Origin of the sequence: Roseomonas sp. 18066 (assembly GCF_902706185.1) — a bacterium.
Lineage (GTDB): Bacteria > Pseudomonadota > Alphaproteobacteria > Acetobacterales > Acetobacteraceae > Pseudoroseomonas.
Map to the genome: position 1 here is coordinate 1 of NZ_CACSJM010000033.1, position 43,331 is coordinate 43,331.

General features: G+C 71.9%; 37 protein-coding genes. 5 read left to right on the top strand and 32 right to left on the bottom strand.

Annotated features, from left to right (window positions below; all coding sequences use genetic code 11):
• Positions 1-123: 123 nt before the first annotated feature.
• Both GVN67_RS09155 and otnK read right to left on the bottom strand, forming a co-directional pair.
• Positions 124-765, bottom strand: a complete 642-nt coding sequence (locus GVN67_RS09155; protein ID WP_159995035.1) for a class II aldolase/adducin family protein — start codon at positions 763-765, stop codon at positions 124-126.
• Positions 762-2,039 carry a 3-oxo-tetronate kinase gene (otnK, locus tag GVN67_RS09160; RefSeq protein ID WP_159995037.1) on the bottom strand — a complete coding sequence of 426 codons (1,278 nt, stop codon included), beginning with the start codon at positions 2,037-2,039 and terminating at the stop codon, positions 762-764. The genes GVN67_RS09155 and otnK overlap by 4 nt, the downstream gene beginning before the upstream one ends.
• A gap of 134 nt (positions 2,040-2,173) precedes the next feature.
• Here otnK and GVN67_RS09165 point away from each other — a divergent pair, with 134 nt between their 5' ends.
• Positions 2,174-3,583 carry an amidase gene (locus GVN67_RS09165; RefSeq protein WP_159995039.1) on the top strand — a complete coding sequence of 470 codons (1,410 nt, stop codon included), beginning with the start codon at positions 2,174-2,176 and terminating at the stop codon, positions 3,581-3,583.
• Here GVN67_RS09165 and GVN67_RS09170 read toward each other — a convergent pair whose 3' ends face one another.
• The 6 genes from GVN67_RS09170 to GVN67_RS09195 form a co-directional block, all read right to left on the bottom strand.
• Complete coding sequence (locus GVN67_RS09170) at positions 3,584-4,432, bottom strand: metal ABC transporter permease (RefSeq protein WP_235035201.1); 849 nt, start codon at positions 4,430-4,432, stop codon at positions 3,584-3,586. It lies immediately after the preceding gene.
• The gene (locus tag GVN67_RS09175) at positions 4,429-5,289 is read right to left on the bottom strand and encodes a metal ABC transporter permease (RefSeq protein WP_159995041.1); all 861 of its coding nucleotides are present in this window, start codon (positions 5,287-5,289) and stop codon (positions 4,429-4,431) included. The genes GVN67_RS09170 and GVN67_RS09175 overlap by 4 nt, the downstream gene beginning before the upstream one ends.
• Complete coding sequence (locus tag GVN67_RS09180) at positions 5,286-6,239, bottom strand: metal ABC transporter ATP-binding protein (RefSeq protein WP_304621453.1); 954 nt, start codon at positions 6,237-6,239, stop codon at positions 5,286-5,288. Before GVN67_RS09180 ends, GVN67_RS09175 begins: the two co-directional genes overlap by 4 nt.
• Positions 6,240-6,241: 2 nt before the next feature.
• Complete coding sequence (locus tag GVN67_RS09185) at positions 6,242-7,162, bottom strand: metal ABC transporter substrate-binding protein (protein ID WP_159995043.1); 921 nt, start codon at positions 7,160-7,162, stop codon at positions 6,242-6,244.
• 196 nt (positions 7,163-7,358) lie between these two features.
• Positions 7,359-8,528: an amidohydrolase/deacetylase family metallohydrolase gene (locus tag GVN67_RS09190; RefSeq protein ID WP_159995045.1), complete on the bottom strand. Its 1,170-nt coding sequence runs from the start codon at positions 8,526-8,528 to the stop codon at positions 7,359-7,361.
• A gap of 741 nt (positions 8,529-9,269) precedes the next feature.
• The gene (locus GVN67_RS09195) at positions 9,270-9,899 is read right to left on the bottom strand and encodes a TetR/AcrR family transcriptional regulator (protein WP_159995047.1); all 630 of its coding nucleotides are present in this window, start codon (positions 9,897-9,899) and stop codon (positions 9,270-9,272) included.
• Between the two features lie 99 nt (positions 9,900-9,998).
• Between GVN67_RS09195 and GVN67_RS09200 the strand changes: the two genes are divergently transcribed.
• Positions 9,999-10,736 carry a 3-oxoacyl-ACP reductase family protein gene (locus tag GVN67_RS09200; RefSeq protein WP_159995049.1) on the top strand — a complete coding sequence of 246 codons (738 nt, stop codon included), beginning with the start codon at positions 9,999-10,001 and terminating at the stop codon, positions 10,734-10,736.
• A gap of 416 nt (positions 10,737-11,152) precedes the next feature.
• On the opposite strand, the gene GVN67_RS09205 is transcribed toward GVN67_RS09200, so the two are convergent.
• The 3 genes from GVN67_RS09205 to GVN67_RS09215 all read right to left on the bottom strand — a co-directional run bounded on the left by GVN67_RS09205 (position 11,153) and on the right by GVN67_RS09215 (position 13,020).
• Positions 11,153-11,926 carry a molybdopterin-dependent oxidoreductase gene (locus GVN67_RS09205; protein ID WP_159995051.1) on the bottom strand — a complete coding sequence of 258 codons (774 nt, stop codon included), beginning with the start codon at positions 11,924-11,926 and terminating at the stop codon, positions 11,153-11,155.
• Positions 11,923-12,564, bottom strand: a complete 642-nt coding sequence (locus tag GVN67_RS09210) for a cytochrome b/b6 domain-containing protein (protein ID WP_159995053.1) — start codon at positions 12,562-12,564, stop codon at positions 11,923-11,925. The genes GVN67_RS09205 and GVN67_RS09210 overlap by 4 nt, the downstream gene beginning before the upstream one ends.
• Before the next feature lie 96 nt (positions 12,565-12,660).
• The gene (locus GVN67_RS09215; RefSeq protein WP_200845189.1) at positions 12,661-13,020 is read right to left on the bottom strand and encodes a hypothetical protein; all 360 of its coding nucleotides are present in this window, start codon (positions 13,018-13,020) and stop codon (positions 12,661-12,663) included.
• 350 nt (positions 13,021-13,370) lie between these two features.
• Between GVN67_RS09215 and GVN67_RS09220 the strand changes: the two genes are divergently transcribed.
• Entirely contained in the window at positions 13,371-14,714 is a 1,344-nt protein-coding gene (locus GVN67_RS09220) for a glycosyltransferase 87 family protein (protein ID WP_200845190.1), read from the top strand.
• A gap of 6 nt (positions 14,715-14,720) precedes the next feature.
• Here the strand turns inward: GVN67_RS09220 and GVN67_RS09225 are convergent, their stop codons facing one another.
• The 13 genes from GVN67_RS09225 to GVN67_RS09285 all read right to left on the bottom strand — a co-directional run bounded on the left by GVN67_RS09225 (position 14,721) and on the right by GVN67_RS09285 (position 31,187).
• Positions 14,721-15,758 (bottom strand): NAD(P)-dependent oxidoreductase, encoded by a 1,038-nt coding sequence (locus GVN67_RS09225; protein WP_159995057.1) that lies wholly within the window; start codon positions 15,756-15,758, stop codon positions 14,721-14,723.
• Positions 15,759-15,775: 17 nt separating this feature from the next.
• Positions 15,776-16,501 (bottom strand): glycosyltransferase family 2 protein, encoded by a 726-nt coding sequence (locus GVN67_RS09230; protein ID WP_159995059.1) that lies wholly within the window; start codon positions 16,499-16,501, stop codon positions 15,776-15,778.
• Positions 16,498-17,223, bottom strand: a complete 726-nt coding sequence (locus GVN67_RS09235) for a TIGR04282 family arsenosugar biosynthesis glycosyltransferase (protein ID WP_159995061.1) — start codon at positions 17,221-17,223, stop codon at positions 16,498-16,500. Before GVN67_RS09235 ends, GVN67_RS09230 begins: the two co-directional genes overlap by 4 nt.
• 33 nt (positions 17,224-17,256) lie before the next feature.
• Positions 17,257-17,910: an NrsF family protein gene (locus GVN67_RS09240; protein WP_159995063.1), complete on the bottom strand. Its 654-nt coding sequence runs from the start codon at positions 17,908-17,910 to the stop codon at positions 17,257-17,259.
• Positions 17,897-18,478 carry a sigma-70 family RNA polymerase sigma factor gene (locus GVN67_RS09245; RefSeq protein ID WP_200845191.1) on the bottom strand — a complete coding sequence of 194 codons (582 nt, stop codon included), beginning with the start codon at positions 18,476-18,478 and terminating at the stop codon, positions 17,897-17,899. Before GVN67_RS09245 ends, GVN67_RS09240 begins: the two co-directional genes overlap by 14 nt.
• 647 nt (positions 18,479-19,125) lie before the next feature.
• On the bottom strand, positions 19,126-22,455 hold the full coding sequence (locus tag GVN67_RS09250) for a PAS domain S-box protein (protein WP_200845192.1): 3,330 nt from the start codon (positions 22,453-22,455) through the stop codon (positions 19,126-19,128).
• 841 nt (positions 22,456-23,296) lie between these two features.
• Positions 23,297-23,644 carry an ArsR/SmtB family transcription factor gene (locus GVN67_RS09255; RefSeq protein WP_368667228.1) on the bottom strand — a complete coding sequence of 116 codons (348 nt, stop codon included), beginning with the start codon at positions 23,642-23,644 and terminating at the stop codon, positions 23,297-23,299.
• A 6-nt stretch (positions 23,645-23,650) separates the two neighbouring features.
• On the bottom strand, positions 23,651-23,761 hold the full coding sequence (cydX, locus tag GVN67_RS09260) for a cytochrome bd-I oxidase subunit CydX (RefSeq protein WP_076956464.1): 111 nt from the start codon (positions 23,759-23,761) through the stop codon (positions 23,651-23,653).
• 14 nt (positions 23,762-23,775) lie between these two features.
• On the bottom strand, positions 23,776-24,927 hold the full coding sequence (gene cydB / locus GVN67_RS09265) for a cytochrome d ubiquinol oxidase subunit II (protein ID WP_159995067.1): 1,152 nt from the start codon (positions 24,925-24,927) through the stop codon (positions 23,776-23,778).
• Between the two features lie 7 nt (positions 24,928-24,934).
• Complete coding sequence (locus tag GVN67_RS09270) at positions 24,935-26,521, bottom strand: cytochrome ubiquinol oxidase subunit I (protein WP_159995069.1); 1,587 nt, start codon at positions 26,519-26,521, stop codon at positions 24,935-24,937.
• A gap of 87 nt (positions 26,522-26,608) precedes the next feature.
• A complete protein-coding gene (locus tag GVN67_RS09275; protein WP_235035202.1) occupies positions 26,609-28,288 on the bottom strand; it encodes an amino acid ABC transporter ATP-binding/permease protein in 1,680 nt (559 codons plus the stop codon).
• Positions 28,285-30,024 (bottom strand): thiol reductant ABC exporter subunit CydD, encoded by a 1,740-nt coding sequence (gene cydD / locus GVN67_RS09280; RefSeq protein WP_159995071.1) that lies wholly within the window; start codon positions 30,022-30,024, stop codon positions 28,285-28,287. The genes GVN67_RS09275 and cydD overlap by 4 nt, the downstream gene beginning before the upstream one ends.
• 185 nt (positions 30,025-30,209) lie before the next feature.
• Positions 30,210-31,187 carry a DUF2332 domain-containing protein gene (locus tag GVN67_RS09285; RefSeq protein ID WP_200845193.1) on the bottom strand — a complete coding sequence of 326 codons (978 nt, stop codon included), beginning with the start codon at positions 31,185-31,187 and terminating at the stop codon, positions 30,210-30,212.
• A gap of 85 nt (positions 31,188-31,272) precedes the next feature.
• On the opposite strand from GVN67_RS09285, the gene GVN67_RS09290 reads away from it, so the two are divergent.
• The gene (locus GVN67_RS09290) at positions 31,273-31,962 is read left to right on the top strand and encodes a DUF899 family protein (RefSeq protein ID WP_235035203.1); all 690 of its coding nucleotides are present in this window, start codon (positions 31,273-31,275) and stop codon (positions 31,960-31,962) included.
• Here GVN67_RS09290 and cysG read toward each other — a convergent pair.
• The 7 genes from cysG to GVN67_RS09325 all read right to left on the bottom strand — a co-directional run bounded on the left by cysG (position 31,900) and on the right by GVN67_RS09325 (position 40,523).
• Complete coding sequence (gene cysG, locus GVN67_RS09295) at positions 31,900-33,255, bottom strand: siroheme synthase CysG (RefSeq protein WP_159995075.1); 1,356 nt, start codon at positions 33,253-33,255, stop codon at positions 31,900-31,902. The genes GVN67_RS09290 and cysG overlap by 63 nt on opposite strands.
• Before the next feature lie 214 nt (positions 33,256-33,469).
• Positions 33,470-35,611 (bottom strand): response regulator, encoded by a 2,142-nt coding sequence (locus GVN67_RS09300; protein ID WP_159995077.1) that lies wholly within the window; start codon positions 35,609-35,611, stop codon positions 33,470-33,472.
• A gap of 224 nt (positions 35,612-35,835) precedes the next feature.
• Positions 35,836-36,492, bottom strand: coding sequence for an ABC transporter ATP-binding protein (locus tag GVN67_RS09305; RefSeq protein WP_159995079.1), 657 nt, complete (start codon positions 36,490-36,492; stop codon positions 35,836-35,838).
• Positions 36,479-37,249 (bottom strand): ABC transporter ATP-binding protein, encoded by a 771-nt coding sequence (locus tag GVN67_RS09310; protein ID WP_159995081.1) that lies wholly within the window; start codon positions 37,247-37,249, stop codon positions 36,479-36,481. Before GVN67_RS09310 ends, GVN67_RS09305 begins: the two co-directional genes overlap by 14 nt.
• Positions 37,246-38,187 carry a branched-chain amino acid ABC transporter permease gene (locus GVN67_RS09315; protein WP_159995083.1) on the bottom strand — a complete coding sequence of 314 codons (942 nt, stop codon included), beginning with the start codon at positions 38,185-38,187 and terminating at the stop codon, positions 37,246-37,248. The genes GVN67_RS09310 and GVN67_RS09315 overlap by 4 nt, the downstream gene beginning before the upstream one ends.
• Positions 38,184-39,119, bottom strand: coding sequence for a branched-chain amino acid ABC transporter permease (locus GVN67_RS09320; RefSeq protein ID WP_159995085.1), 936 nt, complete (start codon positions 39,117-39,119; stop codon positions 38,184-38,186). Before GVN67_RS09320 ends, GVN67_RS09315 begins: the two co-directional genes overlap by 4 nt.
• 12 nt (positions 39,120-39,131) lie before the next feature.
• A complete protein-coding gene (locus GVN67_RS09325; RefSeq protein ID WP_235035204.1) occupies positions 39,132-40,523 on the bottom strand; it encodes an ABC transporter substrate-binding protein in 1,392 nt (463 codons plus the stop codon).
• 217 nt (positions 40,524-40,740) lie between these two features.
• Between GVN67_RS09325 and GVN67_RS09330 the strand changes: the two genes are divergently transcribed.
• Entirely contained in the window at positions 40,741-41,979 is a 1,239-nt protein-coding gene (locus tag GVN67_RS09330; RefSeq protein ID WP_159995087.1) for an ABC transporter substrate-binding protein, read from the top strand.
• Here GVN67_RS09330 and GVN67_RS09335 read toward each other — a convergent pair.
• Positions 41,976-43,331 (bottom strand): hypothetical protein (locus GVN67_RS09335; protein WP_235035205.1); only part of this gene is annotated, 1,356 nt, incomplete at its 5' end. The two genes, GVN67_RS09330 and GVN67_RS09335, sit on opposite strands and share 4 nt — an antisense overlap.

Genomic DNA, 43,331 nt, shown 5'->3' on the forward strand with positions numbered 1-43,331 from the left:
GCAGCGGGGCAATGATCGACCACTCGCTCTCGGTCAGGTCGAACCGGGCCATCTGACGCTCCTCACCATCTGGAGCTTTGAATCAGGGCACGCCGAACACCGCAAGCTTTATGAGTTCACTACCTAGCTCGGCTGCGGCTTGCCGTATGTCTTGTAGCGCTCCTTCGCCGCGGCGATCTCCGCCGCTGACAGAATCCGGGGCGTCCCGGCGCCGCGCGCGAGAAGATACTGGCGGGCCAGCGTCTCCAGGCGGATGGCGGTGGCCAGGGCCGTCGCCGCATCCGGGCCCTGGACGATCATGCCGTGATTGGCCAGCAGGCAGGCCTTGTGGCCGGCGATCGCGCGCCCCGCGGCCTCGGCCAGGGCCGGCGTGCCGAAGGTGGCATAGGGGGCGATCGGCACGGTCGCACCGCCGAAGCCCACCACCATGTAGTGGAAGGCCGGCAGCGGCTCGTTCAGGCAGGACAGCGCCGTGCAGGCATCGGCATGGCTGTGGATGACGCAGCCGGCCTCCGGGCAGGCGGCATAGACGGCGGCATGCATCGGCCATTCGCTGGACGGCGCGCTGCCGGGGGCGGCCGGGCCCAGGATCGGCATGCGCACCATCGCCGCCGCCGTCAGGCTGTCGGCGGTGGCACCCGTCGGCGTCACCAGCATCTCGGCGCCGAGGCGGGCGCTGACATTGCCGCTGCTGCCATGGTTCAGCCCGTGCCGGGCCAGGGCCTTGTAGGTTTCCACCAATGTGGCGGCCAGGGCGTCGGTCATGCGGGGGTCTCCAGGGCGGCCAGGCTGCTGGCGAAAAGGTCGATGGCGCCGAGCTTCCCCGATTTCAGCACCAGCGCCAGGGGGTGCTCCAATTCCGCCAGGCAGCGGCCGACGCCGAGCGCGGCGAAGGGCGCCACCTGCAGCCGGGTGATGCCCAGCGCCTGCACCACGGCACCCGAGCTCTCGCCACCCGCCACCACCAGCCGCCGCACGCCGCGTGCGATCAGGCCTTGCGCCAGCGCCCCCAGCAGCGCTTCCGCCCGGCGCCCGGCCTCGATCGGGCCGAGGGCCGCCTGGGCGCGGGCCACGGCCTCCGGCTCGATCGAGGGCGACAGCGCCACGGGGCCTTCGGACAGCCGCGGCGTTGCCCAGTCCAGCGCCGCGGCCACGGTGGCCTCCAGCGGCGCCAGGGGGTCGAGCAGCCGCACCGGGTGCCCGGCATCGCGGAATGCGAAAAACTGGGCGCGGGTCTGCTCGGCGCAGCTGCCGGCCAGCACGGCGCCGGGGCCAGCGATGCCGGGCAGGGCAGGGGGCGCGGCCTCGGCCATCCAGCCGCGGGCGCGCCACAGCGCCGGGTAATACGCGGCGATCGAGGCGCCGCCGGTGGCCAGCGGCCAGTCCAGGCTGGCCTCGGCAAGCGCCTGCAGATCGGCCTCGACCACGGTGTCGGTGACCAGGAAGGGGCGGCCGGCCAGTCGCTCGGCCTCGGCTGCGGCGCGGATGGCCTCTGGCCCGGCGGCGATGGTCTCGAGGAAGAGGCTGCCCACCCCCAGCCGGGTCTGCGGCGCCAGCACCTGGCGCAGGTCAGATTGCGTCATCGGCGTCAGCGGGTCGTGCCGCTTCGGCGAATCGGCCAGCAGCTGGTCGGCGACGAACATGTGGCTGCGGAAGACGGTGCGCTTCGCCGCCGGATAGGACGGGCAGAAGATCACCGGCGCGGTCGGCGCGCCATCGCAGAGCCGCTCGGCCATGTTGCCGATGTTTCCGTCTGATGTGCTGTCGAAGGTGGCGCAGTATTTGAAGAAGACCTGGCGGGCGTTCAGCGCCGCAAACCGGGCGCGGCAGGCATCCGCCAGGGCCTCAGCCTCGCGCGGCGGCGCGACACGGCTTTTCAAGGCGACGACGATGGCGTGAAGTCCGTCGGGCGTCGCCGGCACGGCGTCGGGGCCGACCGCCAGCAGGGTGGCGGCGCCGCCGGCGACCAGCATGCCGGCCAGCTCCACCGCGCCGGTCAGGTCGTCGGCCAGGGCGCCGAGAAGCAGGGAAGGGGGCATGGATCGCTCCTTGCGCGGGGCTAAGATCAAATATGATATATCCAAATGGCCCCGAGGGAAGCCCGCCCTGGCGCAGGCGTGGAGTCTGCTTCCGCCCCCCTCCTCCGGCCGATGGACAGAAAAAGGTTCCAGGCATGAACGAGACCGATCTCTGCTTCACCCCGGCGACGGCGCTGGGCGATGCGATCCGCGCCAAGCAGGTCGCGCCCAGCGAGGTCACCGCCGCCGTGCTGAAGCGGATCGAGGCGCTGGAGCCGAAGCTGAACGCTTTTGCGCATCTGGCCGCCGAGCAGGCGATGGAGGCGGCGGAAGCGGCAGACGCGGCGATTGCCAAGGGTGCGCCGCTGGGGCCGCTGCACGGCATCCCGGTGACCATCAAGGACCATGAGGCGGTGGCCGGCATGCCGGTCGAATACGGCACGCATCTGCGCCGCGGCGACGTGGCGACGGCCGACAACGTCATGGTGTCGCGCCTGCGGGCCGCGGGCGCCATCATCCTGGGCAAGACCACCACGCCGGAATTCGGCTGGACCGGCGTCAGCCATTCGCCGCTGACCGGCATCACCCACAATCCCTGGAAGCAGGGCTTCAATGCCGGCGCGTCCTCGGCCGGCGCCGGGGTGGGGGCGGCCGCCGGCTATGGCCCGCTGCACCAGGGCAGCGACGGGGCGGGCTCGATCCGCATGCCGGCGCATTTCTGCGGCGTCTTCGGCCTCAAGCCCAGCTATGGCCGCATCCCGCAATCGCCGATGGCCGCCAGCGACTACACCGTGCATCTGGGGCCGCTGACCCGGACGGTGGCCGATTCGGCGCTGATGCTGAAGGTCATGGCCGGGCCGCATCCCGAGGACCAGTCCAGCCTGGAGGCGCAGCCGGCCGATTACCTGCGGCGCCTGCCCGACCGTCCCCGCCGCCCGCGCATCGCCTTCAGCGCCGATCTGGGCCATGCCCGGGTCGACCCCGAGGTGGCAGCGCTGGTGGAGAAGGCGGCGCGCGCTTTTGAGTCCGAGCTGGGCCTCACGGTGGAACCAGCCTCCACCCCCTGGGGCCCGCGCGGGCCGGAGCTGGCGCGGTTTTTCTGGCCGGCGCATTTCAGCCGCCATGCCGACCGGGTCGAAGAATTCCGCGACCGGATGGACCCGGGCTTCGTCGCCTGCCTCGAGGCCGGGCTGCACATTTCGCTCGCCGACTATCAGAAGATGCGGATCGTCAAATACGCCTATTGCGCCGAGATCCATCGCTTCTTCGAGGATTGGGACTTCCTCATCACCCCGGCGGTGTCCACCGCGGCCTTCCCGGCCGAGCTGCTGCAGCCGCCGCATTGGCCGCAGCACCCCTGGGACTGGATGAGCTGGGCGGAGTTCTCCTACCCGTTCAACCTGTCGCAGAACCCGGCGGCCAGCATCCCCTGCGGCTTCACCAGCGACGGGCTGCCGGTGGGCTTGCAGATCGTCGGCCGGCGCTTCGACGATCTGGGGGTGCTGCAGATGTCGGCGGCCTTCGAGGCGGTGCGGCCCTGGGCGCAGCACCGCCCGCCCGTCTGATCAGCCTGCGGAAGAAATCCGGCGACGCGCCGCCAGCAGCCCATGCTGCGGCGCGAAGACCAGGGCCAGCGCGAAAAGGCCGGACAGCACCAGCACGATGCTGCCGGCCGGCGACGCGTTGAAATGGAAGCTCAGCACGATGCCGGCGGCGTTCGACAGAAGCGCGCTGCTGGCGGCGATGGCGGCCATGCGGCCGAAGCGGTCGCTCAGCAGATAGCCGATGCAGCCCGGGGTGATCAGCAGGGCGACGACCAGGATCACCCCCACCGCCTGCACCCCGGCGACGACGGCCGCCGAGAGCAGCGCCAGGAACAGGTAGCGCAGGGCTGAGACATTAAGGCCGATGCTGCGGGCATGGCCGGCATCGAAGCAGAACAGCACCAGGTCGCGGCCCTTCACCGCCAGCACCACCAGCACGGCGCCGCCGACGGCCAGCGTCTGCCAGAAGTCTTCTGCCTCGATGCCCAGGATATTGCCGAACAGGATATGGGTGATGTGGGCTTCGGTGGTCAGGAAGGCCAGCAGCACCAGGCCTGCGGCGAACATGCCGGTGAAGACCACGCCCAGCGCCGCATCCTCCTTCACCCGGCTGTGCGACTGCACGAAGCCGGCGGACAGGGCGCAGGTCATGCCGGCGGCGAAGGCGCCGATGGCGATGGGAAAGCCCAGCGCCGAGGCGATCACCACCCCCGGCAGCACCGCATGCGCGATGGCGTCGCCCAGCAGCGACCAGCCCTTCAGCACGATGTAGCAGGACAGCAGGGCGCAGGCGGTGGCCACCAGGCTGCCGATCAGCAGGGCCTCGCGCATGAAGTCATGCGCGAAGGGGGCGAGCAGGGCGTCGATCACGGGGTGGCCTCCATCGCCGCGCGGCGGGCGCGGCGGCCGGCCAGCAGCCCGTGCTTTGGCGCGAAGACCAGGACGATGGTGAACAGCAGCGCCTGCAGGCTGACGATGACGCCGCCGGTGGAGCCGTCGAGGAAATAGCTGGCATAGGCGCCGACCAGCGCCGTGCCCGCGCCGATCGCCGTCGCCAGCTGCAGCATGCGGCCGAAGCGGTCGGTCAGCAGATAGGCGGTGGCCCCGGGCGCCACCAGCATGGCGATCACCAGCACGGCGCCAACGGCGACCATGGCGGCGACCGCGACGGCGGCGACGCTGCCCAGCAGCAGGATCTGCAACAGGTTCGTGTTCAGCCCGATGGCGCGGGCATGGCCGGCATCGAAGCACCACAGCATCAGGTCGCGCCCGCGCAGCAGCATCACCGCCAGCACGCCGCCCGTCACGATCAGCAGCTGCAGCGTGTCCTCCGGCGCGATGCCCAGCACATTGCCGAAGATGATGGTCTGCAGCCGGATATTGCTGGGGAAGAGTGTCAGCAGCACCAGCCCGGCGCCGAAGAAGGCGGTGAAGACCACGCCGATGGCGGCGTCCTCGCGGATGCGGCTGTTGCGGCGGATGAAGCCCATGAACCAGGCCGCCAGCAGGCCGGAGGCGAAGGCCCCCAGCGCGAAGGGCAGCCCCAGGATCCAGGCCAGCGCCACCCCCGGCACCACCGCATGCGACAGGGCGTCGCCCAGCAGCGACCAGCCCTTCAGCGCCACGAAGCAGGAAAGCAGGCCGCAGATGGCGCCGATCGCCGCCGAGACCAGCATGGCGTTGCGCATGTATTCGTAGTCGAAGGGGACCAGCAGGGCTTCCATCATGGCCGGGGCTGCAGCTGCCCCAGCAGGCGGCCTTCGGCATCCATCACCAGCTGCGCGCCATCCGGGCTGGGCACCAGGGTGACGCCGGCGCCGGCGGCCTGGGTGGCGGCGGTGCCGCCGAAGGCGCGGGCCAGGTTGGCCGGCGTGAAGACTTTCTCCGTGGGGCCGGCGGCGAGCACCGTGCCCTTCACCAGGGCGACCTGGTCGCAGAAGCCCGGGACGCTGGCCAGGTCATGCGTCGAGACCAGGATGATCCGCCCTTCCGCCCGCAATTCCCGAAGCAGGGAGACGATCTGCTCCTGGGTGGTGACGTCGACGCCGCCGAAGGGCTCGTCGAGCAGGATGATGCGGCCGTCCTGGGCCAGGGCGCGGGCCAGGAAGACCCGCTTCTTCTGCCCGCCCGACAGCTGGCCGATCTGGCGGTCGGCGAAGTCGAGCATGCCGACGCGGGCCAGCCCCTGCTCCACCGCGCGGCGATCGGCGGCGGACGGGATGCGCAGGCTGTTCATATAGCCGTAGCGGCCCATCATGACGACGTCGCGCACGCTGACCGGGAAGGCCCAGTCGACCTCCTCGGCCTGGGGCACATAGGCCAGCCAGTTGCGGCGCTGGGCGGTGGCCACGCTCTCGCCGGCGATGCGGACGCTGCCGGCGGCGGGCGTCACCAGCCCCATCACCACCTTGAACAGCGATGACTTGCCGGCGCCGTTGACGCCGAGCAGCCCGCAGATGGTCGGCCGGTCCAGCACCAGCGTCGCCTCGCGCAGCGCCACATGGCCATTGGCATAGGCGACGGTGGCACCCTCGACACGCAGCTCCATGCGCGGGGCGGCCAGGGCGGGGACCGGGCTGTCGGCCGCGGGCGCGATGCGCTCCAGCAGCCAGTCGCCGAAACCGCGCAGGGGCGAGCGGGGCAGCAGCAGGGGAGGGGAGGCGGCGCCCATCAGCATGCTCAGCTTCTCCCGGCCTGGAAGGCGGCGAGGATCGCCTTCGCGTTGTAGTCCAGCAGCCGCAGGAAGGTCGGCGCGTCGCCCTCCGGCCCGGTCAGGCTGTCGACATGCAGCACGCCGGCGAAGCGCGACCGTGCCTCCCGCGCCACCTGCTGCATGGCGCGGTCGCTGACCGTGCTTTCGCAGAACAGCACAGGAATCTTCTGGCGGCGGACGGTGTCGACGACTTTCCGGATCTGCCGCGGGGTGCCTTCCTCCTCGGCGTTGATCGGCCAGAGGTAGAGCTCCTGCAGCCCGTAATTGGCGGTCAGGTAGGAGAAGGCGCCCTCGCAGGTCACCAGCCAGCGCTGCGCATCCGGGATGCCGGCCAGCTGGGCGCGGATCGGCCCGTCGAGGGCGCGGATCTCGGCGGTGTAGCGGGCGGCATTGGCGGCATAGACCGCCGCATTGGCCGGGTCGGCCGCGGCCAGCGCCTTGCGGATGTTCTCGACATAGAGCACCGCATTGGCCGGCGACATCCAGGCATGCGGATTGGCGCGGCCCTTATACGGCCCCTCGGTGATGGCGATCCCGGCGATGCCGTCGGTCAGCACGGCCGAGGGCACATCCTTCACCCGCTGGAAGAAGCGCTCGAACCAGCGTTCCAGCCCCATGCCGTTCCACAGCACCAGGTCGGCGCCCTGGGCCTTCACGATGTCCTGGGGCGTCGGCTCGTAGTCGTGGATCTCGGCGCCCGGGCGGGTGATGGATTCCACCACCGCGGCGGTGCCGGCCACGTTCTGCGCCATGTCCTGCAGGATGGTGAAGGTGGTCACCACCCGCAGCGGGCGGTCACGCGCCTCGGCGAGGGAGGGCAGGGCCAGCAGCCCGGCCAGCAGGGCCAGGCCAGCGGTCTTTCCGGCAATCCGTCGCGTCAGGCGCATCCAAACTTCCCCTCGTCGGCCAAGCTGTGGTCACGGCAGCCATTTGATGCCCGCCATTGAGCATGTAGCCGAGGCTACAATCAAGAGGCTTGGTTGGGGTTTCGTCAAACCGCCACATTTTGCGGTGAGGGGAGAGAGGGCTGAAACAAGAACGGGGCCGTAAAGGCCCCGTTCCCGCTCGTAGCTGGATGGATGGTCAGATGGTGCCGTGGATCGGCTCGTCGGCGGCGCGGCCATGCCACCAGCGGCCGGCGATCACCACGCCCTCGGCGACCAGGCGCTGGCTGCCTTCCAGCCGCTCGCCGACCACGTCGACATAGTCGAAGCGGCCCTCGCGCAGCGACAGGATGGAGGCGTCGCCGATGCTGCCCGGCTTCAGCGTGCCCAGCTCCCGCCGCTGCAGCGCCGCCGCCGCCAGGTTGGTCGAGGCGGCGATGACGTCCGACAGCGGCACGCCGAGGCAGAGAAACTTCGACAGCGTCGTCACCTGGTCGAAGGCCGGCCCGGTGATGCAGAGCGAATGGACGTCGGAAGAGATGGTGTCGGGCATGAAGCCGTTGGCCAGCATGGCGCGGGCCGTCTTGAAGGCGAAGGAGCCCTGGCCATGGCCGATATCGAACAGCACGCCGCGGTCGCGCGCGGCCAGCACGGCCTGCTTCACCTTGCCCTGGGCGTTCACCGGGGAGTTGGGGAAGGGGCGGAAGGCATGGGTCAGCACGTCGCCCGGGCGCATCTGGGCGATGACCTCCTCATAGCTCGGCGGCGGATGGTCGATATGGACCATCAGCGGCATGCCGACCTCGTCGGCCACCTGCAGCGCGATGTTCAGCGGCACCGCGCCCGAGGTGCCGGAGGAATGCCGCCCGACGCGGACCTTGATGCCGACCACGACGTCGCGGTTGGCATCCGCCACCTGCACCGCCTCGATCGGGTTCATCAGGCGCAGCTCCTCGCTCTCGCCCACCATGACGCGCTTGGAGAAGCCGAAGATGCCGGCATGCGAGACATGCAGATAGGCCAGGATGCGGACCTGGCTGCGCTCGATCACATGCTTGCGGAAGCCGGCGAAATTGCCCGGGCCGGCGCTGCCGGTGTCGACCGCCGTGGTCACCGCCGAGATCCGGGCGAATTCTTCCGCGTTGACGCCGAGCGAGGTGCCGCCGTCATAGACATGGGTGTGCAGGTCGATCAGGCCGGGGGTGACGATCAGCCCGCTGACATCGCGCCGCTCGCAGCCCGGCGGCGCCGCGATCGAGGGCGCCAGCTTCGCTACCTTGCCGCCCTCGAAGGCGACATCCATCACCCCGTCGATCTTCTGCGACGGGTCCACCACCCGGCCACCGGCCAGGATCAGATCATAGGCCATCCGCTCAGCTCCCAAAGCTTGCTGTCCGCGAGCCTGCCACCCTTGGCGCGGCCTTCCTAGACGCGTGGAGTCTGGTGCCGCCCCCCTGGCCGGGCCGCGCGTCACGGGGGAATGGTGCGACGCTGGCGGGGCCGTTTCCTATTTTGCGGGCCATGAAAACCGCTGCCCTCGTCGCCTGCCTGGCCCTGCCGCTGTCGGCCTGGGCCGCCAGCCCTGCCCCGCCCTCGCCGCGCCCAGCGGCGGCGCCGTCTTCCACGCGCCCGACGAGACCCTGCCGCTGTACCAGGCCAGCTTCCGCCGCGAGGGCGAGCGCTGGATCCCCGCCAGCCTGCAGGCCGGCATCGGGCGCATCGGCACCGGCGGCGCCGGCGGCGATGCGCCGCTGGTCGAGGAGAAAGCCGCGCCGCTGCAGCACGCCTTGCCCGGCGGCGGCCTGATCCTGGCGCTGCGCACCACCAGCAGCGTTCAGGGCAGCACGATCTTCGGCCTGGAGATCTTCCGGCTGGAGGCGGCGCGCAGCCAGTGGCGCCATGGCGGCACCATCCCGGCCGGCAGCGACAACGGCGCCGCCTGCGCCCCGCCGCGCACCCCCTGCGTCACGCTGAAGGGTTCGCCGGTCTTCGATGCCCGGGCCGCGATGGCGCGGCCCGGCTGGCCGGTGATCACCATGTCGCTGGACCGCACCGAAGAACGCGGCGGCCGCGACGTGACGCTGACGGGGGCCGAGATGAAGCGCTACGGCTACGACCCCGACCAGGGCCGGTATCGCGCGCTCGGCGACAACGAGCCGCCCGGCCAGGCGGCCATGGCGACATCGACCATCGCCGCCAGCGCCGCCTCGCCCGCGCCGTCGCGCGCCTGCACCGACATGCCCTGCTGCACGCCGAGATAGAAGCGCCCGAGCGCCGCGACATCGACGCCGGCCGGCAATTCGCCGGCAAGCTGCGCCGCCGCCAGCCGCCCGGTGACCTTCGCCAGGATGGCCGCGCGCATCCCGGCCAGCAGCGACCTCGCCTGGCAGGCCTCGGTGTCGCCAAGGCTGGCCAGCGTCACCATGCAGCCGCAGGAATCCTCGGCCAGCGTCGTGGCCGAATCCAGCAGCAGCGACCGCATCGCCTCGCGCGCCGTCGGCGCCGCGTCGAAGCCGGTCCAGATGCGCGGGCCGAAGCGCTCGCCATAGAGCGTCAGCGCCTCGGCATAGAGCGCCTCCTTGCTGCCGAAGGCGGCGTAGAGGCTGGGCGAGCCGATGCCCATCGCCTGGCACAGCTCGGCCACCGACGTCGCGCTGTAGCCGCGCCGCCAGAACAGCAGCATGGCCGCGGCCAGTGCGCGCTCGCGATCGAAGCTCCGGGGACGTCCGCGTTCGGCCATGGCACCTATTTCTCTATCGATCGTTATATAATTCACTTGACGCCGTGTCGCAACCGGCGGCAAGCTTTATGTATCGAACGACACAGAAAGAGCTTTCCCATGGATCTTCTCGGCAAGCGCGCCCTCGTGACCGGCGGGTCCCGCGGCATTGGCGCGGCCATCGCCCTCGAGCTGGCGCGCCGCGGCGCCGATGTCGCCATCACCTATGTCAGCTCCCCCGATCGCGCGGCCGGCGTGGCGAAGGAGATCGAGGCGCTGGGCCGCCGCGCCCTGGCCATCGCCGCCGACAGCGCCGACCCTGCCGCCATCCGCCGCTCGGTGGAGGAGGCGGTGGCCGGCCTCGGCGGGCTCGACATCCTGGTGAACAATGCCGGTGTCGCCCGCGGCGGCCCGCTGGAGTCGATGAGCCTCGACGACATCGACGCCATCATCAACGTCAATATCCGCGGCGTGGTGCTGTCGATCCAGGCCGCGATCCCGCATCTGTCGCAGGGCGGCCGCATCATCAGCATCGGGTCGTGCCTGGCCGAGCGCGTCGCCCAGCCCAATATCAGCGTCTATGCGATGAGCAAGTCGGCGCTGCTGGCCCTGACCCGCGGCCTGGCGCGCGACCTCGGCCCCCGCGGCATCACGGTGAACCTGGTCCATCCCGGCCCGACCGACACCGACATGAACCCCGCCGCCGGTCCCCAGGCGGAAGGCCAGCGCGCCGGCATCGCCCTCGGCCACTACGGCAAGCCGGAGGACATCGCCGCGGCGGTGGCCTACCTCGCGGGGCCGGGCGCGGCCCAGGTGACGGGGACGGGGATCGTCGTCGATGGCGGGCTGAACGCTTAGCGGACTGAGCCCCTCCTGCCGGACAGGGGGGGCGCCCCTGAATTACCCCCCCTCAGCGAGGCGGCTGCCGGTGGAACGCCGTGGGCGTTGTCGCAGGGGTTGCCGCGGTTGGAATGGTGCAGGGCCGCCAGCCTCCGCCGGATGCCGGCCGATGGCATCGCCCACCACCCGGCGCGACCCGGCATCGAGGATGATGATGCGGGAGGAAGCGGAGAGGGCGCGGATTGGCAAAGGCGCTCGCATAGCCGGCAATCTGGCGGTGCCCCAGGCCCTGCAATGCGCAGAAGGATGCTCTGGCAAGGAGGCGTGGTGGAGCCGCCCGCCTCCACGCGTCGCAGCGTCCGCGAACAGACAACGGTCGCGGCAGCTGCTCTCGCGCTCCGCGAGCGGCAGAGGCTCAGACCGGGCGGCGAGGCTCAGAGGCCGCTGAACCAGTTGAAGCCCAGCTTCTCCCAATATCCCGGGCTGTAGTGGTTGGTCACCTCGATCGCCGTGATCCACTTCGGATTCTTGAAGCCGAGCTTGGTCGAGGTGCGCAGCCGCAGCGGGTAGCCGAAGGGGTCCGGCAGTTCCTCCCCGGCGTATCGCGTGGCCAGCAGCGTCTGCGGATGCAGCGCCGTCGCCATGTCGATGCTGCTGGGATAGTCGTCGGCGGTCTGGAAATTGACGTAGCGGGCGCGGGTATCGGCGCCGATCCGCCGCAGGAAATCGCCCAGCGGCACGCCGGACCACTGGCCGATATAGTCCCAGCCCTCGACGCAGATATGGCGGATCACCATCTCTTCCTGCGGCAGGGCGGCGAGCCGGGTGGCGGTCCAGGGCGCGCGGTCCTCGATCAGCCCAGACAGTTCCAGCCGCCAGCCGGCGCCGTCGACCGGCTTCACCTCCGTGATGTCGTAATAGGCGTTGAAGCGCGGCGGCTTCAGCACCATCGAGGCCGGATAGGTCGGCGCCAGCTTCCGCGGGTCGAAGATCCAGGCCTGGACACGGTCGTTCAGCCGGGAGAAGCGCTGCAGCGCCGCCCCGATGGCGTCCGAATCCCCGGCATCGCAGCCGGTCAGCAGCGCCAGCGCGCCGAGCGAGATGCCCTGCCGCAACAGGCCCCGCCGCTGCAGCGAGCGGATCGCCGGGCGATGCTCGCGCAGGATCGCCGGATCCGGCCGCCGGGCGGGGCGGAAGAAGGACTTCATGGCGCGGCGCCCGGGCGGGGCGGCGGGGCCGGCAGGCGCGGCCCGCCGGTCAGCATCGCGCGGATCGTGCTGGGCACCAGCAGCGCCAGCAGCACATGCACGACCAGGAAGCCGACGATCACCGCCATGCCGAGGAAATGCACCAGCCGCGCGCCCTGGAACTCGCCCAGCAGCCAGGTCAGGGTCGAGAACTGCACCGGCTTCCAGATCGCCAGGCCGCTGACCACCTGGGCGATGCCGGCCAGGATCACGACGATGTAGAGGATCTTCTGGATCGCGTTGTAGCGCGTCAGGTCGTCATGCACGAGCTTGAGCCGCAGCGTGTCACGCAGCGTGGCGCGAAGATCGGCCAGGGTGATCGGCAGGAAGCGTTCGCGGAAGCGGCCGGTGAGCAGGCCATAGCCCAGGTAGAACAGCCCGTTCACCGCCAGGAACCACATGCCGGCGAAATGCCACAACAGGCTTTCCGCCGCCCAGCTGCCCAGCCGCAGCGGGCCGAAATGCAGGCCGCCGATGATGACGGCGTCGTTGTAGATGCCCCAGCCCGACAGGATCATCACGATCATGGCCACGGCGTTCAGCCAGTGCATGATGCGCAGCGGCAGGGGGTGCAGGCGTCGCCTCCGGCTGGTCGGCATGGTGCTCCTCTCCGCCGCCGCGGGAACGGCTGATCCGATCGGGTTGCGCAAGACCTTTCGCCGCGGCGCCGCGGAAGTTACGCCGCCGCGCGCGGCTCAATGCGAGGGCTTCACCAGGGCCACGCGGATGACCTCGGCCGGCGGCAGGGCGGCGGCGCTTCCGGCCACGAAGTCCGGGAAGGCATCGAGCTGCCCCGGCGTGAATTCGACGCAGACCATGTATTCGCCGAGCAGCGCCAGCCCCTCCACCGGCACCGCGATCGGGCGGGTGAAGAAGCCGAGGATGCCGCCATAATCGATCACCACCTGCAGGGTGCCATCGGCCCGCCGCACCACCGCCCGCACCCGGCCGAGGCTGGGCTGGCTTTCCAGCGGCTGCAGCACCGGCCGCCGCAGCAGGTCGCCGACGCGGACCGGCTGCGGGAAACGGCGGGCGGCGGCCTCGGCCAGGCTCATGCCTTCCGGCCGCGGCTTCTGCGCGCGCGCGGCACCGGCACTGGCTAGCAGCAGCAGGAGGGCACGGCGACCGAGGCGGAAAGATCGCGGCGTGGCCATGGGTCACCCGTTCATGGAATTGGCCGCGGCCGCGAGGCCGGGCGGCATTCTGGCCGGAGGCGTGCATGCGCCGAATGCCATCGGTTGTAAGGCTGCCTTCCTGCGGCCCACAAGCAGGATCGGGCGCCGCGGATTTCTTTCTGCGCCGCGCCGATACGGGGTAACCTTCGGCTCCGGGTCAGCGAAGAAGCCTCGGGCGCTGCGCCTGACACGCCCGGACGCGGCCCCAGCACGAGGATGCCGATTTGACCATGAGGCCGCCGCCCACGCCCGGCGACGCCTGCCGCCGCGCGCCGCCGATCGGCCTGCTGCTGTGCGGGATGCTGCTGGGCGGGCTGACCATCGCCGGCGTGGCCCTGGATGCGCCGCATGCCGTCGATCCCGTCTATTCCGAGCGCGTCGCCCTGCTGACCGGCATCCTGGCGCTGTCGGGCATGGCCTATCTGGCGGCGGTCTTCCTGGTGCTGCGCGGTGCCGCGGCGGCGCGCGGCCTGTGGTGGATCCTGGGGCTCGCCGCCCTGCTGCGGCTGCTGCTGCTGCTGCAGCCACCGGCGCTGTCGAGCGACATCTACCGCTATGTCTGGGACGGGCGGGTGCAGGCCGCCGGTATCAACCCCTATCGCCATATTCCCGCCGATCCGGCCCTGGCGCCGCTGCGCGAGCCGTCGATCTATCCGAAGATCAACCGGGCCGATTATGCGCGCACCATCTATCCGCCCGCGGCGCAGCTGGTCTTCGCCGCGGTCGGCCGGGTGTGGGACGGCGTGACCGGCATGAAGCTGGCGATGCTGGGCTTCGAGGCGCTGGGCATGGCCTGCATGCTGCGGCTGCTGGCCGCCGCCGGGCTGCCGCGCGCGCGCATCCTGATCTATGCCTGGAACCCGCTGGCGCTGTGGTCCTTCGCCAGCGACGGCCATGTCGATGCCATGGCCGTCGGCCTGATCGGCCTGGCCCTGCTGCTGCGCTACCGCGGCCGCCAGGGCTGGGCCGGCGCCGTGCTGGCCGCCGCCGTGCTGGTGAAGTTCCTGCCGGTGGTGGTGGCGCCGGCCCTGCTGCGCGGCGGCCGCTTCTGGCGACCGGCGCTGGCGGGATCGGCGCTGATCCTCGGCCTCTACGCGCTGTACAGCTCGGCCGGGGCGCAGGTGCTGGGCTTCCTGCCCAGCTATGGCACGGAGGAAGGCCTCGCCGATGGCAGCGGCTTCTGGCTGCTGGCCGGGCTGGCGCGGCTGGGGCCGCTGCCGGGCTGGGCGCCGCCGCTGTACCTGGCGCTGGTGGCGGCGGGCTTCCTGCTGGCGCTGCGGCCGCTGCTGCGGGCGCCGGCCGGCACGATGGAGGCGGTCACCCTGTGCCGCCATGCCGGGATGCTGATGGCGGCCACCATGCTGGCGCTGTCGCCGCGCTATGCCTGGTATTTCCCCTGGCTGGCGCTGCCCGCCGTGCTGGCGCCCTCGCCCGGGCTGATCTGGCTGGGCTCGGCCGCGGTGCTGTTCCACATCGATCCCTGGAACGAGCGCTTCCTGTGGCGCGCCCTGGTCTTCCTGCCCGCGCTGCTGCTCTTCGCCCTGGAATTCCGCCGCGGCCGCCGCGGCGGCTGAGCGCGCTCAGCCGGGGGCCTGCGCCAGCTCGGCCATGCCCGCCTCGAAGCCGACCTCGGGCTGCCAGCCCAGGCGCTGGCGCAGCCGCTCGGACGAGGCGGTGATATGGCGCACATCGCCCAGCCGGTATTCGCCGGTCACCAGCGGCGCCGGCCCCTCCAGCGCGCGCGACAGCGCCGCCGCCATCTCCCCCACTGTGCGCGGCGTGCCGGAGCCGACATTGAAGGCCGCGACCCCCTCGCCATGCCGCTCGCAGGCGGCGACCGTGGCCGCGGCGATGTCGCGGACATGGATGAAGTCGCGCCGCTGCCCGCCATCCTCGAAGACCCGCGGCGCCCGGCCCGCCCGCAGCGCCGAGGTGAAGATCGAGGCCACCCCGGCATAGGGCGTGTCGCGCGGCATGCCCGGCCCATAGACGTTGTGGTAGCGCAGCATGGCCACCGCCCCGCCGGTGCTGCGCGCCCAGTTCGCCGCATAGAATTCCTGCGCCAGCTTGCTGGTGGCATAGGCGTTGCGCGGGTCGGGCGGCGCCGCCTCCTGCACCAGATCGGGGCCCAGGCTGCGGCCGCAATGCGGACAGGGCGGCTCGAAATCGCCGGCGGCCAGCGCCGCCTCGCGCCGCGGCGCCGGCCGCACCGCGCCATGCTCGGGGCAGAGGCCGAAGCCCTCGCCATAGACTACCATGGAACTGGCCAGGGTCAGCCGCGCCACGCCGCGCCGCGCCATGGCGGCCAGCAGCACCGCCGTGCCGGCATCGTTGGAGGACGCGTAATCCGGCATGTCGCCGATATCGACGCCGAGCCCGACCTTGGCGGCCAGATGCACCACCCCCTGCACCCCGGCCAGCGCCGCCTCCACTGCTGCTGCATCCCGCATATCGGCGCGGTGCAATTCCACCCCGGCGGGCGGGGTCCAGGCCTGCTCGGCGCGATGCACGTCGGGGCGCAGCGAATCCAGCACGCGCACCGCATGGCCGCGCCGCAGCAGCGCAGCCAGCACATGCTGGCCGATGAAGCCGGCGCCGCCGGTCAGGAGCAGGTGCATAAGGTCGTCGTCTCCGGCTATCGGGTGGCGCGGGGCGGCTGGCGCAGCTGCACGGCCAGGCGCAGGAAGGTGGCGGTGATCTTCCAGGCCGCCCGCAGCCCGGCGACCAGCTGGCCGGAGACCTTGGACTCGCCGCCGCGCCGGCAGCGGTGGTCGACCGGGATTTCCAGGCAGCGCAGCCCGCCGGCGGCGGCGCGCATCTGCATCTCCAGGTTCCAGCCGAAGGTTTCCTCGCGCATGCCCAGCGCCCGCAGCCGGTCGGCGCGGATGGCGCGCAGCGGCGACATGTCGGTGAAGGCCACGCCGTAGCTGCGCCGCAGCAGCAGCCCGGCGATGCGCCCGGCCAGCAATTGCTGCGGCGTCAGGCTGCCCGGCTCCCGCCTCCCGCGCAGCCGCGAGCCGATGACGAAATCCGCCTCGCCGCGTGCCAGCGGCGCCACCAGCTGCGGCAGGAAATCCGGCACGTCGCTGCCATCGCCATCCATGAAGCACAGGATCTGGTCGCCGCCCGGCGCCGCGGCGACGCCGGCAGCGCAGGCCCGGCCATAGCCGCGCCGCGGCTGGCCGACGACGCGCGCCCCGGCCGCCGCGGCGACCTCGGCGGTGCGGTCGGTCGAGCCGTTGTCGACGACGATGACCTCGGCGACGCCCTGGGCCAGGACGTCGCGCACCACCTGGGCGATCGGCGCTTCCTCGTTCAGGCAGGGGATGATGACGGTGACGCGGGTCCCGGCCGGGATCAAAGCCCGATCTCCATCTGGACAGCGGCGCGGCGGCGCTCGACGAAGCGGCGCGTCATCGGCGCATCCTGCAGCGGCAGGCCGCTGCCCACGAAGCCCGGGCGGCGGCCGGCCAGCTCCGCCTCCAGCATGGCGTAGGAGACGGCGTCGTCGATGTCGTACCAGCTGTCCAGCACCAGCGGCTCCAGCCCGATCTCGGCGGCGCGCTGCAGGGTGCGCTGGAACACCGTCGAGGTGCTCCAGGCGATCTCCTCGAACAGGCGGCGATGCGGGTGGCGCAGGCCGATGAAGGTGTAGCCGCCGTCGAAGGCCGGCGAGATCACCATCTCCCGCCCCGTCTGCAGCGCCGTCACCCCGGCCTGCAGCAGGGCGGGCGGCAGGGTCGGACTGTCGGAATTGATCAGCATGGCGCCGGCATGCCCGGCCGCCAGCAGCCCGGCCATGCCCTGCAGCAGCCGGTCGCCCAGGTCGCCCTCGCCCTGCAGCAGCAGCCGGAACTCCGGCGGCAGCAGCGCCTGCAGCGCGGCCTCCGACCCGGCCGGCGTGTAGACGGCATAGGGCTGCGCCGCGGCGCGCGGCAGGCCGGCGATGGTCGCGCCCAGGTCATGGATGAAGCAGCCGGAGATCTCGGCGCATTCCTCCGGCCGCAGCGGCGGCGACAGCCGGGTCTTCGACCGTCCGGCGACAGGCGTCTTGCAGATCACGGCAACAGCGACGGATCCCATGGATCGGCACTCCCCCTGCATGGCCCATCGCCGTCATCGCCAGCCGAGCCAGCGCCCGAAGACCCCGCCGCCCAGGGCGATCAGCCCGACGGAGACGCCATGCGCCAGCAGGTCGATGGCCGTGACATCGAAAGGATGGAAAAAATTCAGCAGCGTCGCCGCCGCGGCCGCGACCGCCAGCCCGGCCAGCAGCCCGGTCTGCCCGGGCCGTGTCGAGAACCCGCGCCGCAGCATCAGCCCGATCGCCAGGGAGAGCGGCAGCGAGACCATCGCGATGAACGGCACGCATTCCATCACCGCCTGGTCGAGCGAGGCCGGCGGCGCCGCCGGCCCGAGGCTCTGGCCCAGGCAGCCAAGCCCGCTGGCCGCGACCCACAGCAGCAGCCCGGGCAGCGGCAACAGCCCCCAGCGCGCATCCCGCCCCGGCACCGCCGCGAGAAACGCCGCCCAGGCCGCCAGCGCCGCGGTCAGGGCCGATCCCAGCATGGCGACGCCGATTTCCGGCCGCATGGCCATCCGCTGCAGCAAGGCGCCAGGCTGCGCCAGCGTCGCCAGCAGCAGGCCCAGCGCCACGGCGATCGCCAGCCAGGTCAGGGCACGCTGCCCCGGCGGCGCCAGGCGGCCGACCGGCTGCAGGTCCTGCGCCAGCCGGCCGATCAGCCGGGCATGGTCGTCAGCGCGGGTCATCGCCGGCGGGCTCCCCCGTCAACCGGGCCCGCAGCGCCTTGATGGCGCGGTGCAGGTTGACCTTCAGCGCGCCCTTGCTGCGACCGGTGGCCTGGGCGGTGTCCTCCAGCGAGCGTTCGGCCATGGCGAGCTGCTCCACCGCCTGCCGCTGCGCCTGTGGCAAGCCGCGCAGGGCGCTGGCAAGCTGGCGGCGGCGGTCCTGCGCCTCCAGCCGGCTGTCCGCCGCCTCGGCCGGGTCGGGGATGCTGTCATAGCCGCCCGGCACGGCGGCGGCTCTGCCTGGCTGGCGGCCCCGGCGCCGCAGCGCGTCGACCGAGCGCCGCCGCGCGATGGCCCGCAGCCAGGGCAGGAAGGGCCGCGCCGGATCATAGGTGTGGCGGGCACGGTGAACGGCCAGAAGCGTGTCCTGCACGACATCGTCCACCGCATCCCCGCGGAAGCCCTGGGCGCGGACGGCCGCGGCGATGACCGGGACGCAGCCGGCCAGCAGGATGCGATATTCCGCGGCGTCACCGGCCTGCGCCGCGACCATGCTCCTGGCCAGTTTCAGCTCGAGCTCGGTCAGCACGGCTTCGCCTTGCTGCGGGGCGGGTGACGTCTGACTGTCACCCCCATCGGCAGGGCCTGTAAAGCAGGAAGCCACGATCACGGCCATGGGGACGGGCCGCGACGACCGGGCGCCCGGGGCGCTGTCACGCGCAGGCTGCGAAAGCTGGCGCGGCACGGGCTGCATGACGGGGGCGATGCATGAGGGCTCTCGGCCGCTGGCGGCGGCCGGGACGGGCGCCTACCCCCGACACTTCGCCGGCTGGTCGGGATGGTTACACGGCGACGCGAATCTTATTCCTGACGCGCTGCCGCCATGGCGGAGAGCGAGGGAGGAACGAGAGGGACGAAAGACTGAGGCCGGGCTCTGGCAGGAAGGTCTGCTGCCGTCGCCTGCAGTCCAAAGCAGAGGCGGCGTCGTCCAGAGACGTGACGGCCTGGCCGGGCCGGCGGCTTTCAAACCGTGTCGGCCGCGGGACCGGGCCATGCCCGGTCATGCCGGCGTGACATCGTCCACGAGCCCGCGCCGGTCGACATCGGCGCCGTTCCGATCGCCGCATCCGCCCCGGGGCAGGCGGTGGCGGGCCGCCGGCTCCGCGATCAACGGGCCCGAAAGCGGACGGGCGCCATCAATGCCGCCTGCAGGCTTGCCGCGTCCCGATCGCAGGGTCACGCTGTGGCGATCAATTCCCTGATCCGGCTCGCAAGGGCTTCCATGGCGAAGGGCTTGGTCATCACATGCATGCCGGGCTCCAGATGCCCGTCGCCGACCACGGCGTTCTCGGCATAGCCGGTGATGAACAGCACCTTCAGATGTGGCCGGCTCACGCGCGCCGCGTCGGCCATCTGGCGCCCGTTCATTCCGCCCGGCAGGCCCACATCGCTGACCAGGAGATCGATCTGGGTGTCCGAGCGCAGCACCTTCAGCCCCGAAGGGCCGTCCGCCGCCTCGATGGCCGTGTAGCCCAGGTCGGCCAGCACCTCGGTCACCAGCATGCGGACGGTGGGCTCGTCGTCGACGACCAGCACCGTCTCGCCTTGCTGCGCCCGCGGCGCGCCCGACAGCTCTGGCGCAAGCTCGGCGACATCCGTGTCGCCGACGTGGCGCGGCAGATAGAGGCAGACATTGGTGCCCCGGCCCAGCTCCGAATAGATGCGCGCCTGGCCGCCGGACTGGCGCGCGAAGCCATAGATCATGGACAGGCCGAGGCCGGTACCCTGGCCAAGCGGCTTGGTCGTGAAGAACGGGTCGAAGGCCTTGGCGATGACATCCGGCGACATGCCGGTGCCGGTGTCGGAAACGCAGAGCGACACATACTGGCCCGGCATCAGGTCGCGGCCCTGCGCGGCACGCTCGTCCAGCCAGCGGTTCGCCGTCTGGATGGTGATCCGGCCGCCCTCCGGCATGGCGTCGCGGGCGTTGATGCAGAGGTTCAGCAGGGCGTTCTCCAGCTGCGGCGGGTCAACCAGCGTGGTCCACAGCCCGCCGGCGCCGACCACCTCCAATTGGATCGCGGGTCCCACCGTGCGGCGGACGAGCTCCTCCATCCCCGCCACGAGACGGTTCGCGTCGGTCGGCTTCGGGTCCAGCGTCTGGCGCCGCGAAAAGGCCAGCAGCCGGTGGGTCAGGGCGGCGGCACGCTTGGCGGCGCCCTCGGCCGCCGTGACGTAGCGGTCGAGGTCCTTCACCCGACCCTGCGCCATGCGCGTGCTCAGCAGCTCGAGGCTGCCGGTGATGCCGGTCAGCAGGTTGTTGAAGTCGTGCGCCAGCCCGCCGGTCAGCTGACCCACGGCCTCCATCTTCTGCGCCTGCCGCAGCTGTTCCTCGGAGCGCTGCAGCGCTTCGGCCTGCTCCCGCTCCGTCGTGGTGTCACGCCCCACCGCGACGATCATCCCGTCATCGGGCCCGGCCGTCCAGGTGATCCAGGCATAGCCGCCATCGGCCCGACGGTAACGGTTCTCGAACCGCGCATAGGCGGTCCCTTCCGAGATGGCCTTGGCGCCCTCGGCCGTGTGGCCGAGATCCTCGGGGTGGATCAGGCTGAGCAGGCTGGTCCCGAGCAGCTCCTCCTCGCGCCAGCCCAGGATCCTGGTCCAGGCGGGATTGATCGCCAGGATGCTGCCATCGAACTCCGCGATCAGCATCAGGTCGGTCGACATGCGCCACAGCCGGTTCCGGTCCGCCGTCCGCCGGGCGACCTGCTGCTCCAGCGTCTCATTGACCTGGCGCAGGGCCGCTTTCGACCTGGCCTGCTCCAGCGCGGCCCAGGTGCGGTCGGCGACGGCGCGGGCGAAGGTGACCTCCTCCTCGGTCCACTGGTGCTCGCACGAGGTATGGGCGAACACCACGGCGGCCAGGCGTCCGCCGTCCAGCAGCGGCACGTTGAGCAGCGAGCGGACCCCGATCGCCGCGAACTCCGCCGAGCCGGGGCGCGTGCGGGGGTCGCAGGCCACATCGCTGACGGCGACGACGTCGTTGCGCTTCATGTCCTCGATGAACGAGCCGAAGGCGCGGAAGTCGTGCAGCCCGGCCAGGGAGGCCATGCCCGGGCCGTCGCTCCAGTCGCGCTCGATCATGACCGTCTCGCTGGCCGCATCGACGGCGCCGTAGCCCGCCCGGGACACGCCCAGGGTGCGGCCGACGATCCCGGCCGCGGCGGCCGCCATGGCCGAAGGGTCGTCGAGGTCGCGCAGGCGGTCGGCAAGCTCCAGCAAGGCGTCGCGGCGCCGGTCGGCCTGCCTGCGCCCGGTCAGGTCGAACATGGCGCCGAGCATGCGGACGGCACGGCCATCGCGGTCACGGATCACGGAACCGCGATTCAGCACCTCCGCATAGGCGCCGTCGGCGCGCCGGAAGCGGTACTCGTCGGTCCAGCTGGTGCCGCCGCCATCGACAACCGCGCGGATGCTGCCGGCGACGCGGTCCCGGTCCTCCGGATGGATATGGGCCATCCACCAGCGGCCATCCGGCGCCACCCGGGCGGGGGGCCAGCCATAGGCGTCCTGCAGCGCCTCGTTCCACAGCACGCTGTCATCCGCGAGGTTCCAGTCCCAGATGGCGTCGCGGGTGGCACGTTGCGCCAGCTGAAAGCGCTCGTTGACCGCCGCCAGGACTTCGCCCGCCAGGTGCTGCTCGGTGCGGTCCCGCAGCATCTTGAGGTAGCCGACATGGGCGCCGCGCTCGTCGCGCAGCGGCAGCATCTCGCCCGAGGCCCAGAAACGGGCGCCGTCCTTGCGCTGGTGCCAGCGTTCGTCGGCGGCCCGGTCGTTCTGGACCGCAAGCCGCATCTCGGCCTCCGGGATCCCGGCTTCGCGGTCCTCGGCGGTGAAGAAACGGTCGGCTTGCTGGCCCAGCATTTCGCCCTCGGACCAGCCGAGCACGTTCTCGGCGCCGGTGTTCCACCCGGTGATCCTGCCCCCGAGGTCGATGCTGACGATGGCGAAGTCGGTGGCGCTGTCCAGGGTCTGGCGGCGCAGCGAATCCGCCCGGTCGCGCTCGGCCAGCGCCCGGCGAAGCGCGATCTGGCTGCTGGCCTGCGCAGCCAGGGCCTTCAGGGCAAAGCGCTGGCGCGCGTCGAGGCCGTCCGGGCGCGCCACCGTGTCGATGACGCAGAGCGCGCCGACCGGCACCCCCTCCGCCAGAAGCGGCATGCCCGCATAGAAGCGGATGCCAGATGGGCCGGTCACCAGGGGGTTGTCCGCGAAGCGAGGGTCGATGGCGGCATCGGGCACCACCATTCCCTCGGGCTCCAGCATGGCCGCCGGGCAAAAGGCGATGTCGCGCGGGATAGTGCGGGTGCCGAGGCCGATCTCGGCCTTGCCCCATTGCCGGTCCTCGGCGACGAGGTGAATGGCGGCTATCGGCACGCCGACGAGGTCCGCCGCCAACCGCACCAGGTCGTCGTAGGCCTGCTCGGGCGGGGTATCCAGCAGACCCGTCCGGTGGAGCGCGGCAAGGCGCTCCTCCTCCGTCCAAAGGCGCGCCCCGTCGCCGCTCACGGGACGCAGCTCTCTGCGCAGGCCAGAGCTCGCTCCTGGAGGATGCGCTGGAGACCCTGGCGAACCGGGATGGCGGGGGCTGGGGAGGGCATCATTCTAATCTATGCAAGTATTACGCGCGGTCAAACCCCGGTTTCAGCGTGGAGTTTCAGTCCATCACCTGAATCTTGGCCTTTAATTCTGGGAACTTGTTGCTCAATGGTTCCGGCGAGGCCGGAAGGACCGGTCGGCAGCTTCGTTGAGCGCATCGACGCTGCCAGGCGCCCCCGCAACCTCGAGGCTCGGCGTCGCAACGAACGCCGGTTGGCAAAGCCGATGCAGGCGTGGTCCGAGCCCCTCCTGCCGGGCCGGCGGGGCGCCGTTGGATGACCCGCCCCTCGGCGAGGCGGGTGTCGCCCGAACGGCCTCGGGTTTTTGGAGACCTCGTCGATCCAGCGGGGCAGGCCCTCGGCCAGCCGGTCGACGGTCTCGCAGGCCATCGGGTGGAGCTCCTCGACCTCGAGCGTCTTCGTGAAGCTGTCGGCAAAGGCCTTGTCGCGGAGGTTGCCGCGGTCGGCATGGCGCAGGGCGGCCCGCGTCAGCCGGATGTCGACCTGCCGGGCGCTGCAGGGCCCACCACCCGGCGCAGGCTGTCGCCACGCTGGGGCTCCAGGCTGTGAACCCGGTGCTTCGTCATGGCTTGCAGCCTCCCCGAAGCCTCGCGAGGGGGTGGTGAATTCAGGGGGGCGGACGGTCCTGGAGTGGGGGGCTCAGCCCAGCCTGGGGGAATTCACGCCCCCAGGTCTTCGGACAGACGACGTCAGCATGCCCCAGGACTTTGTCTGATCGCGCGATTCAGGCTTTAGTTCACCACGACAACTTCTTCCTCGGCATCCGCCTGGTAGATGTCGTGCAGCACCCCCAGCAGGCGTGCCACCCGCGGATCGGCGACGCGGTAGTGGATGGTCGTCCCGGCGCGGCGGGTGGCGACCAGGCCGTCCTCGCGCAGGCGGGCCAGGTGCTGGGACAGCGCCGGCTGCGACAGGCCGACCAGCTCGGCCAGGCGGCCGACGGTGACCTCGCCTTCGCCGATCAGGTGGCACAGCAGCAGCAGGCGGCGCTCGTTGGCCAGCATGCGCAGCAGGTTGGCGGCCTCGGCGGCGTGGGTTTCGACGTCGGCGAGGGGGTTGTGGAAGTCAAGCATGTCCATGGCGCGTCATTCCTGGGGGGCGATTTCGCCCTGTTCCATCAGCTCAAACCACATCGCGTTCAGCACGGCAAAGGCGGCGGCCAAAGGCAGGCCGAGCAGCCAGGCGAAGTACCACATGGTCGTCGTTCCTTTCAGTAGGCGTCGGAGCTGTCGCGCACGCTGGCCTCGCTGACCTTCCCCCAGAGCACCCGGTAGACCCAGGCGGTGTAGGCCAGGATCAGCGGCAGGAAGATGGCGGTGGCGACCAGCATGATGAACAGCGTGAGGTGGGAGGAGGAGCTGTCCCAGACCGTCAGGCTCGAGCGCGGGTCGAGCGAGGAGGGCAGCAGGAAGGGGAACATCGACAGGCCGGCGGTCGAGATGATGCCGAAGGTGGCGAGCTTGGAGCAGAGCAGCGTGCTCACCTCCCGCCCCGCGCGCAGGCCGAGGAAGGCGCCGAGGATGCCGAGGAAGCCGGCCACGGGCGCGATCAGCATCCAGGGGTAGCGGGCGTAGTTGGACAGCCAGCTGGCGCCCTCGCGGGTCACGGTCTTCAGCAGGGGGGCGGAGGGGCCGGCGGGGTCGATCGGGCTGGTGATGCGGTAGCCGCCGAGCCAGAGCCAGGTCAGCAGGCCGCAGAGGGCGAAAAGGGCGAGGGCCGCGAGGGCGGCGATGCTGCCGTAGCGGCGGCCGCGCTCGGCGACGGCGCCGGTGGCCTTCAGCGACAGCCAGGCGCCGCCATGCATCACCATCATCGACAGCGACAGCAGCCCGCAGAGCAGCGCGAAGGGGTTGAGCAGGCCGAAGAAGGAGCCCTCGTAGCGGATGCCGTATTCATCGGTGAGCCGGAAGGGCACGCCCTGCAGCACGTTGCCGACGGCGACGCCGAAGATCAGGGCGGGGACGAAGCCGCCGGTGAACAGCGCCCAGTCCCAGGCGGCGCGCCAGCGCGGGTCGTCGCGCTTGCCGCGGTACTTGAAGCCGACCGGGCGCAGGATCAGCGCCGCCAGCACCACGAACATGGCCAGGTAGAAGCCCGAGAAGGACACGGCGTAGAGCGGCGGCCAGGCGGCGAAGATGGCGCCGCCGCCGAGGATCAGCCAGACCTGGTTGCCTTCCCAGACCGGGCCGATGGTGTTGATGGCCACGCGCCGCTCCAGGTCGGTGCGGCCGACGAAGGGCAGCAGGGCGCCGACGCCGAGATCGAAGCCGTCGGTGGCGGCGAAGCCGATCAGCAGCACGCCGAGCAGCACCCACCAGATCAGCCTGAGGGTCGGGTAGTCGAGGAGTTCATGCAGGATCATGACACGCTCACTCCGCCGGGATGGCGCGCGGCGGCGCCTGTCCGGCCGACAGCAGGGGGGCAGGGGCGGGCAGCGGCTGCGGGCCCTTGGCGATCGCCTTCAGCATCAGCCCCATCTCGACGACGGCGAGGACGCTGTAGAACAGGGTGAAGCCGGCGATGGTGATCAGCAGCTCGGTGATGCCGAGATGCGAGACGGCCATGGCGGTGGGCAGCACGCCTTCGATGATCCAGGGCTGCCGGCCGAACTCGGCGACGATCCAGCCCATCTCGGCGGCGATCCAGGGCAGCGGGATCGACCAGACGGCGACCCAGAGCAGCCAGCGATAGCGATCCAGCCTTCTCCGCGCGGAGAGGAAGAAAAAGACCGCGGTCAGCAGGATCATGTACATGCCGATGCCGACCATGATGCGGAAGGCCCAGAACAGCGAGGGCACATGCGGCACGGTGTCCCAGGCCGCCTTGGCAATCTGTTCCTCGGTGGCCTGGCGCGGATCGTCGACATAGCGGCGCAGGAGGTAGGCGTAGCCGAGCAGCCGGCCGTTTTCTTCAAACGAGGCGGTCACTTCCGACGGCACGCCGGCGCCGCGCGCCGCACGGATGGTCTGCAGCGCGTCATAGGCGACGATCCCCTGGCGGATGCGGGTCTCGGCGCGGATGACGAGGTCCTTGATGCCCGGCACCTCGGTGGTCAGCGAGCGGGTCGCGATCAGCCCCATGAGGCCCGGGATATGGATGGCGTAATGGGTCTCGCGCGCTTCCTGGTCGGGGAAGCCGAAGGCGGTGAAGGCGGCCGGCGCCGGCTCGGTCTCCCACATGGCCTCGACGGCGGCGAGCTTCATCTGCTGGTGCTCGGTCGCCAGGTACCCGCTCTCGTCGCCGAGGACGACGACCGACAGCGAGGCCGCCAGGCCGAAGGAGGCGGCGACGGTCATCGAGCGGCGGGCCAGCGCCAGGTGGCGGCCCTTCAGGATGTACCAGGCGGAGACGCCGAGCACGAAGAGGGAGGCGGTGACATAGCCGGCCGAGACGGTGTGGACGAACTTCGCCTGGGCCACGGGGTTGAAGACCACGGCCCAGAAGTCGGTGACCTCCATCCGCATGGTGACGGGGTTGAAGGCGGCGCCGACCGGGTTCTGCATCCAGCCATTGGCGATCAGGATCCAGAGCGCTGAGAAGTTCGAGCCCAGCGCGACCGCCCAGGTGGCTGCGAGATGCCCCAGCCGCGAAAGCTTGTCCCAGCCAAAGAAAAAAAGCCCGACGAAGGTGGCCTCGAGGAAGAAGGCCATCAGCCCCTCGATCGCCAGCGGCGCTCCGAAGATGTCGCCAACATAGTGGCTGTAGTAGCTCCAGTTCATGCCGAACTGGAATTCCATGGTCAGCCCCGTGGCCACGCCGAGCACGAAGTTGATGCCGAAGAGCGTGCCCCAGAAGCGGGTCATCTCGCGCCACACGCTGCGGCCGGTCATCACATAGACCGTCTCCATGATGGCGAGCAGGATCGACAACCCGATCGTCAGCGGGACGAAGAGGAAGTGGTAGAGGGCGGTCAGCGCGAATTGCAGCCGCGATAAGGAGACGACGTCCAGTTCCATCCGATGCCGCCGGGGTGGGGCCCCGGTGTCCTCTCGGTTGCGGCGCCGCGGGAGCACGGCGCCGTCGTGTTGCTGCGGGGGGTGGCCTCAGTCCGGGCGCAGCATTGCCAGGAGGGCCGCGAAACCGGCCTCCCCGCGGCGGTGCTCGGCGACCAGGCGGCCGTCCTCCAGCAGCAGCAGGCGGTCGGCGAGCGCAGCCTCCCGCCGGATATGCGTGGCCAGCAGCAGCGTCGCCGCCCCGGCCCGCGCGGAAATCCGTGCCAGCACCTCGCGCGCCAGCAGCGGGTCGAGGCCTTCGGTCGGCTCGTCCAGCAGCCAGAGCGGCGCGCCGCGCAGCAGCAGCCGGGCCAGCGCCAGCCGCCGCGACTGCCCGGCCGACAGCCCGGCGCCACCCTCGCCCAGCCGCGCGGCCAGGCCGCCGGGCAGGCTGGCGACAGCGCTGTCCAGCCCGGCATCCTCCAGCGCCTGCCACAGCACGGCGTCGGGGGCGGCGGGGTCGGCGAGACGGAGGTTGTCGGCCAGGCTGTCCTGGAACAGCTCGCTGCGCTGGGTCATCAGGCAGGCGGGCAGGGCGGCTAGGCGCCCCTGCCAGGGGGCGAGCTCGCCGGCGGCGAGCGCCAGCAGGCTCGACTTGCCGGCGCCGCTGGCGCCGATCACCGCGACCCGTTCGCCGGCGCGCAGACGCAGAGAAATCTTCTCCAGCACAGGGGCCGCGGCGCCGGGATGGCCGGCGGTGACGCGCTCCAGCCGCAGCGCCTCGCCCATCGGGGGCAGGGGCAGGCCAGCGGGCGCCGGAGCATCGACCAAGCGCGGCGCCAGGCGGCGGGCGGCCAGCAGGATGCGGCCGAGCTCCACCGCGCCACGCCGCAGCAGGCCGAAAGGCTCCAGCGCGGCGAAGGCGACCAGCAGCGCCATGGCGGCCTGGGGGGTGCCGATGGCCGTGTCCTCGACCAGGGTGCCGACGGCCAGCAGCGTGCCCGCCAGCGCCAGGCTGCCGGCCAGGCCGAAGCCGATGCCGGCCCGCGTCTCGATGCGGTGGACCGCGTCCTCGGCGGCGGCCAAGCGGCTCTCGGCGGCCAGCACCGCGTCGCGCTGCGCCGGCAGGCGGCCGGCCAGCAGCAGCTCGGCCTGGCCGCCCAGCAGGTCGGTGGTGCGGGCGCGCAGCGCCTCGGCCGCATGGGCGCGGCGGCGGGCGGGGATGCGGCCGGCCCGCGCCGCGGCCACCGGCAGGCCGACCCCGGCGGTCAGCAGCAGCGCCGCCAGCCCGATCCCCAGCGCCGGATGCAGCAGCCCGAGGGCCAAACCGGCGCCGGCCGCGACGCTCAGCGCGGCGCCCAGCGGCATCAGCAGCCGGAGGTACAGCCCGTCCAGTGCATCGACATCGGCGGTCAGGCGGAACAGCAGCCGGGCGGGGCGGGCCATCAGGTGGCGGGCCGCGCGCGGCGCCGCCCAACCGCGGAACAGCCTTTCCCGCAGGGCGGCGAGGACGGCCAGCGTCGCATCATGGGTGACCAGCCGCTCGCCATAGCGGCCGGCGGTGCGGGCGATGGCCAGGAAGCGGATGCCGGCGCCGGGGCGGAAGACGTCGAAGCCGATGGCCGCACTTGCCGACAGCCCGGCGATGGCGGTCGCCGTGATGAACCAGCCCGACAGGCCGAGCAGCGCGACGCCGGCCAGCATGGTCGCCGCGGCAAGGCCGGCGCCGACCAGCAGCGCGCTGCGCTGCGCCTGCCAGAAGATCGAGAGAACTGGCCAAAGGTTTTTCACAGCAGGATCACCCGGTCCATGCGGGCGGCCAGCACGGGGTCGTGCGTCGCCAGCAGCAGGCTGCGCCCCTGGCACAGCGCCAGCAGCGTCTCGGTCACGGCATTCGCCGTCGTGGCGTCCAGATGCGCGGTGGGCTCGTCGGCCAGGACCAGGGTGGCGGCCGGGTCGACCAAGGCGCGGGCGATCGACAGGCGCAGCGCCTCGCCGCCGGACAGGCCCAGCCCGGCCTCGCCGATGCCCTGCGGGCCGTGGCGCTGGGCCACATGCGCCAGACCCGACAGCCGCAGCGCGCGCCGGGCGGCGGTGGCGTCCAGGCCCGGGCGCTGCAGCGTCACGTTGCGCGCCAGCGAGGCGCCGAAAAAGAAGGGCTTCTGGCCGACCCAGGCGATCTGGGCGCGCAGTTCCGCGGGCGCCGCTTCCAGGGCGCGGCCGCCGATCAGCACGCGGCCGGATTCGGGCCGGGCCAGGCCGGCGATCACCGCCAGCAGGCTGGACTTGCCGATGCCGCTGGGGCCGAGCAGCGTGACATGCTCGCCGGGGGCGAGGTCCAGGCTGACATCGGTGAAGACCGCCGCCGAGGCGCCGGCATGGCGGAAGCGCAGGTTTTCGACGGTGACGGCCGGCGGCCGGCCGAGGGTCGCGATGGCGGGGGCCGCCAGCGGCGCGACCAGCCTCGCGGCGGGCTCGGGTATTTCCGCAGCCGCGCGCAGGGCCTTGAGAGCAGCCTCGCCGGCGGCGCGGTCATGCCAGGCGGCCGACAACTCGCGCAGCGGCTCGAAGAAGGCCGGCGCCAGCAGCAACAGGAAGAAGCCTTGGGACAGGGTCAGGCGGGCGCCCCAGGCGCCGAAGTCGAACTGGCCCAGCAGGTGGAAGCCGATATGCACGGCGACCAGGGCGACGCCCAGCGCCGAGAACAGCTCCAGCACCGCGCTGGACAGGAAGGCGATGCGCAGCACGGCCATGCTGCGCGTCCGCAGCGATTCCGCCTGGGCGCGCAGGCGGCGGGCGGTGGCATCCACCGCGCCCAGCGCCCGGATGCTGGCCAGCCCGCGCAGGCGATCCAACAGGAACCCGTTCATGCCGCCGAGCTCGAGCATCTGCGCCTCGCTGGCCGCCTGGGCGCGCCAGCCGATCAGCGCCATGAAGAGCGGGATCAGCGGCGCCGCCAGCAGCAGCGCCAGCGCCGAGAGCCAGGAGAAGGGCAGGATGGCGAGGAGAATAACCGGCGGCAGCAGGGTGGCGCGCAGCCGGGCGGTGCGGAAGCGCAGCAGATAGGGCAGCACCGCATCGGCCTGCTCGGCGACCAGGCTGGCGGCGGCACCCGACGACAGCCGCGTGGCATCCAGCGGCGAACGGGCGGCCAGCGCGTCCAGCGCCTTGGCCCGCAGCTCGGAGAGCATCCGGCGGCTGCCGGCGAAGACCAGGCGGCCGCCCAGCGCCTCCAGGCCGGCCCGCGCCGCGCCCAGCGCCAGCAGCCCGGCGGCGGGGGCGATCATCGCGGCCAGCCCCGCGCCGTCGGCGAGCGCCTGCACCGCGCCGGCCAGGAGCCAGGCCATGGGCAGCCAGAGCAGCGCCGCCCCCGCCTGCAGCAAGGCACCACGGCGGATTTTCCCCGGCAGCGCCGCGCGCGGGGCGCGGGCGGGCGCCGCGGCCGCCGGCGTCGCGACGGGCGCGGCCACCGGTGGGGCCGGGGCCTCGGCGCGGCGCGTCGCATGCTGCTGGTCCTGCAAGTCCACCGGGTTCCGTCCCTTCCTGACCCCCCTGCCTTACCGGCCGGCACCCCCCGCGTCCTTGCGCTGCATCAAGTTCGGCACCGGCCGCTTATATAAAAACCGGCGCATGCAGCGGGCATGCGGGGGCCGCGCCGGAATAGGGGGTCCATTCCGGGGGCGATTGTCGAAAAGCGTTGCTTGGTCGGGGCTTAGGGGCCCTGGCGCGGCAGCCAGTCGAGGCGGGCGCCGTGCGGATCCGTCCTCGCACAGGGCGCGCCGTCGATCGCCATGACAAACTGTCCACCCTCGGCGCCGGCGGCGACCGGCCAGGGCATGACGCCGGGGGCCTCGTTGCTGATCCAGTGGTGGCACAGGTCTTTGACGGTTGCGGCGAAGGCCGCGCGCCCGGCGGGCGGCAGATAGGCCAGGACGGCGGTGTGGAAGATCACCAGGGTGGCGTCGCGTGGCGCCTCGGCGGCGAGGCGCGGCAGGGCTTCCGACAGCAGGTCGCCCTGGACCACCCGCGGGCGCTGGACGGCGGCGATGTCGAGGGCTGCGCGCAGCCGGTCGCGCCGCGCCGTCTGCTCCGGCCAGACCAGGCATTCCAGCCAGGCGCGGTCCTCGGGATCGGCGGCGTCCAGCGGGTTGAGGTCGAGCCCGGCGCGCCAGACAACCTGCGGGACCTCTGTCGGGATCGGTGTCGCGGCATTCACCGCGCAGGGCAACAGCGGGCCGCCGGTGCCGAGGCGCGTGCCGTTGAAGTCATAGGAATAGAAGTCAGGCAGCAGGCAAAGCCCGGCCGAGGCGCCGACCTCCAGCAGCGCCAGCGGCTGGGGCAGGGTGGCCAGCAGGGGCAGCAGCGTGGCGCAGCGCCCGGGCTCGTTGGTCTGGGTGGCGCGGGCCAGCATCAGCGCGCGCAACGGCCCTGTCTCCGCCAGCAAGGTTGCCCGGAAAATCTGGGCGTCTTCCTGGACGCCGAAGAGATGGCGGAAGGCGGCCAGCAGCAGGTTGGGCTGGCGCTTCGGCTCCGGCAAGGTCAGCAGGAAATCGAGGATTTCTGCGTCATTCGCGACGAAGTCCGACAGACGCTCATAGAGCGGCGAGCGGCCGCGCGCCTCGTCGGCAGCGAAACGGCGGTAGCGGGCGGCGGTGGCGGCGCGGTCATCCATGGCGGTCTCGCTTCCCATGCCTTGCTTTCCCTGGGCCGCGCCGAAGATGCAACGATCGCGCGGCCCGGGAATTCTGCTCCCGAGACAGCGGGAGAGAAAGACGATGACCCCGGCTCCGGAGCTCGCGCGCCAGGCGCGCACCCCCTTTCCCGGCCAGAGCGAGGCCTATCGCGCCGCGCGCGAGGCGCTGCTGGCCGAGGAAATAGAATTCCGCCGCCACATGACCCGGCTGGTCGAGCAGCGCCAGGCCCTGCCGCCCGGCCCGGTGATCGAGAAGGACTACCGCTTCCGCGACGAGGAGGGCGCCGAGCTCGCCTTGCGCGACCTGTTCGGCGCGCACGACACGCTGGTCACCTATTTCTGGATGTACGGGCCGCAGCGGCAGCGCCCCTGCCCGATGTGCACCAACTGGCTGGGCTCGGTCGAGGGCAATGCCGCCGACATCAAGCAGCGGGTGGCGCTGAAGATCCTCGGCCGCAGCAGCGTCGAGCGCCAGAAGGCCTTCGCGACGGAGCGCGGCTGGAAGGACCTCGATTTCGTCGAGACCCTCGGCGACGACTATGCCCGCGACCTCGGCATCCTGCTGGAGGACGGCGCGGAATATCCGGCCCTCATCGTCTATCGCCGCGAGGGCGACCAGGTGCGGCTGTTCTGGGCCAGCGAGATGACCGCCGAGATGGCCGATCCCGGCCAGGACCCGCGCGACGCCCCCGACATCGCGTCCCTGTGGTCAATCCTGGATCTGACGCCGGGCGGGCGTGGCGAAGGCTGGTATCCCAAGCTGCGCTACTGAGGCGCCACGGCCGCAGGCCTCGCCCAGCAGCAGCAGCGCCGGGCCGCCGCCGACCCAGGCCTGCGCGTCGCGCGCCACCTCGGCGAAGCTGCCCAGCAGCAGCCGCTGGTCGGGCGAGCCGCCATGCTCGATGAAGGCCGCCGGCAGCGAGGCATCGGCCCCGGCCGCGACCAGGCCTGCGAAGAACTGCGGCAATGTCGTCACGCCCATATAGACGGCGATGGTCTGGCCGGGGCGGGCGAGGGCGTCGAAATCGACCGCCAGCCGGCCGTCCTTGGTCTGGCCGGTGACGAAGGTGACGCTGCGGGCGCCGTCGCGATGGGTCAGGGCGATGCCCGCCTGGGCGGCGCAGGCCAGGGCCGCGGTGATGCCGGGCACCACCTCGACGGCGATGCCGGCCTCGGCCAGGGCCTCGAGCTCCTCGCCGCCGCGGCCAAAGACGAAGGGATCGCCGCCCTTCAGCCGCACCACCTTCTTGCCCGCGCGCGCCAAGCGCACCAGCAGGGCGTTGATCTCGTCCTGCGGCACGCAGTGATGCGCGCGCGCCTTGCCGACATGGATCCGCTCGGCGTCGCGGCGCGCCAGGTCCAGCACGGCGGCCGAGACCAGCCGGTCATGGACGATGACATCGGCCTCGCCCAGCAGCCGCAGCGCGCGCAAGGTCAGCAGGTCGGCCGCCCCCGGCCCGGCGCCGACCAGATACACCATGCCCGCGGGCACCGCCTCGGCGGTCTCCAGCGCGGCGGCGAAGGCGGCCTCGGCCTCGGCCTGGCGGCCCGCCTCGGCCAGCTGCGCCGCGCGGCCGGTGACGGCGCGCTCGAGGAAGCGGCGGCGGGCGGCAACATCGGGCAGCCGCGCGCGCAGCGGCTGCTGGAAGCGCTGCAGCAGCGCCGCCACCCGGCCGAGGCCGGGGGAGAGCACCGCCTCGATCCGCTGGCGCAGCAGCCGCGCCAGCAGCGGCGCGGCGCCGGCGGTGCCGATGGCCACGGTCACCGGGTCGCGGTCGATGATGGCGGGCGTGATGAAGGAGCACAGCGCCGGCCGGTCGACCACGTTCACCGGGATGCCGCGGGCCCGGCATTCATCCGACAGCGCGCGCAGGTCTTCCTCGGGCGCGCCGGCGGCGCAGGCGAGCGCCACGCCGTCGAGCAGCGCGGGCGTGAACCGGGCAGCCTCGCGCAGCCGCGCGCCGGCCTCGGTCAGCAGCCGCGCCTTGGCCGCCAGGGCCTCGCCTTCGCCCAGCAGCAGCACGTCGCGGCCCTGCAGGTCGAGGAAGATGGGGAAGTGGCGCATGCGCCGCTCCTTACGCCGCGCACCGCCCGGATGCCAAGGGCTTCGGTTCTGCCAGGGAAAACCGCCCCCAGCCTCCATTGCGCGAACGCATCGCCCCCGACTTGTCCACACTGCTATCCACGAAATCTGTGGATTATTTTTGTCGGGCTGCCGCCGTCCGGTGGAGACAGCGGGTGAAACGGCCTGGGCCCACCAGGGTGGGGCGGCGGGGCGCTCAGGGGGTCGGCTGCGGCAGCAGCAGGGCGGCGCAGCCGGCGAGCACCGCTTCCGGCGCCACCGGCTTGCGCAGCATGGTGAAGGCGCCGGCCTCGGAGACCAGACGCAGCACGGTGGCGTCCGCATCGCCCGGATGGCCGGTCAGCAGCAAAGCGGGCAGGCGCGGCTGCCCCAGGCGGATCGCCTCGATCAGCTGCAGCCCGTTCATCCCCGGCATGGCCAGGTCGGTGATCATCAGGTCGAAGGCAGTCTCGCGCGCCAGCAGGGCCAAAGCGTCGCGGCCGCCCTCGGCCTCGACCACCACCAGGCCGCGCTCGCGCAGCCATTCGGCCAGCAGGCGGCGCACCAGCGGCTCGTCATCGACCAGCAGGACGCGGGCGCCCTCCGGCAGCTCGGCCCCGGCATGCGGCGGCGGGCTGCGGCGCAGCGTCACCTCGTCGGCCTCGGGCAGCCACAGGGTGACGCGGGTGCCCTTGCCCGGGGCGCTGTCGATGGCGAGCGTCCCGCCCGACTGCTGGGCGAAGCCGGTGGCCATGGCGAGGCCGAGGCCGGTGCCCTGGTCCTTCGGCTTGGTAGTGAAGAAGGGCTCGGCCGCCTGGGCCAGCGTCGCCGCATCCATGCCGGAGCCGCTGTCGCTGACGTCGAGCCGCAGGTAGCGGCCGGGGGCGAGGCCGGGGCGGCCCTCGCCGATATTGTCCAGCACGGCGCCCAGCACCAGCCGGCCGCCGCCCATCGACCGCATGGCGTCGCGGGCATTGACCGCCAGGTTGATCAGCACCGCCTCCAGCTGGCCGCGATCGGCCATGGCGGGCGGCAGGTCAGGGGCCACCGCGACCCGCACCTCGACGATGGCGCCCAGCGTGTGGCTCAGCACCTCGCGCAGCCCTTCGAAGAGCGGGGCGATCTCGATCGCCTCGGCGCGCAGCTGGCCGCGGCGGGCGAAGGCCAGCAGGCGCTGGGTGACCGAGGCGCCGCGCTCGCCGGCGCTGATCACCATCTCGGCCAGCTTGCGGATGCCGGGATCGGCGCTGCGGCGGGCGATCAGCTTGGCGCCGCCGATCGCCGCCTGCAGCACGTTGTTGAAGTCATGCGCGATGCCGCCGGCCAGGCGGCCGAGCGATTCCATGCGCTGGGCATGGGCCAGCCGCTCCAGCACGCTCTCGCGGTCGCGCCGGGCCTGGACCAGGTCCTGCTGGGTGCGGCTGTGCTCCAGCCAGGAGATCGACAGGGCGATGGCGGCCAGCAGCAGCAGGCAGATGGCGGTGGCCGCGGCCGAGATCGAGGGGGCGACGAAATCGATCGAGGCGAGCTCGGCGGCGGCGTCCAGCGACAGCTCGACGACCAGGGGGACGCCTTCCAGCGACTGGTAGCCGATCAGCCGCAGCCCGCCCGGGCTGGTGGCCTCCGCCCGGCCGTTCGGCGCCAGCGCCAGGGCGCGGCGCAGCGGGTCCTCGGCCTCCAGCCGGATGCCGAGCTCCGGGCGGTCCTCGCTGTCGGCGATGACCACGCCGTCCTGGCGCAGGATGCGGATGCGGCGGCCCTCGCCCAGCTGCAGCTCCTGCAGGGCGCGGACCAGGGCGATGGGGTCGAGCGAGACCACGGCCACGCCGGCGAAGCGGCCGGTGCCATCGTCGATGCGGCGGGTGACCTGCACGCTCCATTGCGCCGTGGTGCGGCCGATCAGCGGAATGCTGATATAGGGCTGGTGGCCGCTGGCGTCGCGCGGGCCCTGGAAATGCGGCCGGTCGGTCAGGTTGACCGGGGTCCAGCCGGGCACCGAGGACCAGGCGAGGATGCCGTCGGTGCCGATCACCGCGACCTGGCGCACGCCGAAGCGGGCCTGGTCGGCGATGCCCTTGAACTGCGCCTCGATGGCGGCGACGGCCTGGGCCTGGCCGAGCACCAGCAGGCGCTGGCGGGCCTCGGCCTGCTCATGGATGCCGTCGATCGCCTCGAAGCTGCGCATCAGCATCTGCTCGACGGCGCGGGAGGCGATCTCGGCGCGGGCCAGGGCGCTGCCCATGGCCTGGTTCTGCACGTGGCGGATGTGCAGCCAGGCGGCAGCGCCGACGCCGAGCGAGCAGACCGCCCAGAAGGCGAGGGCCAGCAACCAGGTCAGGCGACGCGACAGGCCAGTCATGGGGGTGGCGATTTTCCTCGGCCGCAAGGCACAGGGCCGCGATTATAGGCCGTCTGGCTTGGCCGCGACAGCTTTTGCGATGGCCCGGTGTGCAGCGTGCCGCCCTGGCCCCAGGGCGCGGCAGCACCGGCAGGGCGCGGCAGCACCGGCAGGAAGCGGCAGCACGGGCAGGAAGCGGATGCGGGCGGTGTGGGGGGGAGAATTCCCTCTCCCCCCGCGCTTCATCACAAAACCGCGATTTCCCCGCGCTCGATGACGAAGGTGGTGTCGACGAGGGAGCGGAGCAGCTCGGGGCTGCTTTCGGTGATCAGGATGGCGACGTCGGGCAGCGCGTCGCGCAGCCGGGCCAGGGCCTCGGCGTAGCGCAGCGCCAGGGCCGGGGCCAGGCCCTGGAACGGCTCGTCGAGCAGCACCGCGCGGCTTCCCACCATCAGCGCCCGGCCGAGCGCCACCATCTTGCCCTGCCCGCCCGAGAGGCCGGCGGCCTTGCGGGGGGCGAAGGTGCGGAGCTCCGGCAGCAGGTCGTAGACCGCTTCCAGCCGCCGGGTGAGCTCGGCCTTCGGCAGGCCGAGGACCTCGGCCGGCAGCAGCAGGTTCTCCTGCACGGTGAAGCTGCCGAACAGCCGCCGCTCCTCCGGCGCATAGCCGATGCCGAGGCCGGTGCGCTTATGGGCGGGGACCCGGGCGCAGTCCTGCCCGTCGACGGCGATGCGGCCGCCCTTCAGCGGCAGCAGCCCCATCAGCGCGCGCAAGGTCGTGGTCTTGCCGGCGCCGTTGCGGCCGATCAATGCCACGCGCCCGCCCGGCGGCACCGCCAGCGAGACGGAGCGCAGCACGGAGGCGCCGGCGATGTCGACCGAGACCCCTTCAAGTCGGAGCATGCAGCGCCTCCTGCGGCAGCTCGCCGATGACGTCGCGGCGGACCTGCGGGTCGTTGAGCACGGTCTGCGGATCGCCCAGCGCCATGATGCGGCCCTGGCCCCAGACGGCGACGCGGTCGGCGAAGCGGGCGACGACCTCCATGTCGTGCTCGACGAAGACGGCGGTGACGCGGGATTCGCGCAGCACGCGGACCAGGGTCTCCACCACCCCCATCTTGTCGGAGGCGGCGACGCCGCTGGTCGGCTCGTCCATCAGCAGCAGGCGGGGACGGAGGGCCACCGCCATGGCGATATCGGCCAGCTTGCGGGCGCCCTCGTTCAGCGCATCCGCCCGGCGGTCGGCGACGGGGCCGAGGCCGAAGCGGTCGAGCAGGGCCTCGGCCTCGTTCCGGATCGCCGGGCGCATCAGCGGCGCGAAGGCCGACCAGATGCCCTGGCGGGCGGCGACGGCCAGCGCCGCGTTCTCCAGCACCGTGTGCTCGGTGAAGAGCTGCGGCAGCTGGAAGGAACGGCCGATGCCGAGCGCCACGATCTTTCGGGGAGACATCCCGAGGATCGGCTTGCCGTCGAACTCGATGCTGCCCGCCTGCGGTTTGAGATATCCCGTGGTCATGTTGATGAAGGTGGTCTTGCCGGCGCCGTTGGGGCCGATGATGGCCAGGAACTCGCCATCCATGACGTCGAGGTCGATGCCGTCGGCCGCCTTCAGCCCGCCAAAGGCGAGCTTGAGGCCGCGGGCGGAGAGCAGCGCGCTCATGCCGCCTTCCTCCGCGAGAGCAGGGATTTCCCCATGCCCCAGAGCCCGCCGGGGGCGAAGAGGATGACCAGCAGCAGCACGCTGCCCAGGATCAGCTGCCAGGCATCGGCCACCAGGGCGGCGGCATAGACGCGGGTCAGCTCGAAGGCGACGGCGCCGATGACCGGGCCGAAGACCGAGCCGGCGCCGCCCAGGATGGCGATGAAGACCAGCTCGCCCGAGGCGGTCCAATAGGCCAAAGCGGGCGTGACCAGGCGGGTGGTCATGGCCAGCACCGCGCCGCCGCAGCCGGCCATCAGGGCCGCGAGGACGTAGGCCGCCAGCAGCACGCGGCGGGCCGGGACGCCCAGAAATTCGAGGCGGGTCTCGCGGGTCTTGATGCCGGCCAGCGCCTGGCCCATCGGCGAGGCCAGGTAGATCCGCACCACCGCGCCGAAGCCCAGCGCCAGCACCACGGCCAGCACCAGCAGGACCCAGCCCTGGAATTCCCCTTCCAGCGGGATGCCGGCGAAGCGCAAGGGCGGCAGCCGCATGCCATCCGTCCCGTGGGTGATGGAGTAGAACTTCTCCAGCAGCGAATAGAAGACCATGCTGAGGGCGAGGTTCAGCATGCCGAAGAAGATCTCGCGGTAGCGCACCACGAAGAGCCCGACGACCAGCCCGACCAGCGCCGAGACCAGGGCGGCCACCGGCAGCAGGATCAGCGCCTCGGGGATCAGCATGGCGGTGAAGGCGGCGGCATAGGCGGCCAGCGCCAGATAGAGGGCATGGCCGAAGCTGACCTGGCCGGCGCGCAGCAGCAGCAGGATGCCGAAGACGGCGAGCGACTTGGCCAGCGCCACGGTCAGCACGAAGCGCAGCCAGGGCACCGCCCAGGCCAGCGCCAGCACCAGCACGGCGCCGAGCAGCGCCAGCAGCAATTCCTGGGTGCGGGTCATATGCGCCGGGTCTCCGCCACGCCGAACAGGCCCTGCGGCCGCACCAGGAGCACCGCCAGCATGATGACATAGGGGATGACCACCTCGAGCTCCGGCTCGAGATAGACGGCGAAGGAGCGGCCGAGGCCGATCAGCAGCGCCGCGATGGCCGCCCCCTCGATCTGCCCGAGCCCGGCGGTGGCGACGACGGCGAAGGACAGAACGATGGTCTGGGCGCCGACGCCCGGGACCAGGGAGACGGTGGGCGAGGCCAGCGCGCCGCCGAGGGCGGCCAGCGCCGCGCCGGCGGTGAAGGTCAGCAGGGTCACCTTGGCCGCGTCGATGCCCATGGCGCGGGCGGCCTCGCGGTCGGTGGTGACGGCCACGATCATGCGCCCGGCCAGCGTCCGCCGCAGGAACCAGGCGAGGCCCACCAGGGTCAGCAGCGCGATGCCCGGCAGCACATAGAGCTGGTAGGCATTGAACGGAATGACGTCGGCACCGAAAGGAATATCGACGGTGCCGAGCAGGCGGACCGGCGCGTCGGAGACCACCGGCTGCACGCCCCAGATCAGCTTCTGCAGGTCCTCCAGGATCATGAACAGGGCGAAGGTGACCAGCAGCTGCAGCACCGGCTCATGGTCCTGCATCCGCCGCAGCAGCAGCCGCTCGATCGGCGGGCCAAGGAGCGCGCCGACGAGGGCGGCGGCGACGACCAGCGCCGGATAGGCCAGCCATTCCGGCAGGCCACGGCTTGTCATGAAGAGGCCGAGCGACGCGGCGCTGTAGCCGCCGATGGCATAGAGGCTGCCATGGGCGATGTTCAGCACGCGCAGCACGCCGAAGACGAGGTTGAGACCGACCGCCACCATGAAGACCGCCGCGGCATAGGACAGGCCGTCCAATGCCGCGAGGCCCACCAGCAGCCCGTTCTCGGAGAACCAGGCTCCCATCGAGATCCGGCCTTACGGCTTGTAGGGAACGGTGGCGGGGAGCTTGTCGAGCATGTCCGGCTTCAGCGTCTTCAGCCAGTCCAGGCTCTTCTGGCCGACGGGGGTGGTGATCATCTCGGCCGGGAAGGACATCATGTCGGTCATGACGGCGAAGTTGTACTTGTCGGTGTGCATCGAGGTGCCGATCAGCTGGTTCTCCAGCCCCTGGCCGTCCTCGCGGATGGTGACGCTGCTGGTCAGCGACGGGAAGGTCAGGCCGCGGAAGGCCGCCGCCAGCTCGGCATCGTTCGGCCAGGCGCCGCCCTTGGCCGCCATCGCCTTCTCATAGGCGGCCTTCATCGCCGAGACCGCCTGGAACATGTGGTGGGTGGAGTAGATCGGATAGACGTTGAAGCGCTTGCGGTAGTCCTCGGTGAACTTGGCCAGCAGCGCCGGGTCGCGCGGGTTCGGGTGCAGGAACCAATGGTCGCCGCGGGCGCCGATGATATGGCCGGCGGGCAGCGCCTTGCCGACGCGCTCCAGCGAGCTCTCGGCCAGCGGGATGACGAAGGTCGAGCGGTCGAAGAGCTTGCGGTCGGAGGATTGCCGGATGAAGGCGTCGAGCTCGCCGCCCCAGGTCGTCGAGAAGATGACGTCCGGCCGCAGCGCCAGCAGCCGCGTCACCTCGGTCGAGAAGTCGGTGGCGCCGAAACGCGGGAAGAGTTCCGCCGCGACGCGCACGCCCGGCTTCAGGGCCTGCAGCGCCGTCCGGAAGATGTCCCAGGAATCGCGGCCCCAGGCATAGTCCTGGTTGACCACCGCGACCGAGCGGAAATCCGGCTTCGACTTCAGCAGGTAGAGCAGCGGCGCCAGCACTTCCGGCGTCGCATTGGCCTGGGTGCGGAAGGCGTAGTTGTACTTGCCCTCCTCGAAGACGCGCTGGGTGCCGCAATCCCACAGGATGGTCGGCCGCTTCATCTCCTCCGACAGCGGCGCGCAGGCCAGGCAGTCGGCCGAGGAGATGCCGGCGAAGATCAGTTGAACGTTCTCACTCTGCACCAGGCGGCGGTATTCGCCGGTGAAGTGGTCGACGCCCGGGCCCTCGTCGATGAAGATCGGCCGCAGCTTGACGCCGGCGATGCCGCCCTGCTCGTTCAGCTGGTCGAACAGCAGCTCGGCCGCCTGCTTGCCCGGCACGCCGAAGACGCTGGAGGAGCCGGAGAGGAAGGTGGCGATGCCGACCTTGATCTCGCTGGGCTTCTGGCCGGCGCCCTGGGCGCTCGCGCTGCGCCCGGCCAGCGCCAGGCCGCCGACGCCGAGCGCTGCCTGCAGCGCCTGCCGGCGCGACAAGGGCATGGCGGGGGTGGCCGCAGGGGTCGATGTGGCGACCGGGCCCGTCACGGGCGCGGGGGTCACTTTCTGCATGGAACGCTTCCTTTGTATCCGGCCGTTTTGCGGCTCTGCGGCGAAGACTGGCAGAAAGCTTTGCCGTGATCCAGCGGCGGAACGGTTTTCTGGTCTCGCTGTGATCACAGAATACGACTTGCGTGCCGCGGCGGCGCTGGCAGACTGGCGCGGTCAACCGGCGCGCCCAAGCGCCGGAGAAGAATTCGTCCGGAAACTCCAGGGAAGTGTCAAAAAAATGATCCAGATGCCCCGCCGCCGGCTGCTCGCCGGGGGCGCCGCCCTGTTGGCCCCCACGCTGCTCCCGGGTCCCGCGCGGGCGCAGGCCGCGGCGCCGATCCGCATCGGCGTGCTGGCGGATTTCTCCGGCCCCTATCGCGACACCTCGGGCCCCACGGCGCTGGCCTGCGCCCGCCAGGCGGTGGAAGACCTCGGCCTGTCGAACCGCGGCATCCAGGTCGAGGTGCTGCAGGGCGACCACCAGAACAAGCCCGATGTCGCCCTCGCCCTCGCCCGCCGCTGGATCGACCAGGACGGCGTCGACATGATCACCGAGGTCAACAACTCGGCCATCGCCTTCGCCATCGCGGGCCTGGTGCAGGAGAAGGACCGGGTGCAGATGAACAGCGGCGCGCTGAGCGCGGCGCTGACCGGCGAGCGCTGCTCGCCCAACACCATCCACTGGACCGCCGACACCTGGATGCTGGCGAACGCCGTGGGCAAGGCGACCGTCCGCAACGGCGGCGACAGCTGGTACTTCATCACCGCCGACTATGCCTTCGGCCACCAGATGGAGCGCGACCTGACCCGCTTCGTCACCAGCGCCGGCGGCAAGGTGGCGGGGTCGTCGCGCTTTCCCTTCCCCGGCACGACGGATTTCGCCAGCTTCCTGGTGCAGGCGCAGTCGAGCCGCGCCAAGGTGATCGGCCTGCTGATGGCCGGCACCGACATGGTCAACTGCATCAAGCAGGCGCGCGAGTTCGGCGTGGCGCGGCGCGGCGTGAAGCTGGCGGGGACGCCGATGTTCGTCACCGACATCCATGCGCTGGGCCTCGAGACGGCGCAGGGCCTGCTGCTGTCGGAGGCCTATTACTGGGACCTGAACGACCGCACCCGCGCCTTCAACCAGCGCATCCGCCCGAAGACGGCGAGCAACTGGCCGAACCAGGAGCATGCCGGCACCTATGCCGCCTGCCTGCACTATCTGAAGGCGGTGGCCGACATGGGCGCCGGCCCGGCCAAGGCCAGCGGCCGCGCGGTGGTGGCGCGGATGAAGGCGATGCCGACCGATGACGACTGCTTCGGCGCCGGCGTCGTCCGCGCCGATGGCCGCAAGGTGCATCCGGCCTATCTGTTCGAGGTCAAGGCGCCGGGCGAGAGCCGCGGCCCCTGGGACTATTACAAGCTGAGCGGCACGGTCGCCGCCGAGGAAGCCTTCCGGCCGCTGTCGGAAGGCGGCTGCCCGATGGTCGGCTAAGCCGTCGGCACAAGGCGCAGGTCGCGGAGCTTCATCGCCCAGGCGACCTGCACCTCGCCCCGCTCGGCATCGAAGCCGGAGCCGAAGCAGCGCCGCCGCAGCAGGAAGTCGGCGGCGCCGTCGCGCAACGCCAATGGGATGGCGATGCTGCTGGAGGGCGGCGCGCTGCTGGCCAGCGGGCGGCAGGCATCGCCCTCGATGGCGAAGGCCTCCAGCGCCAGCCGCGCGCCGGCATTGCGGCGCACCGGGCTGTCGGCGCGCAGCGCCAGCGTCACCCGCGCGGCGCCGGGATGGGTCAGCCGCGCCAGCACCAGCGGGCCCAGCACCGGCACGCCCTTGATCACCCGGGCCTCGGGCGCCTGCATCTGCAGGCTGGCGCCGTCTTCCAGCGGCAGCGACACGCTGCCCGCCGGCGGCAGGGCGCGGACGCGGCGCAGCGCGCGGCCGGCATCGGCCATCAGCCCGGCGCGCAGCCAGTCCAGCCGGTCCAGCGCCGGGGAGGCCGTGCCGACGGCCGCACGCGCCTCGACCAGCGCGGCATCGGCGGCGGCGGCGTCGCCACGCCACAGCGCCTCGCGCGCGGCCAGCATCTGCAGCCCGTGGCAGTGCGGGAAGACGGCCTGGGCGCCGGCGGCGGCGGCGAGCTCGGCCATCGGCGCCCCGGCCCCGGCCAGGTCCATCACCCGCCCCATGCGCTGGTGCCGCGCCAGGAAGCTGCCCAGATTGTGCTCGGCGCCGGGGCAGAGGAACAGGTTGGGCCAGCCGCGCTGCTGGAACAGGCGCAGGTTGTAGAGGTCGATCATCTCGTCGTCGCCGAACAGCAGCAGGTAGCGCGACGGATCGCCGGTCAGCACGGCATCGGTGCCGGCCAGCGGCGGCTGCTGGTCGAGCCAGGCCTTGTAGCGCACCACGCCGCGGCCGAAGGCCTGGGTGTCCAGCGAGAAGGGCGGCGACAGCGCCACCACCCGCGCCTCCGGCATCGCGGCGCCCAGGGTCAGCGCGGCATAGGCGCCCATGCTGATGCCGATCAGCGTGACGCTGCGGTATCGGCCCAGGGCGGCGCGCTGGCGGCACCAGGCGATGATGCCGGCGCGGCCCTCCGGCGCGCGGTACCAGCTGCGCGCATGGTCGCGCATCAGGATCTTGTCCAGCTGCGGCCGCAGCCGCAGCGTGCGGGTGAAGTCGTAGCTGTCGAAAGGCTTCGACACGTCGCCGACGCCGGTCAGCGCGATGACCAGGTCGCGGGCGCCGTCGCCGGCCAGGAAGATCGCCTCGTAGGAGCCGAAGCGCACCGTCTCCTGGGGCTCGATCACGGGCGGCGCGGCGGCGGGCATGCAGGTCTCCGGGGCGGG

Excerpts from the sequence above, each read along its gene's own strand:
- GVN67_RS09155 (WP_159995035.1), bottom strand. The coding sequence starts at position 765 with ATGACCGACGCCCTGGCCGCCACATTGGTGGAAACCTACAAGGCCCTG.
- otnK (WP_159995037.1), bottom strand. The coding sequence starts at position 2,039 with ATGCCCCCTTCCCTGCTTCTCGGCGCCCTGGCCGACGACCTGACCGGC.
- GVN67_RS09165 (WP_159995039.1), top strand. The coding sequence starts at position 2,174 with ATGAACGAGACCGATCTCTGCTTCACCCCGGCGACGGCGCTGGGCGAT.
- GVN67_RS09175 (WP_159995041.1), bottom strand. The coding sequence starts at position 5,289 with ATGATGGAAGCCCTGCTGGTCCCCTTCGACTACGAATACATGCGCAAC.
- GVN67_RS09180 (WP_304621453.1), bottom strand. The coding sequence starts at position 6,239 with ATGCTGATGGGCGCCGCCTCCCCTCCCCTGCTGCTGCCCCGCTCGCCC.
- GVN67_RS09185 (WP_159995043.1), bottom strand. The coding sequence starts at position 7,162 with ATGCGCCTGACGCGACGGATTGCCGGAAAGACCGCTGGCCTGGCCCTG.
- GVN67_RS09190 (WP_159995045.1), bottom strand. The coding sequence starts at position 8,528 with ATGGCCTATGATCTGATCCTGGCCGGTGGCCGGGTGGTGGACCCGTCG.
- GVN67_RS09195 (WP_159995047.1), bottom strand. The coding sequence starts at position 9,899 with ATGGCCGAACGCGGACGTCCCCGGAGCTTCGATCGCGAGCGCGCACTG.
- GVN67_RS09200 (WP_159995049.1), top strand. The coding sequence starts at position 9,999 with ATGGATCTTCTCGGCAAGCGCGCCCTCGTGACCGGCGGGTCCCGCGGC.
- GVN67_RS09205 (WP_159995051.1), bottom strand. The coding sequence starts at position 11,926 with ATGAAGTCCTTCTTCCGCCCCGCCCGGCGGCCGGATCCGGCGATCCTG.
- GVN67_RS09210 (WP_159995053.1), bottom strand. The coding sequence starts at position 12,564 with ATGCCGACCAGCCGGAGGCGACGCCTGCACCCCCTGCCGCTGCGCATC.
- GVN67_RS09215 (WP_200845189.1), bottom strand. The coding sequence starts at position 13,020 with ATGAGCCTGGCCGAGGCCGCCGCCCGCCGTTTCCCGCAGCCGGTCCGC.
- GVN67_RS09220 (WP_200845190.1), top strand. The coding sequence starts at position 13,371 with ATGAGGCCGCCGCCCACGCCCGGCGACGCCTGCCGCCGCGCGCCGCCG.
- GVN67_RS09225 (WP_159995057.1), bottom strand. The coding sequence starts at position 15,758 with ATGCACCTGCTCCTGACCGGCGGCGCCGGCTTCATCGGCCAGCATGTG.
- GVN67_RS09235 (WP_159995061.1), bottom strand. The coding sequence starts at position 17,223 with ATGGGATCCGTCGCTGTTGCCGTGATCTGCAAGACGCCTGTCGCCGGA.
- GVN67_RS09240 (WP_159995063.1), bottom strand. The coding sequence starts at position 17,910 with ATGACCCGCGCTGACGACCATGCCCGGCTGATCGGCCGGCTGGCGCAG.
- GVN67_RS09255 (WP_368667228.1), bottom strand. The coding sequence starts at position 23,644 with ATGGACATGCTTGACTTCCACAACCCCCTCGCCGACGTCGAAACCCAC.
- cydX (WP_076956464.1), bottom strand. The coding sequence starts at position 23,761 with ATGTGGTACTTCGCCTGGCTGCTCGGCCTGCCTTTGGCCGCCGCCTTT.
- cydB (WP_159995067.1), bottom strand. The coding sequence starts at position 24,927 with ATGATCCTGCATGAACTCCTCGACTACCCGACCCTCAGGCTGATCTGG.
- GVN67_RS09270 (WP_159995069.1), bottom strand. The coding sequence starts at position 26,521 with ATGGAACTGGACGTCGTCTCCTTATCGCGGCTGCAATTCGCGCTGACC.
- GVN67_RS09285 (WP_200845193.1), bottom strand. The coding sequence starts at position 31,187 with ATGGGAAGCGAGACCGCCATGGATGACCGCGCCGCCACCGCCGCCCGC.
- GVN67_RS09290 (WP_235035203.1), top strand. The coding sequence starts at position 31,273 with ATGACCCCGGCTCCGGAGCTCGCGCGCCAGGCGCGCACCCCCTTTCCC.
- cysG (WP_159995075.1), bottom strand. The coding sequence starts at position 33,255 with ATGCGCCACTTCCCCATCTTCCTCGACCTGCAGGGCCGCGACGTGCTG.
- GVN67_RS09300 (WP_159995077.1), bottom strand. The coding sequence starts at position 35,611 with ATGACTGGCCTGTCGCGTCGCCTGACCTGGTTGCTGGCCCTCGCCTTC.
- GVN67_RS09305 (WP_159995079.1), bottom strand. The coding sequence starts at position 36,492 with ATGCTCCGACTTGAAGGGGTCTCGGTCGACATCGCCGGCGCCTCCGTG.
- GVN67_RS09310 (WP_159995081.1), bottom strand. The coding sequence starts at position 37,249 with ATGAGCGCGCTGCTCTCCGCCCGCGGCCTCAAGCTCGCCTTTGGCGGG.
- GVN67_RS09315 (WP_159995083.1), bottom strand. The coding sequence starts at position 38,187 with ATGACCCGCACCCAGGAATTGCTGCTGGCGCTGCTCGGCGCCGTGCTG.
- GVN67_RS09320 (WP_159995085.1), bottom strand. The coding sequence starts at position 39,119 with ATGGGAGCCTGGTTCTCCGAGAACGGGCTGCTGGTGGGCCTCGCGGCA.
- GVN67_RS09325 (WP_235035204.1), bottom strand. The coding sequence starts at position 40,523 with ATGCAGAAAGTGACCCCCGCGCCCGTGACGGGCCCGGTCGCCACATCG.
- GVN67_RS09330 (WP_159995087.1), top strand. The coding sequence starts at position 40,741 with ATGATCCAGATGCCCCGCCGCCGGCTGCTCGCCGGGGGCGCCGCCCTG.